Genomic DNA, 56199 nt, shown 5'->3' on the forward strand with positions numbered 1-56199 from the left:
AGCCTGGCCGCGCTGAACCGGACGGTGCAGGCGCTGCTGCACGTCCAGGTACGCCCGCTGAGCCGCGAGGTGATCGAGAGCTTCAAGTCCTCGATCACCTCGCTGCCCGAGGTGCTGTCGGTGTTCGTGGTGGCCGGCGCCGACGACTTCCTGGTGCACGTGGCGGTGCCCAGTGTCGACGCGCTGCACGCGTTCCTGATGGACAAGTTCAGCAAGCGCCGGGAGATCCTCGGCTTCCGCAGCTCGGTGATCTACCAGCACGCCCGCACGATGGTCGTCGAACCCCTCGACGACTGAGCCGACCGACCGGCGCGGGCAGATCAGCCGCGGACCGTGGACCCGGCGGCGTCGGTGAGGGCCGCGCAGAGCCGTGGCACCGCGACGCCGATCGGTTCACGGATCACCTCGGCGGCCAGTTCGTCGTACGGCGTCGGGTCCCGGTTGACGATCACCAGCCGGCGGCCGGCGTTGAGGGCCACCGCGCACAACGACGCCACCGGCTCGACCAGCAGGGAACTGCCGATCACCAGCAGCACCTCGCTGTGCGCCGCGATCCGCTCGGCCAGTCCCGCCGTACCCGGGTCGAGGTGTTCGCCGAACAGCACAACCGCGAGCTTGAGGATCCCGCCGCAGGCCGGGCACCGGGGATCGCCGTCCCCGGCGGCCACCCGGTCGAGGGTCGGCCGGCTGGGCGACCGCTGCCCGCAGCCGGTGCACACCACCTCGTGCATGCTGCCGTGCAGCTCGAGCACCTTGCGCGCGCTGGAACCGGCCCGCTGGTGCAGCCCGTCGACGTTCTGGGTCAGGATCCGCACGGCCACCGGGGTGCGTTCCAGCGCGGCGAGCGCCCGGTGGGCGGCGTTCGGCTCCGCGCGCCACGCGCTGTGCCCGAGGTACGTGCGCCAGAACCGCTCGCGGACGCCCGGATCGGCCAGGAAGGAGTCGTAGGTGAACGCGTCGACCAGCGCCGGATCACGGGTCCAGACGCCGTCCGGCCCCCGGTAGTCCGGGATCCCGGAATCGGTGGAGATGCCGGCCCCGGTCAGCACCGCGACCCGCGAGATTCCGTCCATCCAGCTCGTGTTCATGGTCGCCGATGCTAGGAGGAGCCGGCCCGGAGGTCGACCGGGTTACGGGTGGCGGGCGTTCGGCTGAGATTCCTCCGTTCCGGTGGACGGTCCCGCGATCCGGGGGCTTGACGGGTTGCGGCGCATACGGTGGGCGGGTGTTCCGAGCCCTGCGCGTCACCCGTACCGGAGCAGGGCTGTTCGGTCTGGCCGCCTGCGTCGCCGCCGGCGCCGGCTTCCTGACCAGCACCCACGACCACCCGGCGACAGCGCCGGCCCCCGCCGCGCCCTCCCCCAGCGTCGCCGCTCCGACGCCGGAGCCCATCCTGTCCGCGGCGCCGGCCCCGGCCGGCCTGCCGGTGATCGACTACTGGACGGCCCCGCGCGGTTTCCCGGCCGACCCGGCGGCGACGTCCCTGACCGGCATCACCGAGGGCCTGCACCCGACCCGGTCGATCCCGGTCTACGACGCGCCCGGCGGCCGGCCCCGCGCCCGGCTCACCCCGGAGATCAGCGGCATGCCCCTGATCCTGCCGATCACCGACCGGCGCTCGGGCTGGGTCGCCGTGCTGCTGCCCACGGCGAACCGCCGCATCGGCTGGCTGCCGCCGAAAGGATGGTCACCGCGGCCGCTGCGCGACCACCTCATCGTCCAGCGCCGCACCCACCAACTGATCTGGCGCCGCGACGGCGTCCGCCAGGGGGCCTGGACCGTGACGACCGGCACGGCGGCGACGCCGACCCCGCTGGGCCGGAGCTTCGTGCTGGGCCGCACCCCGACCAACGGCTCCGCGTACGCGAACGTGGACGCGCTGGCGCTGAGCTCGGTGCCGGAGAACCGCCGGTCGCTGCCGGCGGCGCTGCGGGGCGCGCACACGGGCATCCACGGCTGGCACGACCCCAGCGCCTTCGGCCGCAGCGCGTCGAACGGGTGCGTACGGATGCCGCGAGCGGCCCAGCGCACCCTGCTGAAGCACATCGGGCACGGCACCCTGGTCACCGTCGTCGACTAGCGAGTTGCAGCAAGTCAGGACAGGCAGGGCACTGGCACGGGTAGCCACGGGGTATTCGTCATTCGGCTGCGCGACTGGTCCATGGCTGCCGCAAACTGTCCGCAGTGGTGCATCGAGAAGGACCGCTGTCACTCCAGCGAAACGGCAATCCGTCGATGCGGTAAGCGCGACACCGACGACCGGTCCGGGAACCAAGAAGGAAGCCCCCAACAACGCCTCATTGTGCGGACGTTCCTGGGGGCTTCCGGTCGGCGCGGCTCGGGACCATGTGGTGGATCGGCGGAATGCGCGCGGCGTGACTCCTGACCTGCTGTAACGGCTCAGATGTCGGATCCTTCGGCGATATCAGCGCAGACGCTGGACGGCCTGGTCGACCACTGCGGCTGCGGCGAGGCCGACGAGCGGCCGGGCGAGCGCCGGCAACGACGCCCACTTCATAGCCTGATCGGTCAGCCACATGGTGGCCAGGCTGGTGCCGATGGCCAGGGCAACGCGGGATGCGTTCATGGTGAGTTCCTCCTCTCTGGATGATCTTGTGATGGTTTACCAGACCGGTACGACAGAAACATGAGGCGGCCGACCCACCTGGCCGCGGCCTCGTAACGATCCAAGGGATCAAGCTGGGTCGTGACACGCCCGTTAGGGTGCTCCGCAGGCGATCAGGCGGAGCCGCGGATCAGCAGCTCGGTCTCCACGAGCGCCAGCCCGCCCGGCTCGCCCGCCAGCAGCCGCTGCACCTGCGCCACCGCCAGCTCCCCCATCCTGCGCTTGTCGATGGCGATGGTCGTCAGGGGCGGGTCGAGCAGCTCGCCCAGGTTGAGGCCGTCGAAGCCGAGCAGGGCGACGTCGTCCGGGATGGCCAGTCCCGCCCGGCGGGCCGCCCGGTACGCACCCAGCGCGATCAGGTCGTTGAAGGCGAACATCGCGGTGAGCTCCGGGCGGGCCGCGTGCAACTTCTCGAAGCCGGATTCGCCGCCCGCCATGGACTGCTCGACGCCGATGATCGCGTCCGCCGGCACCGGCAGGCCCTGGTCCTCGGCTTCGGCCAGGAAGATCGCCCGGCGGGCCGGGTCGGCCGCGTCCGGGCAGTCGATCATGCCGATCCGCTGGTGGCCGCGGGCGACCAGGTGCCGTACCGCCGCGCGGACGCCGGTCTCCAGGTCGATGTCGACGGCACCGAAGGCCGCTTCGCGGGCGCGCCGGCTCATGACGACCAGCGGTACGCCCTCGATCGCGGCGGCGACCACGTCGTCCGGCTGGAAGAGGTAGCCGATCAGGGCGTCGACCTGGCCGGCGAGGGAGCGCAGCAGCTGCGGTTCGCGGCCGGGGTCGTCCTGCGTGCTGGCCACCAGGACCTGCCAGCCGCGTTGCTCGGCGGCCTCGAGGACGCCGGCGATCAGTTCGGGGAAGAACGGGTTCACCACGTCGGACACGATCAGGCCGACGGTGGTCGCACCGGGCCGGACCAGGCCGCGGGCGAAGCGGGACGGGCGGTAGTGCAGTTGCCGGGCGGCGTCCAGGACGCGGCGGCGGGTCTCGGGGTCGATCTCACCCTTGTCGTTGATGGCCCGGGACACGGTCTGGTGCGAGACGCCCGCCAGTCGCGCCACGTCCCGCAATGTCGCGCGTTTTCCGGCGCCCGCTCCTGCGGTGTCCTGCTGTTCGTCTCCCACGATGACCGCATCGTAAACCGCCCGGGGTTGACGGCCCGGCAGCACGTGCGCGACGATCCCGTTAACGGTCACGTGACCGTTAACGGAACGAGGAGGTCCGGCTCATGGAAGGTATGGCTCTGCTGATGAGCGTGCTGGTGACCCGGCGTGCCAGCCATTCGGCGCTGCCCGGGGCCGAGGTGCGGCCGCACCGGGAGAGCTGGCGGCGCACCCGGGCGGTGGCGCGCCGGATCGCGCACAGCGGGGAGGACCGCCGTGGCCGGCGCCGCCGACATTGAGACGGCAGCTCCGCCGGGAAACCACGAACGGTACAAGCACTCTTTCTCGCTTCGGGTGGATGCCCATAAGATGCGCGAGTGACCGATCAGTCCATTCGAGGCGTCGGGTGATCTCCGGCCTGGTACCGGTCGTCGCAGCCACTCTCGTCCTGCTCGGTGTATTGCTGACGATTCGCCAGAAGAACCGCACGGACCGCAAAGAGCAGTGGTGGAAGCGGGTTCAGTGGGCCGCTGACGCGGTAGCGTCAAGCGACGATCGGCGACGTTGCCTGGGAATGTCGATGCTGATCGCGCTCATCGATTCCTCCCCTGTGGTGGAGCGGGACGACGCCCGGCTGCTCCAGGCAATCATCGATCAGGTCGACCTCTCGTCCTTTTCCTGACCACAGGGAGGAAGTAGTCGTGCCGGAGAACGGGCGCCGACCCACCCGACTCGAGATCATCGCCGCCCGCGCCCAGGTGGCCCTGGACCGCAGAACGAAACAAGAAACGGCGCCCGGGCTGGCGCGATTGGCGGCCACCCGGCTCGCCGAGGCCGAGCCGGCGGCGCCGGTCACGCCGGGCCCCCGCAACCCGGCTCGGCCCGCCGCAGTGCTGCCCCACACCAGTAGGCGGTCACGGGCCTTGGCCAGCCTGCCCGCCCGGCCCATGCAGGGACGCGACGTGCTGGACCTGCAACGGCAACTGGTGGCCATGGGCTACGGCGACGACGATCTCATCAACGGCGTCTTCCTGGACAGCACGGAGACCGCGGTCCGGCGCTTCCAGACCGACTTCGACATCCTCAACGACGGCGTCTGCGGCCGGGTCACCCAGCGGGTGCTGAGCTATCTGGAAGAGCAGGGCATCGACAAGAACAATGCCGCGACGGTGCAACAGCGGCACATGATCAGCTTCATCGTCAAGGCCCAGCAGGGCGGCTTCGTCGTCATCGATCTGGTGTCCCGCAGCTCGGTATTCACCAGTGAAGGCGACGAGCACGCCACTTCCCTGGCCGACTCCTTCATCGACCAGCTCGGCCGGCTGCTCGAGGTGCAGATCGACACCGCGACCGGGATGCAGTCATGGATGCTCAACAGAACGGACATCGCCACGCAGGACGAGGGGCAGGTGGCGTCCTTCGCGAACAGGATCAAAGCCGAATTCATGATCACACTCAGCCTGGCCGATGCCGTGGACACGGGCCCGGGCTGCGCGACGTTCTATTTCGGCATGGCACCCGACGTGTATTCCCATGTCGGACGGCCCCTGGCGGAAAGCATCCAGCGAGAGATCGTCCGGATCGCGGGGGCACCGGACCGCGGCACCCATGCCGAATTCTCGCACCTCTTCGAGCAGGCCCAGCTGCCCACGATCCGTGTCGAGTTCGCCAATCTCGCGGACGACCGTGATCTGGCCCGGCTGCGGAGTGCGGATTATCTGAATGCCGTTGCGGCCGGGATCGCCTCGGGCGTGAAGCACTTCTACATGCTGGGTCAGAACGGTACGGACACCCCGCCACTCACTCTCGGCACTACGGCCCGGGCCTGATCCGTCGCGGCCCCGGACCTTTCCGGCTGCCGTACGGCATCGACGCGCATAGCATTCCTGCGCGCTGGGTAGCGGGACCGGACTGACCACTGTCGCGGGGGCCGGGGGCCGTTCGAGATTTCTGCCGCTGCTGGCCGGTGTGCTGCTGCTCGGCATCGCGGACTCGATGATCGGGCCGTACCTGACCCTCTTCGGAGCCGACGAGGCGCGGCTGTCGCCGTTCCAGGTCGGGGTCTTCCTGTCGCTCGTCGCGATCAGCGGCCTCGCGGTGAGCACCTGGCTCGGCCGCCGCTACGACCGGTCCGCGAGCCGGTGGCCGGCGTTCGTCGCCGTGGCCGCCCCCGCGGCCGGCTACCTGGCCCTGACCACCACTACCGACTACGCCCTGCTGGCCCTGATCGGCGTCGGGCTGCTCGGGGCCGGGATGGCCGCGTTCCCGCAGCTGTTCACGCTCGCCCGGACCCATCTCGACCGCTCCGGCGGTGACGCCGCCGGCCGCCGCACGCCCGCGCTGCGGTCGGTGTGGTCGCTCGCCTGGGCCATCGGCCCGCTGGTGGGCGCGGCCGTGCTGGCCTGGCGCGGCTACGACGCGCTGATGGCGCTCACCGCAGCCGCGTTCGCGCTGGTGGCGCTGCCGCTGGTGGCGCTCGGGCCGACCCCGGCGCCGGTCCGGGCCGCGGCGCCCGACGCCGGCCGGGAACGGCTGAACCGGTCGATGCTGCTGATCGCGGGCAGCTTCACGCTGTTCCACACCGCGATGCTGGCCGGCTCGGTCGCGCTGCCGCTCTACGTCACCCGGACGCTGGCCCGCCCGGACAGCGACGTGGGGCTGCTGTTCAGCATCTGTGCGGTGGTGGAGATCCCGGCCGCGCTGAGTGTCATGCTGCTGCCCGCCCGGGTCGCCCGGCGCGGCGTGATCCTGCTGGGCATGCTGCTGTTCACCGCCTACTTCGTGCTGGTGGCGATCAGCGGCGGCATGCCGCTGATCGCCACCCAGGTCGCCCGCGGCGTCGCGCTGGCGGTGGTCGGCGCGCTCGGCATCACGTACGTGCAGGACCTGCTGCCGCACGCCACCGGCCGCGCCACCACGATGTACGCCAACACCCTGACCATCGGCTCGCTGATCTCCGCGTGCTGGCCGGCGCCACCTCCCAGGCCCTCGGCTACCGGTCCGCGCTGCTGCTCTGCGCAGTGCTCGCCGCCGGCGGATGTGCCCTGTTCGCCGCGGCCCGGGTCAGCGGACCCGGCGCAGCACGTCCAGCAGGAACCATTCGTCCTCGTGCTGGATCCGGCGTTCCAGACCCGGCCGGGCCGCCAGCGCGGCGTGCACATTGAGGCCGTCGTGGTTGCCGCCGGTCTGCTGGTCCCGGAAGTGCACCGAGACCAGGTCGCCGTCCGGCTCCAGGCGCTGCACCAGGCCGTCGAGCGTGGCCTCCAGGTCCTCGGCGGACAGGTAGTAGAGCAGGTCGCCGAGCACGATCAGGTCGAAGGTGGCGTCCGGCAGGCCGGCCGGCAGCATGGCGTTCTCCACCCGTACGTGGGGGAAGTCGCGGACCTCGTCACGGGCCGATGCCACCGCCTCGTCCACGCAGTCGACCGCCAGGATCTCGTCGCACCGCTCCGCGAGCATCCGAGTCAGCAGCCCGATCGAGCAGCCCGGCTCGTACGCGCTGCGGTACCGCTCGCGGGGCAGGCTGGCCATGGTCACCGCGTACTTGCGCCGGTTGTGCCAGCTCGTGGCGACGTCCCAGGGATCGGTCTTGGCCAGGTACAGGCCGATGAAGTGCTCCTGGGAGACGGTCTCCGCGGGTGGGCGGGCTGTGTCTGCTTCTGTCACGCCGAGATTGTGCCCGAAGCCCGGGCGAGGTCCCCCGTCACCCTGAACAGTTCGCACGTCATGTCGTAATAGCGGTCCGTGCGGCCCAAGTGCGTCATGCCTAGCCGCCGGCAGAGCCGGTGGGAGGCGACGTTGTCGGGATGGGTGACGGCGTGAACGGCATCCAGTCCCGCGCTGAAGGCGTACGCCAGCACCGCCGCCGCGGCCTCGCGGGCGTAGCCGTGGCCCCAGGCGTCGGGGTGGAAGTACCAGCCGATCTCCGTCGCGTCGCTGTCCGACAGGGCGACCAGGCATCGGCGCGGTCACGCAGCAGTCTGGGCTGCGCGCCGATGAACCGCTGGACCTCCCACCGGGAGCACATGTCCAGCACGAAATCGGCGTCGTCCTCCCGCCACTCCCGCAGCCGGAGACGCTCAGAGGTGAGCACGTCCATAGACGGATTTTGCCAGGACGCGGTAGCGTACAAAACCGAAGTCCACTAGTTGACTATGGGATTGGTTGTCGCTGTGATCTTCCGGATCGATCGCCGGACCGGCACCGCCGTGTACGCCCAGCTCATGCAGCAGGTGCGCCAGGCGATCCGGATGGGCCGGCTGGCGCCCGGCGACCAGCTGCCCACCGCTCGCGAGGTCGCCGAGAGCGCCCGCATCAATCCCAACACCGTGCTCAAGGCATACCGGGAGCTGGAGCTGGCCGGGCTCGTGGAGGCGCGGCAGGGCTCCGGCACGTTCGTCCGGGAAGACCTGGCGCCGCTGCCGGACAATCTCGGGGCGTTGCGCAGTGAGCTGGCGGACTGGGTCGCCCGGGCCCGCGCGGCCGGTCTGGATGTCGGCGACATGCAGGCGCTGGTCGCCGAGGTGGCGGCCGGAGCGGCGACGACCCGTGTCGGTTGACCGGACACTCCCGGCGCTGGACGTCGCCGGGGTCACCCACAGTTGCGGCCGGCGGCGGGCGCTGGACGACTGCTCGTTCACCGTGCCGGCCGGTGCGGTCACCGCGCTGGTCGGACGCAACGGGGCCGGTAAGACCACGCTGCTGCGCGCCGCCGCCGGGCTGCTGCGCCCGGACGGCGGCGCGGTGCGGGTGTTCGGCCGGCCCGCCGGTGACGGCTCACTCCCCCGGATCGGGTACGTGGCCCAGCAGGCACCGTTGTATCCGATGCTGACGGTGGCGCAGACCCTCGCCCTCGGCGGCCGGCTCAACCCGCGCTGGGACGCGGCGTACGCGCAGCGGCTCACCGACGACGCGGCGCTGCCGTCCACGACGCGCGTGGGCGCCCTCGCGCCGGGGCACCGCAGCCGCCTGGCGCTGGTGATGGCGCTGGCCAAGCGGCCCGACCTGCTGGTGCTGGACGAGCCGCTGGCCCCGCTCGACCCGGTCGCCCGCACGGAGGTCGCCGGGACGTTGATGGCCGACGTCGCCGAGCGGGGCACGACCGTGGTGCTGTCCTCGCATGTCGTGGCCGACATCGACGGCGTCTGCGACCACGTGGTGGTGCTGGCCGAGGGCCGGGTCCGCCTGGCCGCCGAGGTGGAGGCGGCACTGGCCGGCCATCTGGTCGCGGTCGGTGCCGGCATCGAGCTCAGCGCGTTCGACAGCTCGGAGGTCGTCGAGGTGCGCGCCGCGGGCCGTGACGCCACCGCCCTGATCCGCCCGGCCGGGTCCGCTCCGGCCGGCGGGCTGGCCTGGCACCGGCCCACGCTGGAGGAACTGCTTCTCGGCTACCTGAGAGCACCGACGCGAAAGGTCCCCACCTCATGAACTGGCTCGCCCTGCGTCTGCTGCGGCCGTACCTGATCGTCGCGGCCGCCCTGAGCGCGGTCTCCACAGCGTTCGTCCTCGCCGGTGCCGGGGTCATCCGGCAGCAGGTCGCCGCGCACGGCATCGTGATCGAGAACTACGCGCCGGACCGCACCGGCCTGTGCGAGCAGGGTGTCAGCTGCCTGCCCCCGGGCGCGGCGACGAACCTGGGACAGGCCGTCGCGCTGATCGCCGCCTTCGTGCCGCTGCTGATCGCGCTGATCCTGGGCGTGCCGCTGTTCGCCCGGGAACGGGACGAGTCGACCGACGCCTTCGTGCTCACCCAGTCGGTGCCCCGGTTGCGCTGGCTGTCCGCCAAGCTCTTCTGGGCCCTGACGGCCGGCGCGCTCTGCACCGCCGCGGTGGCGATCGCCTTCCGCCTGGCGGCCGCCCGGTACGCGCTGGTCGTGGACGGCATCGGCTACGGCCTGCTGCGGGAGGTCCACAAGAACAGCATCGGTTTCATGGTGATGCAGACGGTCTTCGTCACCGCTCTGGCCGGCATCATCGGGCTGGCCGGCGGCCGCACGCTGCGCACCCTGGTGGTGTCCGTCGTGGCATGGCCCGTGGCGCTCGTCGCCGCGCAGCTCGGCGGCCTGCTGCTCGGGCTGCTGGCCTACCTGCTGACGTGCTGGTCCGAGACACTCTCCCAGCTGCTCGGGACGCAGACCGAGAACGAGACCGCCACCTTCGCGGCCCTCGCTCTCGCCGCCGGCACCGTGGTCGCCGTGCTGATCGGACGACGGATCCTCACCGGCACCACAGCCCGTTCCTAGACGAAGGCGCTCAGGCCGGTCACCGCGCGACCCACGATCATCGTGTTGATCTCGCGGGTGCCCTCGTAGGAGTACAGCGCCTCGGCGTCGGCCACGAAACGGCCGATGTCGTAGTCCAGCACGATGCCGTTGCCGGCCAGGATCTCGCGGGCCCAGCCGACCACCTCACGCATCCGGGTCGTCGTGTACGCCTTGGCCAGCGCCGAGTGCTCGTCGCGGAACTCGCCCGCGTCCTGCAGCTGGGTCAGTCGCACCACCAGGCCCAGCGACGACGTGACGTTGCCGAGCATGCGCACCAGCAGGTCCTGGACCAGCTGGAAGGAACCGATCGGGCGGCCGAACTGCTCGCGCTCCTTGGCGTACGCCAGCGCGATCTCGTACGCCGCCAGCATGACCCCGACCGCCTGCCAGGCCACCCCGCTCCGGGTCTGCCGCAGGATCTTCGCGGTGTCCTTGAAGGTGTTGGCGTTCTGCAGCCGATCCGCCTCGGGCACCACGCATTCGGTGAACGTGATGTCGGCGTTCTGCACGATCCGCAGGGCGATCTTGTTCTCGATCTTCGTCGCGGTGAAGCCGGGGGTGTCCTTGCCGACCACGAAGCCCTTGACCTGGTTGTCGGCGACGTCGCGGGCCCAGACCACGGTCAGGTCGGCGAAGGTGGCGTTGCCGATCCAGCGCTTCTGCCCGTCGAGCACCCAGTGGTCGCCGTCGCGGCGGGCCGTCGTGCGCAGGCCCGCGGCCACGTCCGAGCCGCCGGTCGGCTCGGTCAGCGCGAAGGCCCCGATCTTCTCGAAGCCGGCCATCGCCGGCAGCCAGCGTTCCCGCTGTTCGGGCGAGCCGCAGGTCTCGATGCTGCCCATCGCCAGCCCGGCGTGCACGCCGAAGAACGTCGCCATGGAGGCGTCGGCGTGGCCCATCTCCATCGCCAGCCAGCCGGAGAGCAGGTTCGACTGCTTGCGCCCGGCCAGGCCCAGCCCGGCGAAACCCTTGATCAGCTGGTACGGGAACTCGGCGCGGGCCCAGTGGTCGTTGGCGACCGGCACGACCTCGGCGGCCAGGAACGCGCGGACCCGTTCGACGACGGCGGCCTCCTCGGCGTTCAGCAGGTCCTGGAAGCGGTACAGATCTCCTACCAGCAGCTCCGACATGGGGTTCGTATACCCAGGTGACGGCCTCACTAGACTGTGAGGTCATGCTCACCATGCAGGACGCCCTCGCCCGCCTCACCGCGTACTGGACCGATCAGGGTTGCCTGGTCGTGCAGCCGATGAACACCGAGGTCGGCGCCGGGACCCTGAACCCCGCGACCTTCCTGCGGGTGCTCGGGCCGGAGCCGTGGCGGGTCGTCTACGTCGAGCCGTCCGTGCGCCCCGACGACTCGCGCTACGGCGAGAACCCGAACCGGTTGCAGACCCACACCCAGCTCCAGGTGATCCTCAAGCCCGACCCCGGCAACCCGCAGGAGCTCTACCTGGGCAGCCTCACCGCGCTCGGCATCGACGTGGCCGCGCACGACGTGCGGTTCGTCGAGGACAACTGGGCCTCCCCCGCGCTGGGCGCCTGGGGGCTGGGCTGGGAGGTCTGGCTGGACGGGCTGGAGATCACCCAGTTCACCTACTTCCAGCAGGCCGGCGGCGTGAATCTGGACCCGCCGTCGGTGGAGATCACCTACGGCATCGAGCGGATCATCATGGCGCTGCAGGGCGTCACCCATTTCAAGGACATCGCGTACGCCGAGGGCGTCAGCTACGGCGAGGTGTTCGGCCAGGCCGAGTACGAGATGTCCCGCTACTACCTCGACGACGCCGACGTGGCGACCAACCGCAAGCTGCTGGAGCTGTACGCGGCCGAGGCGCAGCGGCTGATCGACGAGGGCCTGCCGGTGCCGGCCCACACGTACGTGCTCAAGTGCTCGCACGCGTTCAACGTGCTCGACTCCCGCGGCGCGGTGTCCACCGCCGACCGGGCCGCCGAGTTCGCCCGGATGCGCCGCCTCGCCGGTGACGTCGCCCGGCTGTGGATGGCCCGCCGCGACGAGCTCGGTCATCCGCTCGGCCTGGTCAGCCCGCTGCCCCCGGCCGCCGCGTTCGAGGCCACCCCGGCCGGTGACACGCCGCGGACGCTGGTCTTCGAGGTCGGCACCGAGGAGATGCCGCCCAGCGAGGCCCGCGCCGCCCGCACCCACGTGCAGCGCGAGCTCACCGAACGGCTCGGCGCCACCCGGCTCGCCCACGGTGACGTCCGGGTGCACGCCACGCCGCGACGGCTGATCGCCGTGGTCACCGAGGTCGCCGCCCGCGAGCAGGACCACGTCCGGACGGTCAAGGGCCCCAAGGCCGGTGCGCCGGCGAAGGCCGTCGAAGGTTTCGCCCGCTCCCAGGGTGTGCCGGTGGAGTCGCTGGAGACCGCCGAGGTCAACGGCGTACAGCATCTGGTCGTGCGCCGGCCCGAAGCCGGTCGCGCGGCACCCGCCGTGCTCGCCGACGTGCTGGCGAAGGTGGCCGGCAGCCTGCGCTCGGCGAAGAACATGCGCTGGAACGACCCGCAGCTCGCCTTCACCCGGCCGATCCGCTGGCTGGTCGCGCTGTGGGGCGACGAGGTCGTCCCGCTCGCCGTGTCGGCGCTGCTGGCCGGGCGCGAGACCCGGGTCCTGCGCACCGCCGCGCAGCCGGCGATCGGCGTGGCCTCGGCTGAGACGTTCATGGAGACGCTCGCGGTCAACGGGATCGTCGCCGACGCCGAGGACCGCCGCGAACTGATCGTCACCGGCGCGCAGGACCTGGTCTGGGACACCGGCCGGATCGACGTCGCGGGCGAGAGCGCGCTGATCGACCAGATCACCTACCTGGTGGAGCAGCCGACGCCGCTGCTCGGCACGTTCGACGAGAAGTATCTGGAGCTGCCCGCCGCGGTGCTCACCACGGTGATGCGCAAGCACCAGCGCTATCTGCCGGTCCGCGACGCCGACGGCACGCTGCTGCCGATGTTCGTCACGGTCGCCAACGGCCCGGTCGACGTCGAGCTGGTCCGCGCGGGCAACGAGGCCGTGCTGCGCGCCCGGTACGAGGACGCCGCGTTCTTCTACCGCGCCGACCGGCAGACCCCGCCCGCGGCGATGCGCGACAAGCTGCAGCGGCTGACCTTCACCGACAAGCTGGGCTCGATGGCCGACCGGGCCGCCCGGATCGCCGAGCTGGCCGACTCGCTGGCCCCGACGCCATCGGCGACCCTGGACCGCGCCGCGCAGCTGGTCAAGTTCGACCTCGGCTCGCAGCTGGTCACCGAGATGACCAGCCTGGCCGGCGTCATGGCCCGCGACTACGCGCTCAACGCGGGCGAGACCCCCGCGGTCGCGCAGGCGGTCTACGAGGCCGAGCTGCCGCGCAGCGCGGGCGACGACCTGCCGGCCTCGGCGCCGGGGGCGCTGCTGTCGCTGGCCGACCGGCTGGACCTGGTGGCCGGCCTGGCCGCGACGGTCGGGCTGCCGACCGGCAGCAGCGACCCGTTCGCCGTCCGCCGGGCCGTGCTCGGCCTGCTCGCCGTGCACCGCGCGCACCCGGAGCTGGCCGGCATCGACCTCACCGCCGCGCTGGCCGCCGCAGGCGCGCTGCAGCCGGTCGAGGTGCCGGCCGCGGTGCTCGCGGACGCCGGTGAGTTCCTGGCCAAGCGCCTGGAGCAGGTGCTGGTCGAGGAGGGCCACCCGGTGGACCGGGTCCGGGCCGTGCTGCCACACGCGGGCCGGCCGTCCTTCGCCGACCTGCTGCTCGCGCAGCTGGGCCGGCTCATCGCCGACCCGCAGTTCCTGGCCCTGGCCGAGGCGATCCAGCGGGCCCGCCGGATCGTGCCGGACGGCACACCGGCCCGGTACGACCCTGCGGTGCTCAAGGAGCCGGCCGAGGTCACGCTGCACGAGACCGTCCAGGCGGTACGCCGTGAGCTGCCCGCCGACGCCGACCTGAGCCGCTTCACCACGGTCGCGGGACCGCTCACCACGCCGGTGCACGCGTTCTTCGACGACGTCTTCGTGATGGCGGACGACCCGGCGCTGCGCTCGGCCCGCCTGGGCCTGCTGGCCACGGTCCGCGACCTGGGCGCCGGCCTGCTCGACTGGCCCCAGCTGCGCCTCTGATCCGCCTCTGCTCAGCCGGCCCGGCCGGGCGGCCTCGACGGGCGGCCCGGTCAGGCGGCCCGGTCAGGCGGCCGGGGAAGGCGGCCCGGTCAGGCGGCCGGGGAAGGCGGCCCGGTCAGGCGGCCGGGGAAGGCGGCCCGGTCAGGCGGCGCGGGGCAGGCGGTCCGGGAGGGTGAGCGTGACCCGGTCGAGGCGCTCACCGTCCACCGCGTACTGGGCGTGCAGCGCGAAGCCGGCCAGCATCCAGCGGTCCCACGGGCCGTAGTCGCCCAGGAAGCGGTCCCGGTACGGGTCACCCTGCTCGTCGGGGTGGCCCAGGGCCGCCCACAGCTGGGTGCGCCGCGGGACGCTGCCCGCCCCGCCCGGGATCTCACCCTGGTACGAGGTGAACCCGTCGTCGCCGTGGAAGTGCAGGAAGACCGTGGTGACCAGGCCGTGCGCGTCGGCGGCGAGCTCCACCCCGGCGTCACGGGACAGGTACGAGCGGGAGAGCCCGGAGCCGACCGCCGCGCCGGAACGCGGGATGAGGCCGTACTCCTGGCAGATCTGCTGGACGCGCGCCTCGAGCACGGTGCGGCCGAGCAGCAAAGTCAGGTCGGTGCGCCCGACGGGCCTGGGCGCGGCCGGCTGGTCCGCGACCGGCTCGGGAACCACCCGTGCGGGTGACGCGGTGGCTGCCGGGGGCGCGGGTGGTGAGGTGGGCAGGCCGACCGGATCGGCGTTGGCCCGGCGCGCGTGGGCCGGCTCGAAGAGCGGCTCGTTGGAGCCGCCGGGACGCGGGCCGGTCTTGCTGCCGTACCGGTCCTCGGGCCGGGCGGGCCTGGTTACGGCCTCCCCGGCCGGCCGACGCTGGTCGGCGCGACGCTCGAGAAATCCCATGGTGACACTCCACGAAGGCTTTTCACTGTGAGCGTTCGGACCACAACCCTAAGCCGATCTTCGCCGGAACCTCAAGGGGACGAAGGGGCAGCGGAGCGGACCATCCGGACGACCACGACGTTCCCCGTATCCCGTCCCGGTACACCCCGCCGCGTGAAGTGATCGGCACCGGCGGTTCCTCACGAGGCGTTTGCCCGGGCGCCACGGCGACTTCGCCTGCCGGTCGGAGTGATCGCCTGAACTCGCTGCGGGGAGGCCCGGCGACGGTCGCCGGCGGATCCCGTGGAGGAACCGTGGCAGATCGCCGACAGGTGCTGCGCTTCGGCGCGCTGGCCGCCGGCGTACCGGCCGTGCTCGGGGCGGCGGCCACGCCCGCCCTGGCCACCGTCGAGCTCGGCGGGCACGGCGGCGGCCGGGGCCCGCTGGTCGTCGGCCACCGGGGCGCGTCGGGCTACCGGCCGGAGCACACCCTGGCCTCGTACGAGCTGGCCGCCCGGACGGGCGCCGACTTCATCGAGCCCGACCTGGTCATCACCAAGGACCGGGTCCTGGTCGCCCGGCACGAGCCGGAGATCGGCGGCACCACCGACGTCGCGTCGCGGCCGGAGTTCGCCGCCCGCAAGCGCACGGTGCTGCTCGACGGCGTGTCGGTGACCGGCTGGTTCACCCACGACTTCACCCTGGCCGAGCTCAAGACCCTGCGGGCCGTCGAGCGCATCCCGCAGCTGCGCCAGCACAACACGCTCTACAACGGGCTGTTCGAGGTGCCGACCTTCCAGGAGGTGCTGGACCTGCGCAAGCGGCTCTCCCGGGAGCTGGACCGCGAGATCGGCGTCTTCCCGGAGACCAAGCACCCGACCTACTTCCGGGGCCTGGGCCTGGAGCTGGAGGCCCCGCTGGTGCGCGCGCTGCGCCGCAACGGGCTGGACCGGGCCGACGCCAAGGTGTTCGTGCAGTCGTTCGAGGCGACGAACCTGGCCACGCTGCGCACCCGGTACCGGCTGCGGGCGCCGCAGGTGTTCCTGACCGGCGCGTCCGGCCGGCCGTTCGGCGACCCGAAGACCTACGCCGAATACCTCACCCCGGCGGGCCTGCGGGAGCTGTCCCGCTACGTCGACGGCATCGGCCCGGACAAGGCGCAGGTGATCCCCCGCCAGGCCGACGACACCCTGGGTACGCCGACCAGCCTGGTCACCGACGCGCACGCGGCCGGGCTCAAGGTCATCCCGTACACGTTCCGGGCCGAGAACCAGTTCCTGCCGGCCGACCACCGGACCGGCACCGACCCGGCAGCCTATGGCCGGGCCATCGACGAGCAGGTCACGTTCCTGCGGACCGGCCTGGACGGCCTGTTCACCGACCAGCCCGACATCGGGGTCCTGGCCCGCGCCGCGGCCCTCGCCCGCGCCTGAGCAGGCCGCGGCCGGCTCAGTCAGGGCCGGCTCAGCCGGCCAGCCGGCGGACGAGCTCGGTGCGGGAGCGCACCCCCAGCCGGGCGAAGACGTTCCGCAGGTGGTGGTCGATCGTGCGGGGGCTGAGGAAGAGCTGCTGGGCGATCTCCCGGTTGGTGGCCCCGTCGGCCACCAGCCGGGCGATCCGCTCCTGCTGAGCGGTCAGCTCCCGGGCCCCGGCCGGATCCGGCGGTACGGGCGCCCCGGCCGCCCGCAGCTCCACATCGGCCTGGTCGGCCCACGGCCCGGCCTGCAGCAGCCGGAACGTCTCGACCGCGCTGCGCAGGTGCTCGCGCGCGGCTCCGGGCCGCCGCCGACGCCGCAGGTCCCGGCCGAACAGCAGCTCGGTGTGCGCCCGGGCGAAGTCGGCGTCGCCGCGGTCGTGCTGGCGCAGCGCCTCCCGGAAGTGGTCCTCGGCGGCCTGCGGGTCCACCGAGCGCAACGCCCGGCACCGCGACCGCAGCGCCAGCCAGGCCGGCTGTCCGGTGCCGGCGGTCCACCGGTCGAACGGCTCGAACACCCGGTCCAGCGCCGCCGTCCGCGCGTCGGAGCCGGACGTCCGGGTGGGCGGGTCGCAGCGCCACACCGCCTCGACCAGGTGCGGGGTGGCCGCGACCTGCACGATCAGGTTGCCCCGGGCCGAGGCCGCGACGACCAGGGCGCCCAGCCGTTCGACCGTCCGGCGGGGCCGGCCCTCCACCAGGTCCAGCAGCGCGAGCGCCCACTGGCACAGCGCCCGCGCCTCACCGGGGCCCTGCACGGTGTCCCCCGCGCCGGCCTCGCGGACCCGCAGCACACAGCTGTCCCGGTCGCCGACCAGCGCGGCCAGGACCGCGAGGACGCCGAGCTGGCTGCGGACCAGGGCCGGCTGGCCGGTCGCCCGGGCCAGGACGGCCCCCTCGGTGGCGGCGGTGGTGGCGGCCTCGTAGTGCCCCTCGGCGAGCCCGGCGTACGCGGTGATCTCCAGGGCCTGCGGCACCAGGGTGACCTCACCGCGGTCGCGGGCCAGGGTGATCGCCCGGCCGGCCAGCGCGCGGGCGCGGGAGTCGTCGCCGACCAGGATCCCGGCCCCGGCGGCGCGGATCAGGGCCGCGGGCTCCTCGACGCGGGAGGCGAGCCGTAGCACGTCGCGCAGCCGGGCGAACGCGGTGTCGTGCTCGCCCGCGTACATGTCGGCGAGCCCGGCAACCTGCTGGAAGGCCAGCGCCACCGGGGCCGGTTCGTCGCCGCGTCGCAGAGCCAGGGCCCGCCGGGCGACCGCGCGGTAGCGACCGTGCTCCCCGGCCAGGTGCACCGCCTCCCCGGCGAGCAGCAGAGCTTCGAGTGCGGCCGGGACGTCGTCCGGCACCAGCTCGGCGGCGGCGTCGAGCAGCAGGTCGCGGGCGATGGCCGGGTCACCCTCCCGGACTTCCATCTCGCCGGTCAGGCCGCCGGCCCGGGCCCGCGCCTGCGGGCGCCGGCTGACCCGGCGCAGCAGCAGCCCGGCCTGGTGCCGCTCCCCCGCCAGCCACGCCTGCCGGGCGGCGGCGACCATCGCTCCGGCGGCCGCGTCCGGGTCCGCGGTCAGTTCGGCGGCATACCGGTACGCGGCCGACGCCGTCCGCGGTGGACCGTCGGCGGCAGCCGCGAGCAGGTCACGGGACAGCTCCTCGTTGGCCCCCACAGCCGCGGCGGCGCGGTGCACGAGACCGCGCAGCCGTTCGGCGCGCCGGTCGAGCACCTCGGCGAGCAGGCTGTGCGCCGCGCGCCGCGCGGCCAGCGGGGCGTCGTAGTAGACGACTGCGCGCAGCACCGAGGGCGTGAACTGCACGGCGCCGGAGGTGACCGAGACCAGGCCGGCCCGCTCGGCGACCGCCAGGGCGTCCGCGGCGCCGGCGGCCAGCAGTTCGCCGGGGGCCAGGTCGGGGTCCGTGGCGGCGAGCAGCAGCGCGTGGCGGGTGCGCGCGGGCAGCACGGCGAGGGCGGTGCGGCACCGGCGGCCGAGCGGACCGGCGGCGGGCAGGGTGCAGGGTGGTGGCCGGGTGCCGCGTACCTGCTCGGGGGTCAGGGTCCCGGCGACCTCGTGCAGCACGGCCGGGTCACCCCCGGCCAGGGTCAGCACCGCGGCGGCCACCTCGGACGGCAGGCCCGGGACCAGGCCGGCGAGCAGGGCCCGGAGCGCCGCGTCGTCACGCGCGGCGTCCCGGCCGTACCGGAAGGCTTCTTGCACTATTGGTGCAATTACCATGCGACACAGTGTCGGCCGGTCCTCCCGTACGGGCAAGACCGCTGATTTCATCGATGTGTCAAAAGTGTTGCCGATCAGGCCGGCTTGATCCAGTCGAAGGTGCGCTCGACGGCCCGCCGCCAATTGTCGTACTCGCGGTCGCGGACAGCCGGGTCCATCGCCGGCATCCACTGGGCCGCGCGGTGCCAGTTGCGCCGCAGGTCCTCCAGATCCGGCCAGTGCCCGACAGCCAGGCCGGCCGCGTACGCGGCGCCCAGCGACACCGTCTCGCTGGCCAGCGGCCGGACCACCGGCACGTCCAGAACGTCGGCGATGAACTGCATGAGCAGATTGTCGGCCGTCATCCCACCGTCCACCTTGAGCGTGGTCATGGCCAGGCCGGAGTCGGCGTTCATCGCGTCGACCACCTCGCGGGTCTGCCAGGCGGTCGCCTCCAGCACCGCCCGGGCCAGGTGCCCCTTGGTGATGTACGAGGTCAGCCCCACGATCACCCCGCGGGCCTCGCTGCGCCAGTGCGGGGCGTACAGGCCGGAGAAGGCCGGGACGATGTAACAACCGCCGTTGTCGTCGACCGTCCGGGCCAGCGTCTCGATCTCCGGCGCGGTGGCGATCAGTTCGAGCTGGTCGCGGAACCACTGCACCAGCGAGCCGGTGATCGCGATCGAGCCTTCCAGGGCGTACTGGGCGGGCTCGCCGGCGAGCTGGTACGCGACCGTGCTGAGCAGCCCGTGCGTCGAGCGGACGAGCTCCGTACCGGTGTTGAGCAGCAGGAAGCTGCCGGTGCCGTACGTGCACTTGGCCTCACCCGGGGTGAAGCAGGTCTGCCCGAACAGCGCCGCCTGCTGGTCGCCCAGCGCCGCGCCGATCCGTACGCCGGGGAACGCCGCGGTGGCCGTGCCGAACACCCCGACCGACGGGCGCACCTCGGGCAGCATGGCCCGCGGCACGCCGAAGAACTCGCACGCCTGCTCGGACCATTGCAGGGTGCGCACGTCGAGCAGCATGGTCCGGCTGGCGTTGGTCACGTCGGTGACGTGCAGCCCGCCGGTCAGGTTCCAGATCAGCCAGGTCTCCATCGTGCCGAACAGCACCTCCCCGCGTTCGGCGCGTTCCCGCAGGCCGGGGGTGTGGTTCAGGATCCAGTTCAGGCGCGGGCCGGAGAAGTAGGTGGCCAGCGGCAGCCCGCTGCGGTGCTGCACCTCGTCCGCGCCGGGCTCGCCCAGCAGGGTGTTGACCAGGGTGTCGGTACGGGTGTCCTGCCACACGACGGCCCGCCCGATCGGCACCCCGGTGCGCCGGTCCCAGAGCACCGTGGTCTCCCGCTGGTTGGCGATGCCGACCGCGGCGACCTGGTCGGTGCTGATCCCGGCCCGGCTCAGCGCGAGCGGGGCCAGCCGTTCCACGTTGCGCCAGATCTCCGCCGCGTCGTGCTCGACCCAGCCGGGCCGCGGGAAGTACTGCTTGTGCTCCTGCTGGGCCAGGGAGACGAGCTGGCCGCGCCGGTCGAAGACGATGCACCGCGTCGACGTGGTGCCCTGGTCGATCGCGATGACGTAGCGCTCGGTCATGGTCTCTCCCTGAAATCAGTGCCGGGCGGCTCCGAGGTCCCGGGAGACCGCGCGGGCGGCGTCCCTGACGTAACCGACCAGTCGCGGGTGCGGCCGGTACCTGGTGTCGCAGATCCGTTCGACGAGCCCCGAGATGCCGATCGCGCCGACCACCAGGCCGCCGTACCCCCGGATCGGCGCGGCGATCGCCGCCTGGCCGAGGGTCAGCTCCTCGATCTCGGCCGCCCAGCCGGCCGCCCGCACCTCGTCGAGGGCGAGGGCCAGCTCGCGCGGGGCCACCACCGTGCGCCGGGTGAACTGCTCGAGCTCCCCGGGCGCCCCGGCGGATCGGTACGCGAGCAGCACCTTGCCCAGGGCGGTGGCGTGCAGCGGCAGCAGCGTGCCGATGTCCAGGGTCTGGAACGTGTCGTCGGGCCGGAAGACGTGGTGCACCACCAGCACGCGTCCCTCCAGGACCGTGCCGATCCGGACGGCCTCCCCGCTGCGCGCGGCGAGCGGGTCGGCCCAGTTGATCGAGCGGGATCGCAGTTCGTTGATGTCGAGATAGCTGGTGCCCAGGTGCAGCAGGGCGGCGCCGAGCTGGTAGTGCCCGGACGCCTTGTCCTGTTCGACGAAGCCGACGACCTGCAGGGTGCGCAGGATGCCGTGGGTGGTGCCCTTGGCCAGATCGAGGGACCGGGCGATCTCGCCGAGACCGAGGCGGCCCGTGCCACCGGCGAGCATCCGCAGGATCGCGGCTGCTCGTTCGATGGACTGCACCGTCCCCGGCATGTTTCGGATGCTATGCCAATCCGTTACCGCGTGGTCACGTCCGACGTTCGACAATGCCGAACGGCGTTCATTGCCCGCCCCCGATGCCCCTCCCTAGCGTTTGAGCACATCAGACCCTGGAGGGCACATGGCAGAACGTCTGAAGATCCCGGGACTACTCGGCGAATGCGCCGCCGAGTTCGCCGGGACCATGATCCTCATCCTCTTCGGCGTCGGCGTCGTCGCTCAGGTGGCGGGCGGCGGCATCGGCGACCACGACAGCATCGCCTGGGCGTGGGGGCTCGGCGTCATGCTCGGCATCTACGTCGCGGGCCGGATCAGCGGCGCGCACCTCAACCCCGCCGTCACCATCGCGCTCGCGGTCTTCAAGGGCTTCGAGTGGCGCAAGGTGGCCCCGTACTCGCTCGCGCAGTTCCTCGGCGCCTTCGTCGCCGCGCTGCTGGTGCGGTGGAACTACACCGAGGTGCTGCACGCGGCCGACCCCGGACTGACGGTCAAGACGCAGGGCGTCTTCTCCACCCTGCCGGGCAACGGGACATTACCGGTCAGTGAGTGGGGGGCCCTGCGCGACCAGGTGATCGGCACCGCGATCCTGCTGTTCCTCATCCTGGCCATCACTGACGCGGCCGGCACCCCGCCGGCGGCCAACCTGGCGCCGTTCGTCATCGGCCTGCTCATCGTGGCCATCGGCATGGCCTGGGGCACCAACGCCGGCTATGCGATCAACCCCGCGCGTGACTTCGGACCGCGACTCGCCAGCTTCTTCACCGGCTACGGTGGCGCGTTCCGTGACCAGACGGGTTATCTGTACTTCTGGATCCCGATCGTCGGGCCCATCGTGGGCGGGATCCTCGGCGCCGGGCTCTACCAGGGCCTGGTCGGCCGGTTCCTGCCGTCCGCGGCCCCCCAGGAGCCGGGCGAGCTCCCGACCCCCGAACCCGAGCGTGTGGAGGCAACCCGTGGCTGATTTCGTCGGTGCCGTCGATCAGGGCACCACCAGCACCCGCTTCATGATCTTCGATCACGGCGGCAACGAGGTCGGCCGCCACCAGCTCGAGCACGAGCAGATCCTGCCCCAGGCCGGCTGGGTCGAGCACAACCCCATCGAGATCTGGGACCGGACCGTCTCGGTCATCCGTACCGCCATGCAGAAGGCCAACCTGCAGGCCAGCGACCTGGCCGCGCTGGGCATCACCAACCAGCGCGAGACCACCGTGGTCTGGGACCGGCGCACCGGCCGGCCCTACTACAACGCGATCGTCTGGCAGGACACCCGCACCGACCGGATCGCCTCTGCGCTGGACCGCGACGGGCGCGGCGACGTGATCCGCCGCAAGGCCGGGCTGCCCCCGGCGACGTACTTCTCCGGCGGCAAGATCCAGTGGATCCTGGAGAACGTCGACGGGGTCCGGGAGGCGGCCGAGCGCGGCGACGCCGTCTTCGGCAACACCGACAGCTGGCTGCTCTGGCACCTCACCGGCGGCGTCGACGGCGGCAACCACATCACCGACGTGACCAACGCCAGCCGCACCATGCTGATGAACCTGGAGACGCTCGACTGGGACGACGAGCTGCTGGGATTCTTCAACATCCCGCGGCAGATGCTGCCGGAGATCCGGCCGTCGTCCGATCCGAACACCTACGGCATGGCCCACGCGCCGGGCCCGCTGGGCGGCGACGTCCCGCTCACCGGCGACCTGGGCGACCAGCAGGCGGCCATGTTCGGCCAGGTCTGCTTCGCGCCCGGCGAGGCCAAGAACACCTACGGTACGGGCAACTTCATGCTGCTCAACACCGGTACGGAACTGGTCCGCTCGGACAACGGGCTGCTCACCACGGTCTGCTACAAGTTCGGCGACTCGGCCCCGGTCTACGCCCTGGAGGGCTCGATCGCGGTGACCGGCTCGGCCGTGCAGTGGCTGCGCGACCAGTTGCACATCATCAACTCGGCCGCCGAGAGCGAGACCCTGGCGTCGTCGGTGCCGGACAACGGTGGCGTGTCCTTCGTGCCGGCGTTCTCCGGGCTGTTCGCGCCGTACTGGCGCTCGGACGCGCGCGGCGCGATCGTCGGGCTGTCCCGGTTCAACACCGACGCGCACATCGCCCGGGCCACCCTCGAGTCGATCTGCTACCAGAGCCGCGACGTGGTCGAGGCGATGGCCCAGGACTCGGGCGTGACGCTGGACGTGCTGAAGGTGGACGGCGGCATCACGGTCAACAACCTGTGCATGCAGATCCAGGCGGACGTGCTGGGCGTGCCGGTGAGCCGGCCGGTGGTCGCCGAGACCACCGCGCTGGGGGCCGCGTACGCCGCCGGGCTGGCCGTCGGCTTCTGGAAGAACACCGACGAGCTGCGCGAGAACTGGAACGAGTCGCAGCGCTGGCAGCCGGCCTGGTCGGACGAACAGCGGGAAAAGGGGTACGGCCAGTGGAAGAAGGCCGTCCAGCGCACTCTCGATTGGGTTGACGTTGACTGACACGATTCTCTCACCGGCCGGCCGGGACGCGGCCCTGACCGCTCTGGCCGGCAATGAGGTCGACGTGCTCGTCGTGGGTGGCGGGGTGGTGGGCGCCGGCAGCGCCCTCGACGCCGCCACCCGCGGTCTTTCCGTCGGCCTGCTCGAGGCGCGCGACTTCGCCTCGGGCACGTCCAGCCGGTCCAGCAAGCTCATCCACGGCGGCCTGCGCTACCTGGAGATGCTGGACTTCGGGCTGGTCCGTGAGGCGCTGCGGGAACGCGGCCTCATCCTGACCCGGCTGGCGCCGCACCTGGCCCGGCCGGTGCCCTTCCTCTATCCGTTGCAGCACCGCGGCTGGGAGCGCCTGTACGCCGGCGCCGGGGTGCTGCTCTACGACACCATGGCGGCGCGCGAGCCCGGCCTGCCCCGGCACCGGCACCTGTCGCGCCGTGGCGCGCTGCGGGCCTGCCCGGCGCTGCGCAAGGATTCGCTGATCGGCGCGCTGCAGTACTACGACGCGCAGATCGACGACGCCCGGCACACCATGTTCCTGGCCCGGACCGCCGCCGCCTACGGCGCGCACGTCGCTTCGCGTACGGAGGTGGTCGGCTTCCTGCGCGAGGGCGAGCGGGTCACCGGCGTACGGGTGCACGACCTGGAGCACGACCGCACCTTCGAGGTCCGCGCCCAGCAGGTCATCAACGCGACCGGGGTGTGGACCGACGACACCCAGGCGCTGGTCGGCGAGCGCGGCCAGTTCCACGTCCGCGCCTCCAAGGGCATCCACCTGGTCGTGCCCCGCGACCGGATCCAGTCGTCCACCGGGCTGATCAGCCGCACGCCCACCAGCGTGCTGTTCATCATCCCGTGGGGCCGGCACTGGATCATCGGCACGACCGACACCGACTGGGCGCTCGACAAGGCGCACCCGGCGGCGTCCAGCACGGACATCGACTACCTGCTCGACCTGGTCAACAAGGTGCTCGCCACCCCACTGAGCAGGACCGACGTGCAGGGCGTCTACGCCGGTCTGCGCCCGCTGCTGTCCGGCGAGTCGGAGTCGACGTCGAAGCTGTCCCGCGAGCACACCGTCGCCAGCCCGACCCCGGGCCTGGTCGTGGTGGCCGGTGGCAAGTACACGACGTACCGGGTGATGGCCAAGGACGCGGTCGACGCGGCGGTGCACGGGCTGGGCCGCTCGGTGCCGCGCTCGGTCACCCAGCGGGTGCCGCTGCTGGGCGCGGAAGGCTATGCGGCGCTGTGGAACCGCCGCCGGCTGCTGGCCGAGGAGTCCGGGCTGCACGTGGCCCGCATCGAGCACCTGCTGGGCCGCTACGGCTCGCTGGTGCACGAGATCCTGGACCTGATCGCCGGCGACAAGGACCTGGCCCGGCCGGTCGAGGGCGCGGAGGACCACCTGCGCGCCGAGCTGGCGTACGCGGCCAGCCACGAGGGCGCCCGGCATCTGGAGGACGTGCTCACCCGGCGTACCCGGATCTCGATCGAGACCTTCGACCGGGGTATCGCCGCCGCGCCGGTGGCGGCGGAGCTGATGGGTGCGGTGCTCGGCTGGTCCGAGGAGCAGCGGCACCGGGAGGTCGAGCACTACCGGCTGCGGGTGGAGGCCGAACGGGCCTCGCAGGAACAGCCCGACGACGAGACAGCGGACGCCGCCCGGCTGGGCGCCCCGGATGTCGTGCCCCTGCAGGTGCAGTGACCCGTGGTCGAGGGGGCCGGTTCTGTGGTATGCGCCTTGATCGCATCCGCGGGGCCGGCCCTGCCCCGTCGACCCGGCGGCTGAGCAATCAGCGCCGGCCCGTCCCGGCCAGCAGGTATTCGCCGCCGCAGGCCTCGGCCAGCCCGGCACCGAAAAGAGCAGCCGGGGTGTAGGCGCCCGGCCGTCCCTCGCCGGCCAGCAGCCGGCGGGTGATCTCCGCGGGCACCGCGCCGGTGTACGCCTGAGCCTCGCCCAGCCGCAGCCAGCCCTCCCGGGTCTCGCCGTCCGGCCAGGTGACGACCGCGTGTCCCCAGGAGTGCTCGCGCGGGCGGTCCGCCGCCTTGATGCGTACCCGGGCCAGCCGCCGCTGGGCGAACTCGCGCAGGGGCACCCACTTCAGCAGCGCGAGCGCGGCCGGCAGCACCGCCCGGATCAGCGGTGCGGAGGGCGCCTCGCTGGAGGCGGAGACCACGAAGCGGGCGCCGCTCGCCCGCTGGGCCGCGAGCAGCTCGCCGAGCGGCATGCTCGCCGTGGTCACCTCGACGCCGTCCGGAAGCGTGAGTCGCCGGGCCTCGCCACCGATCCGGGCCGGGGCCAGCCGGCCGTCCGTGATCTGCCGGCCCTGGAAGCGGCCGCCGCCGGGGACGCCGGGCAGGCCGTCCAGGATGGTGGCGGCCAGAGCCGCCCCGACCACGCCGGCCTCGATCGCCAGCGAGGGGACCATGTCGACCCGGACCCGCAGCGGAGCGGGGCGGTCCGCGCACAGCTTCACGACGACGCTCTCGGTGGCGGTCACGCCGAAGCCGGCGCCGGTGACGAGCGTGCGGCCGGCCGCGGTCGCCGCCTCGTGCCGGCCGAGGGCGGCGGAGACCGCGGCGACGTCGTTGGCCAGGTCGACGTAGTGGCTGCCGGGCGGACAGGCGTCGATGATCGGCCCGGCCGTCGCGCTGAACGGCCCGACGGTGCTGATGACCACGGCCGGGCGCTGCCGCCGGATCTCCGCGGCGGTGGCGTCGAGCGTGCCGGCCACGACCGTCCGGCTGCCGGTCGGCTGCGCGGCGGCGGCCAGGCGGCTCGCGTCCCGCCCGACCAGCACCGCGGGCACCCCGCGCCGGGCCAGCTCGGCCGCGACGGCGCGACCGCTGCGACCGGTGCCGCCGAGAACCCAGACCTCTGTATCCATGACGCTGTCTCCGCATCGTCGCCGGCGCCTACTGATGACACGCGATGTCGTCACCGTACACCGTGATGACATCGCGTGTCATGACGGTAGGATCGGCCCGGTGAGCAGATGGCGGCCGGACGCGCGGGAGCGGCTCGAGCGCGCCGCCCTCGAGCTCTTCGCCGAGCAGGGCTTCGCCGCCACGACGGTCCCGCAGATCACCGCCCGGGCCGGGCTCACCACCCGCACCTTCTTCCGGCACTACGCCGACAAGCGCGAGGTCCTCTTCGCCGGCGAGCACGAGCTGCCCGAGCTGGCCCGCCGCATGATCGCCGAGGCACCCCCGGCGGCCGATCCCCTCGCGCTGATCGTCGGCGCGCTGCGGACCGTGGCGGAGACCCGGTTCGAGGGCCGGCGGGCCGAGGTGCGGCAGCGGCGCGAGATCGTGCGCTCCGATCCGGGCCTGGGCGAGCGGGAGCTGCACAAGCGCGCGAGCATCGGCGAGGCGGTCAGCGCGGGCTTCCGCGAGCGTGGTGTGCCGGCGATGACGGCGGCGCTGCTGGCCGAGACCGGCGTGACCCTGCTGTACGTGTCGATCCAGCAGTGGCTCGATCAGGACGGCGACCGGCCGCTGTGGCACTTCGCCGAGGAGGCGCTGGCCGCACTGCGGACGGTGCTGCAGGTTCCGGAACCGGCAGTGACCGCGACGGGAATGTCCGCCGCGGCCACGCTCACCGGTGGGTCCACCGTCCAGTCAGGACGGCCTAGAGAACGGCGGCGCGCTTGACCGCCACGACACTCAACCGCCGGGCCACCGCCTCGTGCCCGTCGCCGGTCTCCCAGCCGGTGTCGGCCACGACCACGACGGCGCGACCGGTCCGGGCCACCACCACATAGGTGTCCTTGTCCGTGTCGGCGTAGTCGATGTGCTCCCGGCGCCGCAGCAGCAGCGACTCGTCGCCGGCCACCCCGGTGGCGACGAGAGACCATCCCTGACCACAGGTCGCCACAGCCTTCCGCAGCTGCGTCAGATACCGGTGGGCACCGTCGGACGCGTACGTCGCCACGTCGTTCACGATCACCGACGGTCGGTCGTCCACCCCGATCATCGCCTGCACGGTCCGGTGCTCCCGGCGCAGCCCGGCCGAGGAGTACGGACCACACGGCTGTGGCGGCTGCAGCGCGGCCCAGTAGTCGTCGGTGACCGTCGTGGTCTCCGCCCCGTTCAGATCCGCCGGCTGGAGCATCGCGGCGGCGGGCACGGCGTAGTTGGGAGCGGACGCGATGCGGTAGGTGAGCACCGTCGGCCGCTGGTGGCGCGCGGCCCGCCCGATCAGCGCGACACAACCGGCAGCACCCGGGCCACCGTTGCGGAAGAGCTTCTCGTAGTTGCCCCGGGCGTCGGTGACCACGTTGTCGACGGCACCCCCTTCGAAGTCACAGTTGCTGTCGTACGCGGTGGCCAGCGCCTTCGACCGCAGCGGCCGTCCGGTGTCGGTGTAGGAGGCGCGCCCGTGGATCCGGAACCCGCCCCCGTCCAGCAGCGAGTAGCGCAACGTCACGGCGGGCCGGTGGGTGCCCCGTACCCGCAGCTTGGGGGACGCGGCCCCGGACAGCGCCGTGGTGACCGTGTTGCCGGCCCTGTCCGACGCCCCGGCCGAGACGATCCGCACGGTGCCGTTCCAGGTGGACGGCACGTTGACGGTCGCGCTCCAGGTGCCGTCGATCGCCGTTCCTGAGGTGCGCGTCAGCACCGGCCGCAGCTGCGACTGGAAGCCCGGGACCGGACCGATGGTCAGCTGCGGGGACGGGTTCAGGTCGTGCGGGTCGTCCAGCACACCGGACGGGTCGGTGAGCCGCAGGGACACCCGTACGGGGACGACGGCGAGCCCCCGGACCGCGACGGACGCACGGGAGAACCGGACGTCGCGTATCTGCGGCGGCGACTTGTCGGCCGAGACCAGGGCCGGGCGGTGTGCCGTGGCGCCGGCCCAGGCGGGCGGCGTCGCGGTGGCGACCAGCGCCCCGGACAACGCCACGGCGAGGGCGAGGGATTTCGGTGCGGGTACGTGCATGTCGGGCTCCGCTTCATCGGTGGACGGTCGACAAGTTCGTCCACCGGTTCGCCCGGCCTGGTTCGCTACTGTCGCCTACCTGACTGTCGCCGTACGGCTACAGAACGTGGCACGAGCGGACGACATCGGGCCGTGCACCCCGGATGCATACTGAGCGCGGAGAGGACGCGCTATGCACGCTCCCGATGTCGAAGACCTGGCCCGCATCGCCTCCGCCGGCGATCTGGCCGCCCTCAATGTGCTCCTGGTGACGGTCCGCCCCGAGGTGCTGCGGGTGTGTGCCCGGTTGCTGCCCAACCGCGAGGACGCCGAGGAGGCGTGCCAGGACACGCTGCTGGCCGTCGCCCGGGGACTGCCCCGCTTCGAGGGCCGCAGTGCCTTCCGGACGTGGATGTACCGGCTGGCCACCAACCGGGCCCGCTCGGCGTACCGCAGATCCCGCCCGGCCGCGGCCGGCGACAGCACCGACGTGCTGGCCGACGTGGCCGACCCGCGCCGGACCAGCATGGTCGCCACGACCCGGCTGGACCTGCTGGACGCCCTGGCCCGGCTGCGGCCGGAGCTGGCCGAGGCGGTGGCGCTGCGCGACGTGCTGGACCTGAGCTACGCCGAGATCGCGGCCCTGCACCAGGTGCCGGAGGGCACCGTCAAGTCCCGGATCCACCAGGCCCGGCGGGAGCTGCGCAAGCTGCTGACAGCCTGATGGGGTCACCGCGAGCGGTGACCCCATCATCGGCAGTGCTGTGCCGTCTGGTTACTCGTTCAGCGAGCAGGTGGCGAACTTCTCGAGGCCCTCGGGCTTCGGCGCGTTGCGGCCGATCGCCGTCTCGATCCGGTTGAGGGTCGCGACCCGCTTGTCGGCCAGCGGGCCGAGGATCGCGTTCTGGATGAACGCCGGGCCACCCTGACCCACGCTCGACGCGAGCCGCTTGTCGGCCTCGGCGATCTGGGTGTCGAGCAGCTCGAGGTTGCGGGTGACCTCGGCCGCCGCCTGCGCCGGGATGGCCGGCAGGCCGGTCACGTCGGGGCAGTTGACGGTCGGCGCCGCACCGTTGCCGGCACCGTTGCCATTGCCCGCACCGTTGCCGGCCGGGACGTCGGTGGGCTCGGGAGCCGCCGCGCCGCCGCCGTTCTGGTTCAGCGAGCAGGTGGCCAGACCGTCCACGTCGAGCACCGGCTTCGCGGCGTTGCGGCCGATCGCGGTGGCTATCCGGTTGATGGTTGCGACGCGCTTGTCCTTCAGGGGCCCGAGAATCGCGTTCTGGATGAAGTTCTTGCCACCCTCGCCCTGGCTGGTGACCAGGCGCTTGTTGGCCTCGGCGATCTGCGTGTTGAGCAGGGCCAGGTTGCGCTGGATCTCGGCCTGGGCCTGCGCCGGCACGGCACCGAGGGCACCGGCGACGGCCGGGCAGCTGACGGTGGGGGCGGTGGATTCGCCGGCGGATGCCACACCCAGGCCGACGCCGACGAGTGCCACGGCGACTGCGCCTACACCGGCGATCTGCCAGCGCCGGGCGGGAGTACGGGAGCGATTCATTCTTCTCGCCTGAGCCTTCCTGTCGTAGGACCTCGGTCCTCAATACGGAAGCGCTCCCAGAATGGATCAAAACAATTTTCAGACCTCCGGCCGCGGACCGGCCGCGCCCACGACCTCCCAGCTGACGCCCAGTGCCAGCCGGTACGGACCGGTCGCCACCAGGGCCCCGATGGCCTTGCGGAGCCGGGAGACCTCGGCCGTACGGACCAGTGGCGCAGGCGAGACCGGAATGCGGGCGAGTGCTCCGGCCTTCAGGCCCGGGGGTGAAGGCCGCGCTGGGAGGGCCGCCAAGCCCAAGCAGTGCTTTGAACCGGGCGGTTCCGCTGTTCGATGTACTGCTTCACGATCGAGACCGGGGCGCCGCCGACGGAGCTCGCGAGGTACGAGCTCGACCAGAGCTTATTGGCCCGGTAGTAGTGCCGAGCGAGGCCAGGTGCCGGGTCGCCGAACATCCAGTCCCGAAACTTCGTCACAAAGACCACGGGAGTGCATAGAGCGAAACACAGCGCCTACCAGTGCAGATGCTTTCGAGATCGGCCATGGACCACGGTAAGTTGCACCTGTGCAGCTGCGTTACAACTACCGGGTCTACCCGGACGCTGCTCAGCGCTAGGCGCTGGCCCGATCGTTCGGGTGTGCCCGGGTGGTGTTCAACGACGGGCTGGGCTTGCGTCAGCAGGCCCGCGAGCAGGGCGAGAAATACATCTCGGACGGGGAACTCTCCCGGCGTCTGATCACCGAAGCGAAGTTGAAGCCCGAGCGGGCGTGGCTGGGCGAGGTGTCCAGCGTGGTGTTGCAGCAGGCCCTCGCGGACCTCAACACGGCGTACCGCAACTTCTTCGCTTCGATCACCGGCAAGCGCAAAGGCCGCAAGGTAGCCCCGCCCCGCTTCCGGTCCCGCAAGGACAACCGGCAGGCCATCCGCTTCACCAGGAACAGCCGGTTCAAGGTGCTCGACGACGGCCGGCTGCGCCTGCCGAAGATCGGCGACCTGTACGTGCGCTGGTCGCGTTCCCTGCCGTCCGAGCCCAGCTCGGTCACGGTGATCCGGGACGCCGCCGGGCGGTATTTCGCCTCGTTCGTCGTGCAGACCAGCCAGGACCAGACACTGCCGCCGGTCGAGTCCGAGATCGGGATCGACCTGGGCCTGACGCACTTCGCGGTGCTGTCGGACGGCACGAAGGTGACGGCACCGAAGTTCCTGCGCCGCGCGGCCCGCAAACTCAAACGGTTGCAGCAGGCCCTTGCGCGCAAACAGCGCGGGAGTCAGAACCGCAAGAAGGCCGTCGTGAAGGTCGCTCGCGCCCATGCGCGAGTTGCCGACACCCGGCGGGACTGGCAGCACAAGTTGTCTACGACGTTGATCCGCGACAACCAAGCGGTGTACGTCGAGGACCTATGCGTGGCCGGTCTCAGCCGGACCCGGCTGGCGAAGTCCGTCCACGATGCAGGCTGGGCCAGCTTCACCAGCATGGTGGAATACAAGGCCGCCCGGTACGGGCGCACCTTCGCCCGGGTGGACCGGTTCTTCCCGTCCACCCGGATGTGCTCGGCGTGTGGCCGGATCAACGAGAAGATGGCGCTTGAGGTCCGGGCGTGGGACTGCCGCTGCGGCAGTCACCACGACCGCGACGTCAACGCCGCCAAGAACGTATTGGCCGCCGGACAGGCGGACAACTCAAACGACCGTGGAGCGCAGGTAAGACCAGCATTCGTGCCGGCACCGCGCGGCGAAGCGGTAACCCACCCGGACGCCGCGTGTGCCACACGCAGCGTGAAGGAAACCTCCGTCCTTCAGGGCGGAGAGGATGTCAAAAGAGCCTCTGCCTGCCCCGACCGACGCGGCGGCAACCTGCACCAGTCGCGGCACTACTCGCTCTACCTGGCCCTGCAGCTCAAGGCCCGCTATGAGGGCCTGCCGACGCCGGTCTACCGGCTGGCGGAGGTGCACCACCCGGGCTGACCGGGCACGCCGGGCCCGGTCGCGCGGGCCCGGCGTCCACCGGGCCCGCACGATCCGGGGTCAGTCGCCCTCGGGCGGGTCGACCAGCGGCCAGCCACCGGCGGCGAGCCGGGCCGAGACCCGGACCACGTCCTCGGGGGTGGCCTCCTGCAACAGCGACGAGCTGATCATCTGCTCGATGTCGGCGGTGCTGATCGGATCGTCACCGGCGAGCACGGACTGGTCCGCGAGATCAACGGCGATCTTGCGGACCTCCTCCTCGGTCAGCTTGCGGCGCAGCACCCCGAGCAGGGCCACGTAATCCCCGCGCGGCACACCGGTCGGGTAGCCGGCCCGCAGCCACCCGACGGCCCGGGTCATGAAGTTCGCGCGCAGGTCACCCATCGCGACCGCTACTTGTCCACGATGGCCGGGAAGACGTGCGTGAAGCTCAGCGTCTTGCCGAAGCCGCCGGCCACGATGAACGCGATGCCCAGCAGCACGCCGAGCACCACGACACCGAAGAGGGCATAGCCGAGGACGGTGCCGGCCGGACGGGTCGTCGCGCCGGTCACGCCGGAGTCGTCCACCTCGGCGGCCCGGCCGGCGCCGTACGCCAGTGAGCGGATCCCCAGGGCGAAGAGCATCGGCAGGCCGGCCCCGAGGAGCAGGCCGGCGAGCAGGACCTTCCACGCGCCCTCGAGAGCGAATCCCAGGTTGTGCATCCGGACCCCCTTCAGCTCGCGGTGCCGGCCGGCACGGGCTCGGACACCGCCGGGGCGCCGCCCCAGTCGTCGTTGACGTTGTGGTGGTCGACCCGTTCCCGGCGCGAGCGCAGATACATGAACCCGGCCAGCGCCATCAGGATGACGAAGATGACGATCGCGCCGGCCAGGCCACCGCCGAGCAGGTGGCCCACCCACCACATCGCGGCGCCGACGAGCGCGGCCGCCGGCAGGGTGATCAACCAGGCCGCGACCAGGCGGCCGGCCACCCGCCAGCGCACCCGGGCGCCGGGGCGCCCGACGCCCGAGCCGAGGATCGAGCCGGTCGCGACGTGCGTGGTGGACAGGGCGAAGCCAAGATGACTGGAGGCCAGGATGACAGTCGCCGACGCCGAGTCGGCCGCGAGGCCCTGCGGCGGGGCGATCTCGACCAGGCCCTTGCCCAGGGTCCGGATGATCCGCCAGCCGCCGAGGTAGGTGCCGAGCGCGATCGCCACGGCGCAGGCGGCCTTCACCCAGAACGGGATGTTCCCGGTGTCGGTCCAGTCGCCGGCGGCGATCAGAGCCAGGGTGATCACGCCCATCGTCTTCTGGGCGTCGTTGGTGCCGTGCGCGAGCGAGATGAGTGAGGCGCTGCCGACCTGGCCCCAGCGGAAGCCGTTGTCGGTGAAGCGCCGGGCCACCCCGACGGTGACCCGGTAGACGACCCAGGTGCCGGCGGCGGCGACCACACCGGCGATGACCGGCGAGATGAGCGCGGGCAGGATGACCTTGCCGACGACTCCGTCCAGTTTGCTGCCGTCGCCGGTCCAGTTGACCCCGGCCCAGCCGAGGCCCGCGATGCTGGCCCCGATGAGGCCGCCGAACAGCGCGTGCGAGGAGCTGGAGGGCAGGCCCAGCAGCCAGGTCAGCAGGTTCCAGACGATGCCGCCCACGAGGCCGGCCAGGACGATGAGCAGCAGTGCCGTCCCGCCGTCGGCCAGCAGCTCCGGTCGCGGGGCGCCGGACGAACTCTGGATCTTGACGACGGCGTTGGTGACCGTGAGGGCGACCTCCACGGACAGGAAGGCGCCGATGAGGTTGAGGACGCCGGAGAGCGCGACGGCGGTCCTGGGCCGCAGGGCCCCGGTGGCGATGGAGCTGGCCATCGCGTTGGCGGTGTCGTGGAACCCGTTCGTGAAATCGAACCCGAGGGCGGCGATGACCACCAGGGCGAGTATCACGGAAGTGTCTGTCACACGCAGATGGTGACGCCCCGGATCAAGCGGCAACAGAGGTAGTCCGGAAACACGTGGGAAATCTCATCCGGAGTGCCCCGGCGGCCGCCGCAGGGCCACCGGGCGATCACCCGTCGCCATCGTCACGGAACGGGTGATCCTCTCGGCGGCCGCAGGCTCAGAAGGCCTCGGCGTCGACGGTACGGATCGCCTCCACCAGGATGCCCAGGCCCTCGCGCGCCTCGTCCTCGGTCAGGGTCAGTGGCGGCCCCATCCGCAGCACGTTGCCGTACAGACCGCCCTTGCCGACGAGCAGGCCGCCCTTGCGGCACTCGTCGAAGACCCGCATGGTCGCGGCCGGGTCCGGCTCGGTCGTGCCCGGCCGGACGAACTCGATGCCGATCATCAGGCCGCGGCCGCGGACCTCCCCCACGATCTTCGCCGCGCCGGCCGCCGTGCGCAGGCCGTCGAGCAGGATCGTGCCGGTACGCTTCGCGTTGGCCTGCAGGTCGTGGTCGAGCACGTAGTCCAGCACGGCGTTGCCCGCGGCCGTGGAGACCGGGTTGCCGCCGAACGTGGAGAAGCTGGTCGCCGGGACCGCGTTGACCAGTTCCGCGCGGCCGACGACGCCGGCCAGCGCGAAGCCGTTGCCGATGCCCTTGGCGAAGGTGATCAGGTCGGGCTGCACGTCGTGCGCCTGATAACCCCAGAAGTGCTCACCGGTACGGCCCCAGCCGGTCTGCACCTCGTCGGCGATCAGCAGGATGCCGTGGTTGTCGAGCTCCTTCTTCAGCGCGCCGAGCAGCCCGTCCGGGGCGTGCACGAAGCCGCCCACGCCCTGGATCGGCTCGGCGATCAGCGCCGCGACGTCGCCCGCGGTGGTGGTGGCCAGCACCTCGCGCAGGTCCTCGACCGCGGCGTCGATGTGCTCGCTGTCGGACAGGCCCTTCATCCGGCCGCGCAGGCGTTCGCCGGAGTGCAGCCAGGACACCGAGATCGGGCTCAGCGCGCTGGCCGACCAGCTGCGGTGCCCGGTGATCGCCATCGCCGCGAAGGACCGGCCGTGATAGCTGTTGCGGATGGCCAGGATCTGGTTGGACCGGCGGAAGTTGGTGGTGAACATCAGCGCGGCCTCGTTGGCCTCGGTGCCCGAGTTGGTGAAGAAGACCCGCGCGTCCGGGATGCCGGAGACCCGGGCGATCTTCTCGGCCAGCTCGACCTGCTGCCGGATCAGGTACAGCGTCGAGCTGTGCACGATCCCGGTGGCCAGCTGACGCTCCACAGCCTCGCGCACCTCGGCGATGTCGTAGCCCAGCATGTTGGTCAGCACGCCGCCGAAGAAGTCCAGGTAGCTGCGGCCGTCCGCGTCGGTCACCCGGCGCCCGGAGCCGCGCACGAGCTCGATCGCGTCGTCGCCGTAGTAGGTCGTCACCCAGGAGGGCAGCACGGCCTGGTGCCGGGCGAGCAGGTCATCGGTCACGGGGTCCTCCAAGGAGTCAGCGCCAGCCCCGCGGGTGCGGGCGGGAACGGGGGCCGCTGCCGCGCGCGGACGCGCCGGCGGCGGAAGCGAGAGTCCGGGCCAGGGAGTCGAAGTCGTCGCGGACCAGCCCGGCGGTCACCCGGACGTGCTCGGCGCCGAGCCCGGTGACCTCGAACGGCGCGCCGGGGGCCACCGCGATGCCGTGCGCGGCCAGGGCCAGCATGGCCATCTGCTGATCCTCGACGGTCAGCCACAGGTTGATGCCGTCCGCGGCGGTCGCCGTGGCGCCGTGCGCGGCCAGGGCGGTCAGCAGGGCCGACCGGCGCTCGGCGTAGGCCCGGCGGGCGGCGGCGACCTGGGCGATCGCGTCGGCGTCGGTGAGCAGGTCGAGCAGCACCGCCTGCAGCAGGCGGCTGGACCAGCCCGGCCCGAGCAGCCGCCGGTCGGCCACCGCGGTGATCAGCGGCGCGGGGCCGGCCATCGCGGCCAGCCGCAGGTCCGGGCCGTGGCTCTTGGAGAAACCGGCGACGTGCACCGTCCGGTCCGGCAGCCGGCTGCCCAGGCTGACCGGGGGCGCGGTGGCGATGTCACCGGCGTGGTCGTCCTCGACGATGGTGACCTCCGGGTACGCGGCCAGCGCATCCGCCAGCTCACCGGCCCGGCGCGCGGTCATGCTGACCCCGGTCGGGTTGTGCGCCCGCGGCTGCAGGTAGACCGCCACCGGGTCGTACGTCTTCAGCGCCTCCCCCAGCGCGTCCGGGCACATCCCCTGCTCGTCGATCGGCACCCCCACCACGGTCGCCCCGACCGCCTCGAGCAGGTCGAGCACCGGCGGGAAGGCGGGGTTCTCCACCACCACGTGGTCGCCGAAGCGGACCAGGGTGGCGGTCACCCGGTCCAGGGCGTCCAGCGCGCCGTCGACCACGGTGAGCTGATCCGGCGGGTACGGCCAGCGCTGCCGCAGCACCCGCTCCAGCGGTGGGAGCACGGCGGCGTCGAGGTAACTGGTGGTGAGCCGGGCATCCCCGACGCGCTTGAGCGACTCGGTGACGCTGGGCAGCAGGTCGTGGTCGGGCACGCCGGTGGAGTAGTCCTGGGCCACCCCGGTCAGCAGGCCGTGCAGCTGGGCGTACCGCAGACGCTGGCGGGGCAGGACCGGGGCGGTGACGAAGGAGCCGGACCGGCCCCGGGTCTGGATGGCCCCGGCCCGGGACAGGCTGCGCCAGGCCTCACTGACCGTGGTCGGGCTGACCCCGAGCTCGCGGGCGACGTCACGCACGGTGGGCAGCCGCGCCCCGACCGGCAGTTCACCGGCGGTGACGAGGCGGCTGACCGCCGCGGCGATGCCCCGGGCGCTGCGGTCGTCGACCGCGCCCGTGATGAGCCCCAGCAACCGCCCGACCTCCCGCCGCCGCCCGGCGCGCTTCTTACGTCGCCGAAACATTTGGTTACACGCGAGCAATTGTCCGCCCGTGGTTGTGTCATTAGTGTCCTACGACATCAACCCCGGATGTCAAGCGATGAGCTGGGGACGATGACAGCGGGTGGACGGACGATCACAATCGTGGGGTGACCCACGCCACCACTGATTTCAGAGAGGGGCCGCCGCGATGAGCAACGTCATCCGGGCCGCCCTCGTCCAGACCAACTGGACGGGCGACAAGGAATCGATGATCAAGGCGCACGAGGACTACGCTCGCGACGCCGCCGCCCAGGGCGCCAAGGTGATCTGCTTCCAGGAGCTGTTCTACGGCCCCTACTTCTGCCAGGTCCAGGACAAGGCCTACTACGAGTACGCCGAGTCGATCCCCGGCCCCACCACCGAACGCTTCCAGGCCCTGGCCGCCGAGCTCGGCATGGTGATGATCCTGCCGATGTACGAGCAGGAGCAGCCCGGAGTCCTCTACAACACGGCGGCCGTGGTGGACGCCGACGGCTCGTACCTCGGCAAGTACCGCAAGCACCACATCCCGCAGGTCAACGGCTTCTGGGAGAAGTTCTACTTCCGCCCCGGCAACCTGGGCTACCCGGTGTTCGACACCGCGGTCGGCAAGGTCGGCGTCTACATCTGCTACGACCGGCACTTCCCCGAGGGCTGGCGGGCCCTGGGCCTGAACGGCGCGCAGATCGTCTTCAACCCGTCGGCGACCAGCCGGGGCCTGTCGTCGTACCTGTGGCAGCTGGAGCAGCCGGCCAGCGCGGTGGCCAACGAGTACTTCATCGGCGCGATCAACCGCACCGGCGTGGAGGAGCTCGGCGACAACGACTTCTACGGCCAGTCCTACTTCGTCGACCCGGAGGGCAAGTTCGTCGGCGCGGTCGGCGACACCCACAACCCGGAGCTGATCGTCCGCGACCTGGACATGGACCTGCTCACGACCGTCCGGGACCGCTGGGCGTTCTACCGCGACCGCCGCCCGGACAGCTACGACGGGCTGGTCGCGCCGTGAGCTTCCTGATCAAGGGCGGCACGGTCGTCGGGCCGACCGGCGCCTCCCCCGCCGACGTGCTGGTCGACGGCGAGACCATCGCCGCGATCTTCGCGCCCGGCCGCGGCCCCGGCGATGTCGAGACCGTCGACGCCACCGGCAAGTACGTGATCCCCGGGGCCGTCGACGCGCACACCCACATGGAGCTGCCGTTCGGCGGTACGCACGCCAGCGACACGTTCGACACCGGCACACGGGCGGCGGCCTTCGGCGGCGTCACCACGATCATCGACTTCGCGGTGCAGCGCTACGGCGAGGTCGTCCAGGACGGGCTGGCCGCCTGGCACGCCAAGGCCGAGGGCAACTGCCACATCGACTACGGCTTCCACATGATCCTGGGCGGCGTCACCGACGACTCGCTCAAGGCCATGGACCAGCTCGTCACCGACGAGGGCATCTCCAGCTTCAAGCTGTTCATGGCCTACCCGGGGGTGTTCTACAGCGACGACGGGCAGATCCTGCGGGCGATGCAGAAGGCCCGCGACAACGGCGCCATGATCATGATGCACGCGGAGAACGGCCCGGCCATCGACGTGCTGGTCAAGCAGGCCCTGGAACGCGGCGAGACCGACCCGATCCACCACGGCCTGACCCGCCCGCAGGAGCTGGAGGCCGAGGCCACCAGCCGGGCGATCTGGCTGGCCAGTGTGGCCGCGGACTGCCCGCTCTACATCGTGCACCTGTCCGCGTCCAAGGCCCTCGAGCAGGTCGCGGCCGCCCGGGACCAGGGCCGCAACGTCTTCGCCGAGACCTGCCCGCAGTACCTGTACCTGACGCTGGAGGACCAGCTGGGCGCGCCGGGCTTCGAGGGCGCCAAGTGGGTCTGCTCGACGCCGTTGCGCAGCAAGCACGAGAGCCACCGGGCCGACCTGTGGCGCGGCCTGCGCACCAACGATCTGGCCGTGGTCTCCACCGACCACTGCCCGTTCTGCATGAAGGACCAGAAGGAGCTGGGCCTGGGCGACTTCTCCAAGATCCCCAACGGGATCGGCAGCGTCGAGCACCGTGTCGACCTGCTCTACCAAGGCGTGGTCGACGGCAAGCTGTCGCTGGCCCGCTGGGTGGAGACCATCGCCACGACCCCGGCCCGGATGTTCGGCATGTACCCGCGCAAGGGCGTCATCGCCCCCGGCTCGGACGCCGACATCGTGCTCTACGACCCGGCCGGCCGGACCCGGATCAGTGCGGCCACCCACCACATGAACATGGACCACTCGGCCTGGGAGGGCTGGGAGATCGACGGCAAGGTCGACACCGTCATCTCCCGCGGCACCGTCGTCGTGCGCGGCGGCGAATACCTGGGCCGCAAGGGCCACGGTCGCTACGTCCGCCGGGGACTCTCGGACTACCTGGTCTAGGAGGCCACATGCGCGAGATCAGACACTGGATCGACGGCGCCGCCGTCGCGGGCACCAGCGGCCGGCAGCTGCCGGTCTGGGACCCGGCCACCGGCGAGCAGCAGGCGTACGTCGTCGCGGCGACCGCCGCCGAGACCGCCCACGCCGTGGCCGTGGCCAAGGCCGCCTTCCCGTCCTGGCGGGCGGCGTCGCTGTCCCGCCGCTCCGAGGTCATGTTCCGTTTCCGCGAGCTGGTCGACGCGAACCGCAAGGAGATCGCGTCGCTGGTCAGCCTGGAGCACGGCAAGACCGTCGCCGACGCGGGCGGCGAGCTGGCCCGCGGGCTGGAGAACATCGAGTTCGCCGCGGGCGCCCCGCACCTGCTCAAGGGCGGCTACAGCGAGCAGGCCTCGACCGGGGTGGACGTCTACTCGATCCGGCAGCCGCTCGGGGTGGTCGCCGGGATCACGCCGTTCAACTTCCCGGCCATGGTCCCGATGTGGATGTTCTGCAACGCCCTGGTCTGCGGCAACGCCTTCGTGCTCAAACCCAGCGAGAAGGACCCGTCGGTCTCGCTGCTGCTGGCCGACCTGCTGCGCCAGGCCGGGCTGCCGGACGGTGCGTTCAACGTCGTGCAGGGCGACCGGGAGGCCGTCGAGACGCTGATCGCCCACCCGGACGTGCAGGCGCTGTCGTTCGTCGGCTCCACCCCGATCGCCAAGTCGGTCTACGAGCAGGGCACCCGGGCCGGCAAGCGGGTGCAGGCCCTGGGCGGCGCGAAGAACCACATGGTCGTGCTCCCGGACGCCGACGTCGACGCGGCGGCGGACGCCGCGGTCAGCGCCGGGTACGGCTCGGCCGGCGAGCGCTGCATGGCGGTCTCGGTCGTGGTGGCGGTCGGCGCGGCCGGCGACCCGCTGGTCGCCGCGATCAAGGAGCGGATCGGCCGGATCACGGTCGGCCCGGCCACCGACCCGGCGGCCGAGATGGGACCGCTGATCAGCCGCGAGCACCGCGACAAGGTGGCCGGCTACCTGGCCGGCACGGGCGCGGCGGAGGTGGTGGTCGACGGGCGCGAGGCGCCGGTCAGCTCCGGCCCCGGTTTCTTCCTGGGCGCGTCGCTGGTCGACAAGGTGCCGACCGACTCGCCGCTCTACACCGACGAGATCTTCGGCCCGGTGCTCTCGGTCGTCCGCACCGACAGCTACGAGCAGGCGCTGGAGCTGGTCAACAACAACGAGTACGGCAACGGCACGGCCATCTTCACCCGCGACGGCGGAGCGGCACGCCGGTTCCAGTACGACGTCAACTGCGGCATGGTCGGCGTCAACGTGCCGGTGCCCGTACCGGTGGCCTACTACAGCTTCGGCGGCTGGAAGTCCTCGCTCTTCGGCGACCTGCACATGTACGGCCCCGAGGGCATCCAGTTCTACACCCGCAGCAAGGTGGTCACCTCACGCTGGCCCGATCCCGCCTCGTCCACGGTGGACCTGGGCTTCCCGGAGGTGCGGTGAGCATGGACATCGGCGTCGTCCTGCAGTGCGACCCACCCGCCCGGGACGTGGTGGAGTGGGCCAGGAAGGCGGAAGAGCTGGGCTACAGCCACGTGTGGACGTTCGACTCGCACGTGCTGTGGCAGGAGCCGTTCGTCATCTACAGCAAGATCCTGGCCGACACCGAGCGGGTGATCGTCGGCCCGATGGTGACCAACCCGGGCACCCGGGACTGGACCGTGATCGCGTCCCAGTTCGCCACCCTCAACGAGATGTACGGCAACCGCACCATCTGCGGGATCGGCCGCGGCGACTCGGCCCTGCGGGTGCTGGGCCTGCAACCGAACTCGCTGGCCCAGCTGCGCGAGAGCATCGGCGTGATCCGCGGCCTGGCGAGCGGCGAGACGGTGTCGTTGCGCGGGCAGGAGCTGCGGTTCGCCTGGGCCCCCGACAGCCGGCTGGACGTGTGGGTGGCCGCGTACGGGCCCAAGGCTCTGGCCCTGACCGGTGAGGTGGGTGACGGCTACATCCTGCAGCTCGCCGATCCGGACATCGCGTCCTGGATGATCAAGGCGGTCCGGGCCGCCGCGGAGCGGGCCGGCCGCGACCCGGCGGCCATCAAGTTCTGCGTCGCCGCGCCCGCCTACGTCGGCGACGACCTGGCCCACCAGCGGGACCAGACCCGCTGGTTCGGCGGCATGGTCGGCAACCACGTCGCCGACATCGTGGCCCGCTACGGCGCCGACGGCGCGGTGCCGCAGGTGCTGACCGACTACATCAAGGGCCGGCAGGGCTACGACTACGCGGAGCACGGCCGGGCCGGCAACTCGCACACCTCGTTCGTGCCGGACGAGGTGGTGGACCGGTTCTGCGTGCTGGGCCCGGTCGAGGCCCACCTGCAACGCCTGGAGGAGCTGCGGGCCATCGGGGTCGACCAGTTCGCCCTCTACCTGCAGCACGACGACAAAGAGGCGACTTTGCGGGCGTACGGCGAGAAGATCATCCCGGTGGTCGCGTGAGACGTGTGCTCAGCGCCGGCGCCGGCCTGGTCGTGCTCATCGCCCTCTGGGAGGGCTACAAGGCGGTCGGGAACCCGGACGGGACAGTGCTGTTCGGCGTGCGGATCCTGCCCCGGTCCGACGACCTGTCGATGCCGCACGTGTGGGAGATGCTCAGCCGGCTCGGGCGCCCCGAGCTCACCGGCGGGCGGCCGGTCTGGCAGGCGGTGCTCAGCGCCAGCTTCTTCACGCTGGGGATCACCACGGTCGGCTTCGCGGCCGGTGCGGTGATCGGCCTGCTGCTGGCGGTGGCCATGCAGCGGTTCCGGATCGTCGAGCGGGGCCTGCTGCCGTACGTGATCCTGTCGCAGACCGTGCCGCTGGTCGCGCTCGCGCCGCTCATCGCCGGGTGGGGCGGCACGATCTGGCCGGAGTGGATGACGGTCGCGGTGATCGCGGCGTACCTGGCCTTCTTCCCGGTCGCCGTGGGCATGCTGCGCGGGCTGCAGTCGCCGCAGGCGGCCGGGGTCGAGCTGATGCGCAGCTACGCCGCCGGGTGGTGGCGCACGCTGATCAAACTGCGCCTGCCGGCCTCCCTGCCGTACCTGTTCCCGGCGCTGCGGCTGGCCGGTGCGGCCGCCGTCGTGGGCGCGGTGGTCGGTGAGATCTCCACCGGTACGCGCGGTGGCATCGGCCGGCTCATCATCGAGTACTCCCGGGAGGCGACCAGCGATCCCGCCAAGGTCTACACCGCCATGCTCGGCGCGGCCCTGCTCGGGCTCGTCGTCGCCGCCCTGGTCAGCCTGCTGGAACTGCCGCTCATGCGGCACCGACGACGCGTATCGGTGGTGACGATGTGACCGCGGTTTCCCTCTCCGGAGTGTCCAAGGTCTTCAACCAGGGCCGGCCCGACGAGGTCACCGCCCTGACCGGCATCGACCTGGCCATCCCGGCCGGGCAGTTCGTCTCCCTGATCGGGCCGTCCGGGTGCGGCAAGAGCACCCTGCTGCGGCTGATCGCCGACCTGATCCCGGCGACGACCGGGACGGTCGAGGTGGCCGGCAAACCGGCCGCCCGGGCCCGGCTCGATCAGGAGTACGGCATCGCGTTCCAGCAGGCCGGCCTGTTCGAGTGGCGCACCGTGCAGCGCAACGTGGAGTTGCCGCTGGAGTTGCGGGGCGCCTCCCGGGCCGAGCGCAGGTCCCGGGCCACGGAGATGCTGGCGCTGGTCGGGCTGGCCGACTTCGCCGGGCACTATCCGGCCCAGCTCTCCGGCGGCATGCAGCAGCGCGTCGCGATCGCCCGCGCCCTGGCCGTGCACCCGCCGCTGCTACTGATGGACGAGCCGTTCGGCGCGCTCGACGAGATGACCCGCGAGCGGCTGCAGTCGGAGCTGCTGGCGATCTGCGCCAAGACCGGCACCAGCACGGTGTTCGTCACGCACTCCATCTCGGAGGCGGTGTTCCTGTCCGACCGGGTCGTGGTGATGTCGCCGCGGCCGGGCCGGATCACCGCGACGATCGACGTCGAGCTGGGCACCCGCGACGACGCGGCCCGGCAGTCCCCGGCGTACTTCGCGGCGATCACGTCGGTCCGCCGCGCGTTGCGGGGCACCGGGACGGTGCCCGAATCCGTGGGGGCGGAGGACGCCGCTGCGGTTGCGGCGCCGTCGCCCCGTACCTCCGAAGCGACCGCGCCGTGAACCTCCTGCGCCGCGTCGCCCCGCCGGTCCTGCTCGGGATCCTGGCGCTGGTGGCGTGGGAGCTGACCGTCTCGTTCGGCCGGATCGCACCGTTCATCCTGCCGGCGCCGTCGGCGATCTGGCACGAGCTGGTCGTGCAGCGCCGGAACGTGTGGGAGGCCGGGCTGGCCAGCGGGCTCAACGCGCTGGTCGGGCTGGCCTGGGGCACGGTCGCCGGGGTGCTGGCCGCGATGGCGGCCAGCCGGTTCCGGATCCTCTCCGAGGTGTCCGTCCCGCTCGCCGCGGTGCTCAACGCGCTGCCGATCATCGCGCTGGCCCCGATCCTCAACAACATGTTCGAGTCGACCTCGAGCGTGCCGCGCCGGCTGGTCGCCGGGATCATCGTGTTCTTCCCGGTCTTCATCAACACGCTGCGTGGCCTGCGTGAGGTCGACCCCACCCACCGGGAGCTGATGACCAGCTACGCCGCCGGCGGCTGGACCTTCACCCGGCTGGTCCGGCTGCCCGGCGCGCTGCCCTTCGTCTTCACCGGCCTGCGCCAGGCGTCGTCGCTGGCCGTCATCGCCGCGGTCGTCGCCGAGTACTTCGGCGGGCTGCAGGACGGGCTCGGCGCGCGGATCACCTCCGCCGCCGCGTTCACCGCGTACCCCCGGGCCTGGGCCTTCGTGGTCGGCGCCTGCCTGCTCGGACTGTTCTTCTACCTAGCCACGCTCCTGCTGGAGCGGATCGCGATGCCCTGGAAAGCCCGCCTCATCTCGTAGGAGTTCGTGTGCGTCGTCCCTTGTTCGCCACCCTCATCGCCGCCGTGCTCACGCTGAGCGCCTGCGGCACCGCCGACACCCCCAAGACGACGACCCCGGGCGCCAGCGGCGGCGCCCTGACCCCGATCAAGCTGCAGCTGCAGTGGTTCTACCAGGCCCAGTTCGCCGGCTACATCGCCGCCGTGGACCAGGGCTTCTACCAGGAGCAGGGCCTCGACGTGCAGCTGCTCGAAGGCGGCGTCGACATCGTGCCGCAGACCGTGCTGGCCCAGGGCAAGGCCGACTACGCGGTGGCCTGGGTCCCCAAGGCGCTGGCGTCGCGCGAGCAGGGCGCCGGCATCACCGACGTCGGGCAGATCTTCGCCCGCTCCGGCACGTACCAGGTGGCCTGGAAGGACAGCGGCATCAGCAAGGCCGCCGACCTGAAGGGCAAGAAGGTCGGCAACTGGGGCTTCGGCAACGAGTTCGAGCTGTTCGCCGGTATGACCAAGGCCGGGCTGGACCCGGGCAAGGACGTCACCCTGGTGCAGCAGCAGTTCGACATGCAGGCGCTGCTCAAGAAGGAGATCGACGCCGCCCAGGCGATGAGCTACAACGAGTACGCCCAGCTGCTGGAGGCGACGAACCCGGCGACCGGCAAGCTCTACACGCCCGAGGACTTCGCCATCATCGACTGGAAGACCGAAGGCTCGTCGATGCTGCAGGACGCGGTGTGGGCCAACACGGACAAGCTCAGCGACCCGGCGTACCAGCAGCAGACGGTGAAGTTCCTGGCCGGCACGATCAAGGGCTGGGCATACTGCCGCGACAACGCCGAGAAGTGCCGCGACCTGGTGGTGGCCAAGGGCTCCAAGCTCGGCAAGAGCCACCAGCTCTGGCAGATGAACGAGGTCAACAAGCTGGTCTGGCCGGCCACCGGTGGGGTCGGCACGATCAACGAGGCCGACTGGAAGCAGACGGTCGACCTGTCCCTGACCACGAAGAACCAGACCGGCGACACGGTGCTGACCAAGCAGCCGGAAGGCCTGGCCTTCACCAACGACTACATCAAGCAGGCGCTGGACCAGGCCAAGGCGGCCGGCGTGGACATCAACGGTGCCGGTTTCCAGCCGAAGACGGTGACTCTCACGGCCGGCGGCGCGTAGCCGCTGCGACTCCCCCGGGCCCGGCCGTCACCCGACGGCCGGGCCTGTTCGCGCCGTCAGTCCGACAGACACCGGCCGTTCGGCAACCGCCCGACGACCGTGATGACTCCCGGCCCTCGGCCGCCGAGCACATAGCCGATGAGGCAGACATCCTCACGGGCCACCGCGAACATCACGGCATCGGCCGGAGCGGGGTCGTCCGGACCGGCCAGCCGGACCACGGCACCGGGATACCCGGCCTGCTCGAGCGCCTGCCGTACCTCCCGCACATCGCCGCTGACCGATGCCCGGGCGTCGCCCGGGTAGCACGCGCTGTCGGACGGCGGCTCGCAGAGCGACCGGCGAAGCGACTGGTAGATCTGCCCGGTGGTTTCCAGGTGCCGCCGTACCTGCTCCGCCGGGACCACCGCGCGCAGCGCCTCGTCGCGCGACCGGCGGTCGCAGAGATCGAGCGCCGCCTCCCGCTCATCGCCGTTGATGAAGAAGCACGAATTGGTCGTCGTCGTGCCGGAGCTGCCGCGGTCGAACGAATTCCAGGCCAGGGGCGCGGCGCACAGCAGCACGGCCACGGTCAACAGGAGACCGATCAGCCGGCGCGGTCGCGAGGCGGGCTCGGCCGGGCGGCCGAAGACGAACATCGCCGGGCACTACTGGGTGCTCAGCCGGGCTGCGAACGCCACCGCCGCGATGTCGCCCTCGCGGAGCCGTTCCGCCGCGTCGGCCTCGCCCAGGGTGATCAGGCGGTGGGCCGCCGTGCTGATCAGGGCCTCGTTGCCACCCAGCAGCTTGCGGGCCAGGTTCGCCTGCAGCGGGGTCAGCTCCGCGTACGCGCACTTGTCCAGCGCCGCGATGGTCTCCTCGTCCAGGGTGCCGGCCAGGGCCCGTTCCGTGACGATGCGCAGCAGCCAGGACGGCCACCAGCTGTACTTGCCGATCAGGTGGCCCGCCCGGATCGCCTGACGCGGGGTCTGGCCGGCCTCCAGCAGGCGCAGGGCCATCGGGATGTCGAAGCGTTCCAGGCGCAGCGCCGTGACGAACAGGCGGTACAGCTTCTTCTCGTCCACCAGGGGCTGGGCCGCGGCGGCCGCCGCCGCGTACTCGCCGCGCAGGGCCAGTTCGACGATCGCCGCCTCCTCCGTGGCGATCGCGGCTCCGGTCGCGCGTTCCCGGATCCGGTCGAGGGTGCGCGACAGCCGTTCGGCGGCTTCCCGGCCGTGCTCGGCCCGTTCGGCGCTCGCCGGGCGCTCCAGCCGGCGGATCACCGCGTCCGCGGCGATCTTGACCTCGCGGCGCAGCAGCGGAGCTTTGATGTACGGGCCGACCAGGTCGCTGAGCCCCTCGACCAGGTAGGCGGCGTCGAAACGGTCGGACGCTTCGAGGAACTGCGCCCACCATTGCTCCAGGTGCACCCCCACGCCTTCCAGCGTGGCGCAATCGGGGCCGTGATGCGGGCGGAACGGCCGAGGTCACCGCCGTGGGTGACGGCGGTGACCTCGGTCGCTGGTGATGTCAGCTGCCGGTCGGGTCGAGGACGACCTCGTCCGTCCCGGTCTGCGGCGGGGTGCCGGAGTCCGTGTACGACGCCACGAACACCGCGTTCAGGTTCTCCGCACCGGAGTGACCCGGGTCGAGGAACGTCTGGATCGAGCCGCTGCACCCGGTGGCGGTGGACAGCGGGTGACCGTGCTGGTCGTGGCCCAGGATGAAGGTCACGGTGACCTTCGAGCAGTCGACCGGCTGGTCGTCCACCACGGTGACCTGGTAGCTCACCGTGTCACCGAAGGCGAACGGCTGGTCCGGGTTCGGCGTGGTGGTCAGGGTGACCTGCGGGGCTGCCGTGCCCACCGGGAGCAGCACCTCCGCGGACGCCCAGCGACCGGTCGGGTCGGTGACCTTCAGCGTCGGCCGGTAGTTGCCGTTCTCGGTGAACGTGTAGACCGCGTTCGGGGCCCGGGAGTCGACGATGCCGTCGGCGTTGAAGTCCCAGGCGTAACGCAGGCTGTCGCCGTCGGGATCGGTGGTGCCGGCGCTGGAGAACGTCACCGTCAGCGGCGCCTCGCCCCGGACCGGCGTGGCCGTGATCTTCGGCAACGGGGTGCGGTTGCCGCGGACGTAGTCGATGCGGGCCAGCTGCGCCTCCGGGTTCTCGGAGAAGTAGCCGTCGCCGTACTCGAGCACGTACAGCGAGCCGTCCGGGCCGAACTCCAGGTCCATCGGGTTGTCGAAGATGACCGACGGCAGCACCTCACGGATCGCGGTGACCTCGTTGTCCGCGCCGAGCGTGAACTCCTGCACGTAGTCGCGGGTCCACTCGTAGAACAGCGGCTTGCCGTCGTAGTACTTCGGCCACTTGGTCGCCGACTTGTTCTTGGCGTCGAAGTCGTACGCCGGGCCGCCCATCGGGCCGATGCCGCCCGTGCCCAGCTCCGGGAACTCCGTCGAGGCCGCGTACGTGTAGATGACCTCCGCCTTCTGCACCGGCGGCAGCTTGCGCTTACCGGTGTTGTTGGGCGAGTCGTTGACCGGCGCGGCGCAGTTGAACGGCTGGCCCGAGGTGCGGGTGGCGAAGTCGAAGTCGACGTACGGCATGTCGGGCGCGACGCAGTACGGCCAGCCGTAGTTGGCGGGCTTGTCGATGGCCATCCAGCGGCCGTGCCCGGCCGGCCCGCGCGCGGGGTTGGGGCTGTTCGCGTCGGGCGAGTAGTCACCGACGTACGCGACGTCGGTCTTCTTGTCGACCGCGAAGCGGAACGGGTTGCGCAGGCCCATCGCGTAGATCTCCGGGCGGGTGTACGCGGTGCCCGGCTTGAACAGGTTGCCCTTCGGGATGGTGTAGCTGCCGTTGGCCCGGACCTTGATCCGCAGCAGCTTGCCGCGTAGGTCGTTGGTGTTGCCGGCGGTGCGCTGCGCGTCGAAGGCCGGGTTGCGGCCGGCCCGCTCGTCGATCGGCGTGTAGCCGTCGGAGGCGAACGGGTTGGTGTCGTCCCCCGTGGACAGGTACAGGTTGCCCTTGCTGTCGAAGTCGATCTTGCCGCCGACGTGGCAGCAGATACCCCGGTCGGTGCCGACCTCCATGATCTTCTGCTCGCTGGCCAGCGCGAGCGTGTTGCCGTTGAGCTTGAACCGCGACAGCCGCATCACGCCCTTGTACCGGGCGAAGTCGGCGGCGGTGCCGTTCTCCGGCGCGTCACCCTCGTTGACCGCGGGCGTCGCCGGGTCGTCCATCGGAGTGTTCAGCGGCGGCGAGTAGTAGATGTAGACCCACTTGTTCTGCTTGAAGTTCGGGTCGATCGCGACGCCCTGCACACCCTCCTCGTCGTGCTGGTAGACGGGGATCTTGGCGGCCAGGATGTTGCGCCCGCTCTTCGGGTCGTTGATGCGTACCTCACCGGTGCGCGCGGTGTGCAGCACCCGGCGGTCCGGCAGCACGGCCAGCGCGATCGGCTCGCCCGGGAAGTCGTCCAGGGTGACCTTCTGGAAGTTCGCATCGGCCGGCGGCTCGGCCGGGGCCTTCGCCGCGGCCGGTCCGGACGGGACGGTCAGGGCCGTCGTGAGCAGAGCCAGCACCGGTACGGCAGTCAGCAATCGCTTCTTCATAGAGCAGTCCCCTCAGAACCGGAGGTTGTCGAGGTAACGGAAGCCGACCTCTGCGGTGATCAGCGCGTCGGCGGGGGTACGCGGCGGGCTGCCCGCGTCGTCACGTTCCACGATGTACTCGACCAGGCCCGCCTCGCGGGAGTGCTCGAAGATGCGGCCGAAGTCGATCAGACCGGCGCCCGGGTCCTCGAAGCTGCTGGAGACCGCCATGTCCTTGACGTGCACCTGGCGGATCCGTCCCCGGTTCTCGTGGATCAGGTCCACCGGGTCGTGCGCACCCCGCCAGGCCCAGTACAGGTCGACCTCGAAGTGCACCAGCCCGGGATCGGTCTCGCGGGTCAGGATGTCGAAGCCGGTGCGCTTGCCGCCGTCCTGGCGCAGGAACTCGTTGTGGTGGTTGTGGTAGCCGAAGCTGAGCCCGGCCTTGCGGGCGAGCGCACCGGCCTTGTTCAGGTCCTTGGCGAAGGCTTTGTAGACGGAGCCGTCGCGGATCGGCCCGTTGGCGTCGGTGCCGAAGTACGGGTGCACGATGTACTTGTTGCCGACGATCAGGGCGTCCTCGAGCGCGGCCTGCCAGGTCGAGGCGTTGAACGGCTGCGGGATGCCGACGTGCCCGGAGGTCGCGCGCAGCCCGGCGGCGTCCAGGGCCGCGCGGAACTGGGCGGCCGTGCGGCCGACGAAGCCGGCGTGCTCGACCCGGGTGTAGCCGATCTCGGCCAGCTCGGCCAGGCTGGCGTCCAGGTCGATGGTGAGCTGGTTGCGCAGGGTGTAGAGCTGCACGCTGATCTTGTCGCGCGGCACCCGGGCGAGCCGGTGGCCACCCTTGGACGCCTCGGCCGGTGAGGCCAGGACGGCGGAGGTGCCGACCGCGGCGGCACCGGCCGCGGCGGCGCCCAGAAGATGGCGGCGGCTGACGGTGGACTCGTTCTGCATCGCTTGTACTGCCTCCCGGTAGGTGGTGCGGGAATGACGTGGGCGCACGGCATCGGCCGCTCGGGCGGCGGCTCTCGGGGAGCCCTGCGCCACGTCGGAGCACTTTTGTTGCATCGAAGTCGTTCGCTTGCTGATGTTAATGGTTTGTTTCGCTCAAGTGGCGAAAAGAATCTTCGAAATATGCAAAAGTTTGGTTGCCGCCTGCGAGAAGGACGCGCCAAAGCCGTGGATCAGACGATGTGGACAGGACGGACATCGCCCGTTCCGAAGGGCTTCGCCCAGCTCACCGGTGGTTGTGGACGGTCACATCCCTCACCGTGCCCGGCAGGGCCGCGAGGGGCAAGCGGTATACGTCAGGCCGTGACGGCGCGACGCTGGGCGGCGAGCAGCCGGGTGAACTCCTTGGCGGGCATCGGCCGGGCCAGGTGGTAACCCTGGCCGAGGGTGTATCCCAGCAGGCGCAGCTGCTCGGCCTGGGCCTCGTTCTCGATGCCCTCGGCCACCGTGTCCAGCCCCAGGGCGTTCGCCAACTGGATGACCGCGCGGGCCACCGCCTGGCTGGCGTCCCGCCCGGCCCCGGCGTCCTCGATCTCGATGCCGTCCACGAAGGACTTGTCCAGCTTGACGATCGCCGCCGGGAACGAGCGCAGCAGGCTCAGCGACGACTCGCCGGTGCCGAAGTCGTCCAGGGCCAGCGCCACGCCGAGCCGGTCGAGCTCGTGCAGGGTGCGCGACACCTGGCTGCCGCGCAGCACCGCGGACTCGGTCAGCTCCAGCACCAGGCGGTCGGTGGGCAGCCCGGAATCGGCCAGCGCGGCCAGCACGTCGCTGACGAAGTCGGGATCGTGCAGCTGGCGCGCCGAGACGTTGACGCCCGGCTTCTGCAACGCGTCCGGGCCGAACTCGGCCAGCCAGGCCGCCATCTGCCGGCACGTCTCGCGCAGCACGAACCGGCCCAGCTCGACGATCAGGCCGGTGCGCTCGGCGACCGGGATGAACTCGACCGGCGACACCGGGCCGCGGACCGGGTGGTCCCAGCGCACCAGCGCCTCGACGCCGATGATCTTACGGTCGGCCAGCCGGATCACCGGCTGGTAGACGACCCGGAACTCGCCCTCGTCCAGGCCCCGGCGCAGCTCACCGCCGAGCTGGATGTGGGCCAGGATCGGCTCCTCCATGCCGGGCACGTAGCGCACGTAACCGGCCTTGCCGTGGCCCTTGGCCGCGTACATGGCGACGTCGGCGTCGCGCAGCACGCTGTCGAGCGTCGCACCCGGCGCCGCGGTCGCGATGCCGATGCTGGCCTGCACCAGCAGCCGGTGCTCGCTGATCGGCCGGGTCAGCGCGTCCAGCACCCGCTGGGCGACGGTCTCCCCCACCGTGGTGCCGCCGGTGAGCAGCACGGCGAACTCGTCGCCGCCGATGCGCACCGGCAGGCCGTCGGCGCCGCACTGCTCGCGCAGCACGTCGGCCACCGCGACCAGCAGGTGGTCACCGACGTCGTGACCGAGCGAGTCGTTGACCGTCTTGAAATCGTCCAGGTCGACCAGCAGCACGGTCGCGGACGCCTCGTGGGTCAGCGCGGCGTGCAGCACGGCGCGGAACCGGGCCCGGTTGGCCAGCCCGGTCAGGCTGTCGTGGCTGACCTCGTGCTGCAGCCGCACCTCCTGGCCACGGATGTCGCTCAGCAGCCGCTTGTTGTCCCGGAAGGCCACGAACTGCCGGGCTGTGACCAGGACGCTGACCAGCACGGCGGCGATCAGCGAGACCCGGCCGGGCCACTGCAGCGGCCCGGCCGCCACGGCCACCAGCGGCAGGTCCCCGGCGGCGATGGCCAGGTACGGCAGCAGCGGCGAGGACCGGCGTGACACCCGGCGGCCGCCGAGCGTGGCCCGGGCCTGCGCGCGTACGGCCAGAGTGAGCAGCACCGGGGCGACGGGCAGCACCACGGCCTGCGACGGCACCCCACCGGCGTTACCGAACGTGGTGGCCAGCACGGCCACCCCGGCCGCGGTCAGGCCCATGGCCGCGACCAGCCGCATCGCGGTCCGGTCGACCGGGCCGTCACCGAGGTACGACACCTTGGTGATGCCGCCGACGGTGAGCAGGAACGCCAGCCCCACCAGCGACAGCGTCTGCGGGGCCCAGCGCTCGGTGGCCGTCAGCATGGGGGCGAGCCCGAAGTGCCACAGCACCGTCGCGCACCCCAGGAAGGCGACGAGCCGGTCCAGGTGCATGCGCCAGCGCTCGGCGGGATCCATCGCGCCCACCGGGACCCGGGCGACGGCCCACATGGCCAGCGCGAAGCCCAGCCCGACACAGCCGGCGGCGGACAGCGTCATGTCCGGCGGCATGTCGCCGACCGAGTACAGGGCGGCGTTGACGGCCATCAGCACGTAACCGGCGGTCATGAACGAGGCGGCGATCAGCAGGGTGAGCCAGAAACGGCTGGCCGTCCGGTCGCCGCGTACGGTGCGCCAGAGCTGGAACAGCGCGATCACCGCGAAGACACCGCCCAGCGGCACCGCCAGGTAGGCGATCGCCACGTGCCCCGCGCCGGCGGTGCTGAACAGCAGGAACCACAGCCAGCTGGCCAGGGCGAGGGCAGCGGTGATCCACACGTAGCGTGCGGGTGCGCGGGTGTCCTCGGCCATGCTGAAAGCATCGGCGCTGAACGGCTCGGATGTAGCAAAACCGGGCTGACCGGGATCGCGCACAAGATCGCCGTGGTCCACCGGACCAGGCTGCCGTACGAACGGCCCGCGGGCCATCCGCGAAACGGACTATCGCCCCGGACCGGCCCGTAGCACCGCGGCGGCACCGGATCGGCCGAAAGACAGAGAGCCGGCCGGGGTATCAGCCCCGGGCCAGATGTGCGCCGGGGTGCGCCGCCGCGATGCTGACTGCACTGTCGCACTCTGCTCAGGGGGATCCGGATGACGTCCGTACCGCACCACTACGACACCACGCCGCTGGCGCACACGGACGTCCTCGTCCTGGACTACCTGGCCGCGCTCTGGGGCGCCAGCGAGGACCTCGCCCCCGAGCTGCGGGACGAGTTGATGACCACCGTCGCCGACTACATCGCGATGCGGCGTACGTCGGTGGCCGACCCACTGGAGGACCCCCGGCACATCCTGCACCGGCTCGGCCCGCCGGAGGCGCTCGCGGCCGCGGCCCGCCGCGGCCGGATGCCGGCCCACCTGCGCCGGCCGGTCCTGCCCGCCCCGCTGCCGCCACCGGCCGCCACGTCGTCGGCGGGACCCGAGTACGCGGGGATCGCCCTGCTCACCGCCGGCTCGGTGGTGCTGCCGGTGATCAGTCCGCTGGCCGGGCTCATGCTGGTGTCGGGCTCACCGCGGTGGAGCCCGGCGCAGAAGACCGCCGCCTGGGTGCTGGCCGGACTGCCGGTGCTGCTCGGCTTCGTCATGGTGATCGGGGCGGCGGCCTTCGGCGGGGGCGAGGCGGCGGTGCTGCTCGCTTATCTGGGGATGGTCGCCGGCGCGATCATCGCCGGGCTGTCGCTGCTGCCCGGCCTGGCGGCTCGCCGCCGCTACTAGAAGCCGGCGGGCTGTCGCTGCGGCCCGCCGCCGCTACTGGGAGTCGGCGGGCTCGCGCAGGGTGGCGCGGGCCAGCACGGCCAGCGCCAGCGCGGAGTGGGCGGGGAGCAGCGCGATCAGCGGGAACTCCCCGTCGAAGAGGAAGCCCGCGGCCAGGGCGGCCACGATGCCGGCGGCGATCGACAGCGCCCCGGCGACGGCCGCCCGGGCCAGCCCGGTCGTGCCGCGTACCACGGCCACGAACCCGGCCAGCGCGGCGAGCAGGGCGAACAGCACCGCCACCCGGGTGGCCGGGATGCCGAAGACGGCGGCCCGGCCGACCTCCGGGATGCCGGAACACAGGCCGGCGAGCAGGGGCAGCTCGACCAGCGGCGGCAGCAGCCAGGCCAGCGTGGCGACCCAGCGCAGGGTGGCGGCGCCAGCCGGTGTTTCCGTCATGAAGCAGCCTCCGTCACGTGTCGCCCCGTCCAGTCTGCTCCTCCCCCGCAACCCCGGCCGCCCCGGCCTCTCCAGGCCCGCGGTCCGGCTGGTTCAGGTCGCGGGCCCGGCGCCGAGCGGGTCGGCCAGCAGTTGCTCGAAGGCGAGCTCGGCCGCGCCGATCAGGGCGGCGTTGCGGCCCAGGGCCGCGGCGCGCAGCTGCACGTGTTCGCGAGAGGCCGGCAGAGCCATCGCGTCCAGGCGGCGCCGGACGTCGCCGGCGCCGGCCGCGTACACCTCGCGCAGCGAGCCGCCGAAGACCACCAGGTCCGGGTTGACCACGTTGACCAGGTTGGCCACCCCGAAGCCGAGCCAGTCCGCGACCTGGCCGACCGCCGCGCGGGCCGCGGGCTCGCCGCCGGCCGCCGACCCCAGCACCTCCAGGACGGCAGCCCGGTCCCCCGGCGCGCGGCCGGCGTGGCGCAGCAGTGCGTTCTCCCCGATCTCGGTCTCCCAGCAGCCGCGGGAGCCGCAGCCGCAGGGCCGCCCGTGCGGGTTGACCACCATGTGACCGACCTTGCCACCGTGACCGCGGTGGCCGGCGACCAGCCGGCCACCGGTGATGATGCCGGCGCTGACGCCGAGATCACCGTGCAGGTAGATCAGGTCGTCGATGCCGGCGGCCACACCCCGGACGTGCTCGGCCAGCGCGGCGATGTCGGCCATGTCGCCGGTGACGAAGCCGGGGCCGGCTGGTAGCGCCTCGCCCAGGGCGTCACCGAGCCCCTCGTCCGTCGCGCCGATCCGGATCCGGCCCTCGGCGTCGCGGCTGGTGTCGGCCACCGCGACGGCCCCGCCGATCGGGGGCAGAGCGCCGGACGCGGCCGAGTCCCGCATCGCGCGCAGGAAGCCGGCCAGCGGCGCGACGGCGTCGAGCACCGGCAGGCCGGGCGGGCGGCGGGTCTCCCGCAGGTCGAGGATCCGGCCGCCGAGCCCGACGCGGGCCGCGCGGAGCCGGTCGGCCTCGATGCTGAGCGCGTACGCGTAGACCCGGCTGGAACGGGGGCTGACGACCAGCGACGGCCGGCCGGCGCGGCGGGCGGCCGTGGGCGCCTCGGCCTCCTCGGTGACCAGGCCGGCCGCGGCCAGGTCGGCGGCGAGCGCGCCGATGGTGCTGCGGTTGAGCCCGAGCCGGCCGGTGAGCTCGGCCCGGGAGGTGGGGCCGTGCACGTGGACGAAGCGCAGCACGGCGCCGAGGTTCTGCCGGCGGATCTCCTCCTGGCTGGCCCCCGGCGCGGCCGGCAGCGGCAGCTCCACGGGTCGCCCCGGGCGGGACGGCTTCGACCGTACGGGTGTCGCCACAGTCCAGCCTCCTCCCGATCGTCCGTTTTGTCGGTATCGAAGACGACGAAGGGTCCCCGGAGACGGACTCCGGGGACCCAAGGGCCGTCAGGTACTACCGAGCCGTCACGCCTTGGTGAGCGGGGCGAGCTTCGGGTCGTTCGCGTACGCCTCGGCCGCGTTGGCCTTGGTCACGGCGACCGGCGGGAGCAGGAAGGTGTCGACGACCTTGCTGCCGTTGTTGTAGGACTTCTGGTCGTTGACCTGCGGGGCGTTGCCGGCCTGCAGGGCCTTGACCATGGTGATGGTCTCCTTGACCAGGTTGCGGGTGTCCTTGTTGATCGTCATGTACTGCTCGCCGGCCATGATCGACTTGATCGACTCGACCTCGGAGTCCTGACCGGTGACGACCGGGACGGGCTTGCCGCGACCCTTGATCGACGTGATGATCGCGCGGGCCAGGGTGTCGTTCGGGGAGAGGACGCCGTCCAGCGTCTTGCTGCCGTAGGTCGAGGTCAACAGCTGGTCCATGCGGGCCTGCGCACCCTCGGCCTTCCAGCCCTGGATGGCGGTCTGCTTGACGTCGGTCTGCTTCGAGCCGACGACGACGTCGCCCTTCTCGATGGCCGGCTTGAGGACGTCCATCGCACCGTTGAAGAAGACACCGGCGTTGTTGTCGTCCGGCGAGCCGGAGAACAGCTCGATGGTCCACGGGCCGGTCGGCTTCTTGGCCTTCATGCCGTCCAGCAGGGCCTGGCCCTGGAGCTGGCCGACCTTGAAGTTGTCGAACGCGACGTAGTAGTCGAGGTCCGGCGTGTTGGTGATCAGGCGGTCGTACGCGATGACCTTCGCGCCGGCCTGGTGCGCCGCGGCGACCTGGGTCGACAGCTGCGCGGCGTCGGTCGCGCCGATGACGATGACCTTGGCACCCTTGGTCACCATGGCGGTGATCTGGGCCTGCTGGTCGGCGACCGTGGTGGACGCGCCGGCGTACTGCACGTCGCTCTGGAAGCCGGCCTCCTTCAGGCCGTTGGTGAACAGGTCACCGGCGAGAACCCAGTTCTCCGAGGTCTTGGCCGGCAGGGCCACACCGATGAGGGAGTTGGCCGCGAA

Annotated in this window: 52 protein-coding genes and 2 pseudogenes (2 of these 54 cut by a window edge); 26 read left to right on the plus strand and 28 right to left on the minus strand. The window is 71.9% G+C overall.

The genetic code is table 11. The features are described from left to right. Nucleotides 1–297: the 3' portion of an Lrp/AsnC family transcriptional regulator gene (locus ACWEOZ_RS21460; RefSeq protein ID WP_451912441.1), read on the plus strand. The gene continues 162 nt to the left of window position 1, outside the view; only the last 297 of its 459 coding nucleotides appear in the window; the start codon falls outside the window, past its left edge; it ends in the stop codon at nt 295–297. Between the two features lie 23 nt (nt 298–320). On the opposite strand, the gene ACWEOZ_RS21465 is transcribed toward ACWEOZ_RS21460, so the two are convergent. Beyond that, entirely contained in the window at nt 321–1088 is a 768-nt protein-coding gene (locus ACWEOZ_RS21465) for an SIR2 family NAD-dependent protein deacylase (protein ID WP_451912442.1), read from the minus strand. 137 nt (nt 1089–1225) lie between these two features. Between ACWEOZ_RS21465 and ACWEOZ_RS21470 the strand changes: the two genes are divergently transcribed. After that, nucleotides 1226–2080, plus strand: a complete 855-nt coding sequence (locus ACWEOZ_RS21470) for a L,D-transpeptidase (RefSeq protein ID WP_451912443.1) — start codon at nt 1226–1228, stop codon at nt 2078–2080. 345 nt (nt 2081–2425) lie between these two features. Here ACWEOZ_RS21470 and ACWEOZ_RS21475 read toward each other — a convergent pair whose 3' ends face one another. Next, nucleotides 2426–2587 carry a hypothetical protein gene (locus ACWEOZ_RS21475; RefSeq protein ID WP_451912444.1) on the minus strand — a complete coding sequence of 54 codons (162 nt, stop codon included), beginning with the start codon at nt 2585–2587 and terminating at the stop codon, nt 2426–2428. A 152-nt stretch (nt 2588–2739) separates the two neighbouring features. Continuing rightward, nucleotides 2740–3753 carry a LacI family DNA-binding transcriptional regulator gene (locus ACWEOZ_RS21480; protein WP_451912445.1) on the minus strand — a complete coding sequence of 338 codons (1014 nt, stop codon included), beginning with the start codon at nt 3751–3753 and terminating at the stop codon, nt 2740–2742. 104 nt (nt 3754–3857) lie between these two features. Between ACWEOZ_RS21480 and ACWEOZ_RS21485 the strand changes: the two genes are divergently transcribed. The 4 genes and pseudogenes from ACWEOZ_RS21485 to ACWEOZ_RS21500 all read left to right on the plus strand — a co-directional run. After that, the gene (locus ACWEOZ_RS21485) at nt 3858–4031 is read left to right on the plus strand and encodes a hypothetical protein (protein ID WP_451912446.1); all 174 of its coding nucleotides are present in this window, start codon (nt 3858–3860) and stop codon (nt 4029–4031) included. A 107-nt stretch (nt 4032–4138) separates the two neighbouring features. Beyond that, the gene (locus ACWEOZ_RS21490) at nt 4139–4414 is read left to right on the plus strand and encodes a hypothetical protein (RefSeq protein WP_451912447.1); all 276 of its coding nucleotides are present in this window, start codon (nt 4139–4141) and stop codon (nt 4412–4414) included. 19 nt (nt 4415–4433) lie between these two features. Beyond that, the gene (locus ACWEOZ_RS21495; RefSeq protein ID WP_451912448.1) at nt 4434–5561 is read left to right on the plus strand and encodes an N-acetylmuramoyl-L-alanine amidase; all 1128 of its coding nucleotides are present in this window, start codon (nt 4434–4436) and stop codon (nt 5559–5561) included. A 424-nt stretch (nt 5562–5985) separates the two neighbouring features. After that, nucleotides 5986–6678: pseudogene (locus ACWEOZ_RS21500) on the plus strand (MFS transporter); the annotation flags it as partial. A gap of 117 nt (nt 6679–6795) precedes the next feature. On the opposite strand, the gene ACWEOZ_RS21505 reads toward ACWEOZ_RS21500, so the two are convergent. Both ACWEOZ_RS21505 and ACWEOZ_RS21510 read right to left on the minus strand, forming a co-directional pair. Continuing rightward, nucleotides 6796–7455, minus strand: a complete 660-nt coding sequence (locus ACWEOZ_RS21505; RefSeq protein WP_451912529.1) for an SAM-dependent methyltransferase — start codon at nt 7453–7455, stop codon at nt 6796–6798. Continuing rightward, nucleotides 7395–7831, minus strand: a pseudogene (locus tag ACWEOZ_RS21510) (GNAT family N-acetyltransferase). Before ACWEOZ_RS21510 ends, ACWEOZ_RS21505 begins: the two are co-directional and overlap by 61 nt. Nucleotides 7832–7892: 61 nt before the next feature. Between ACWEOZ_RS21510 and ACWEOZ_RS21515 the strand changes: the two are divergent. The 3 genes from ACWEOZ_RS21515 to ACWEOZ_RS21525 are packed head-to-tail and all read left to right on the plus strand — an operon-like array spanning nt 7893 to nt 9974. Beyond that, nucleotides 7893–8291, plus strand: coding sequence for a GntR family transcriptional regulator (locus ACWEOZ_RS21515; protein WP_451912449.1), 399 nt, complete (start codon nt 7893–7895; stop codon nt 8289–8291). Continuing rightward, on the plus strand, nt 8281–9159 hold the full coding sequence (locus ACWEOZ_RS21520; RefSeq protein WP_451912450.1) for an ABC transporter ATP-binding protein: 879 nt from the start codon (nt 8281–8283) through the stop codon (nt 9157–9159). The genes ACWEOZ_RS21515 and ACWEOZ_RS21520 overlap by 11 nt, the downstream gene beginning before the upstream one ends. After that, nucleotides 9156–9974, plus strand: a complete 819-nt coding sequence (locus tag ACWEOZ_RS21525) for a hypothetical protein (protein WP_451912451.1) — start codon at nt 9156–9158, stop codon at nt 9972–9974. The genes ACWEOZ_RS21520 and ACWEOZ_RS21525 overlap by 4 nt, the downstream gene beginning before the upstream one ends. Here ACWEOZ_RS21525 and ACWEOZ_RS21530 read toward each other — a convergent pair. Further along, the gene (locus ACWEOZ_RS21530) at nt 9971–11122 is read right to left on the minus strand and encodes an acyl-CoA dehydrogenase family protein (protein ID WP_451912452.1); all 1152 of its coding nucleotides are present in this window, start codon (nt 11120–11122) and stop codon (nt 9971–9973) included. The genes ACWEOZ_RS21525 and ACWEOZ_RS21530 overlap by 4 nt on opposite strands. A 44-nt stretch (nt 11123–11166) precedes the next feature. Between ACWEOZ_RS21530 and ACWEOZ_RS21535 the strand changes: the two genes are divergently transcribed. Beyond that, nucleotides 11167–14103 carry a glycine--tRNA ligase gene (locus ACWEOZ_RS21535; RefSeq protein ID WP_451912453.1) on the plus strand — a complete coding sequence of 979 codons (2937 nt, stop codon included), beginning with the start codon at nt 11167–11169 and terminating at the stop codon, nt 14101–14103. A gap of 141 nt (nt 14104–14244) precedes the next feature. Here ACWEOZ_RS21535 and ACWEOZ_RS21540 read toward each other — a convergent pair whose 3' ends face one another. Continuing rightward, nucleotides 14245–14982: a hypothetical protein gene (locus tag ACWEOZ_RS21540; protein WP_451912454.1), complete on the minus strand. Its 738-nt coding sequence runs from the start codon at nt 14980–14982 to the stop codon at nt 14245–14247. A gap of 293 nt (nt 14983–15275) precedes the next feature. On the opposite strand from ACWEOZ_RS21540, the gene ACWEOZ_RS21545 reads away from it, so the two are divergent. After that, on the plus strand, nt 15276–16394 hold the full coding sequence (locus ACWEOZ_RS21545) for a glycerophosphodiester phosphodiesterase (RefSeq protein WP_451912455.1): 1119 nt from the start codon (nt 15276–15278) through the stop codon (nt 16392–16394). A gap of 31 nt (nt 16395–16425) precedes the next feature. Here the strand turns inward: ACWEOZ_RS21545 and ACWEOZ_RS21550 are convergent, their stop codons facing one another. The 3 genes from ACWEOZ_RS21550 to ACWEOZ_RS21560 all read right to left on the minus strand — a co-directional run bounded on the left by ACWEOZ_RS21550 (nt 16426) and on the right by ACWEOZ_RS21560 (nt 20999). Then, nucleotides 16426–18642, minus strand: a complete 2217-nt coding sequence (locus ACWEOZ_RS21550; RefSeq protein ID WP_451912456.1) for a LuxR C-terminal-related transcriptional regulator — start codon at nt 18640–18642, stop codon at nt 16426–16428. Between the two features lie 92 nt (nt 18643–18734). Further along, nucleotides 18735–20228 (minus strand): glycerol kinase GlpK, encoded by a 1494-nt coding sequence (gene glpK, locus ACWEOZ_RS21555; RefSeq protein ID WP_451912457.1) that lies wholly within the window; start codon nt 20226–20228, stop codon nt 18735–18737. 15 nt (nt 20229–20243) lie between these two features. Continuing rightward, entirely contained in the window at nt 20244–20999 is a 756-nt protein-coding gene (locus tag ACWEOZ_RS21560; protein ID WP_451912458.1) for an IclR family transcriptional regulator, read from the minus strand. 127 nt (nt 21000–21126) lie between these two features. On the opposite strand from ACWEOZ_RS21560, the gene ACWEOZ_RS21565 reads away from it, so the two are divergent. Genes ACWEOZ_RS21565 through ACWEOZ_RS21575 form a run of 3 tightly spaced genes read left to right on the plus strand, consistent with a single transcriptional unit; the run spans nt 21127 to nt 25175 of the window. Continuing rightward, on the plus strand, nt 21127–21966 hold the full coding sequence (locus tag ACWEOZ_RS21565; RefSeq protein ID WP_451912459.1) for an MIP/aquaporin family protein: 840 nt from the start codon (nt 21127–21129) through the stop codon (nt 21964–21966). Continuing rightward, on the plus strand, nt 21959–23476 hold the full coding sequence (gene glpK, locus ACWEOZ_RS21570; protein WP_451912460.1) for a glycerol kinase GlpK: 1518 nt from the start codon (nt 21959–21961) through the stop codon (nt 23474–23476). The genes ACWEOZ_RS21565 and glpK (ACWEOZ_RS21570) overlap by 8 nt, the downstream gene beginning before the upstream one ends. Continuing rightward, the gene (locus ACWEOZ_RS21575; protein ID WP_451912530.1) at nt 23469–25175 is read left to right on the plus strand and encodes a glycerol-3-phosphate dehydrogenase/oxidase; all 1707 of its coding nucleotides are present in this window, start codon (nt 23469–23471) and stop codon (nt 25173–25175) included. The genes glpK (ACWEOZ_RS21570) and ACWEOZ_RS21575 overlap by 8 nt, the downstream gene beginning before the upstream one ends. 88 nt (nt 25176–25263) lie before the next feature. Here the strand turns inward: ACWEOZ_RS21575 and ACWEOZ_RS21580 are convergent, their stop codons facing one another. Beyond that, nucleotides 25264–26358 carry a saccharopine dehydrogenase NADP-binding domain-containing protein gene (locus ACWEOZ_RS21580; RefSeq protein ID WP_451912461.1) on the minus strand — a complete coding sequence of 365 codons (1095 nt, stop codon included), beginning with the start codon at nt 26356–26358 and terminating at the stop codon, nt 25264–25266. Between the two features lie 100 nt (nt 26359–26458). On the opposite strand from ACWEOZ_RS21580, the gene ACWEOZ_RS21585 reads away from it, so the two are divergent. Continuing rightward, on the plus strand, nt 26459–27124 hold the full coding sequence (locus tag ACWEOZ_RS21585; RefSeq protein WP_451912462.1) for a TetR/AcrR family transcriptional regulator: 666 nt from the start codon (nt 26459–26461) through the stop codon (nt 27122–27124). On the opposite strand, the gene ACWEOZ_RS21590 is transcribed toward ACWEOZ_RS21585, so the two are convergent. Continuing rightward, nucleotides 27102–28412: a hypothetical protein gene (locus ACWEOZ_RS21590; protein WP_451912463.1), complete on the minus strand. Its 1311-nt coding sequence runs from the start codon at nt 28410–28412 to the stop codon at nt 27102–27104. The two genes, ACWEOZ_RS21585 and ACWEOZ_RS21590, sit on opposite strands and share 23 nt — an antisense overlap. 172 nt (nt 28413–28584) lie before the next feature. On the opposite strand from ACWEOZ_RS21590, the gene ACWEOZ_RS21595 reads away from it, so the two are divergent. Further along, nucleotides 28585–29115, plus strand: coding sequence for an RNA polymerase sigma factor (locus ACWEOZ_RS21595; RefSeq protein WP_451912464.1), 531 nt, complete (start codon nt 28585–28587; stop codon nt 29113–29115). 51 nt (nt 29116–29166) lie between these two features. Here the strand turns inward: ACWEOZ_RS21595 and ACWEOZ_RS21600 are convergent, their stop codons facing one another. The 3 genes from ACWEOZ_RS21600 to ACWEOZ_RS21610 all read right to left on the minus strand — a co-directional run bounded on the left by ACWEOZ_RS21600 (nt 29167) and on the right by ACWEOZ_RS21610 (nt 30401). After that, complete coding sequence (locus ACWEOZ_RS21600; protein ID WP_451912465.1) at nt 29167–29949, minus strand: hypothetical protein; 783 nt, start codon at nt 29947–29949, stop codon at nt 29167–29169. Between the two features lie 78 nt (nt 29950–30027). Continuing rightward, nucleotides 30028–30240: a hypothetical protein gene (locus ACWEOZ_RS21605; protein ID WP_451912535.1), complete on the minus strand. Its 213-nt coding sequence runs from the start codon at nt 30238–30240 to the stop codon at nt 30028–30030. Then, nucleotides 30201–30401, minus strand: coding sequence for a transposase (locus tag ACWEOZ_RS21610; protein WP_451912531.1), 201 nt, complete (start codon nt 30399–30401; stop codon nt 30201–30203). Before ACWEOZ_RS21610 ends, ACWEOZ_RS21605 begins: the two co-directional genes overlap by 40 nt. Nucleotides 30402–30565: 164 nt before the next feature. Here ACWEOZ_RS21610 and ACWEOZ_RS21615 point away from each other — a divergent pair, with 164 nt between their 5' ends. After that, nucleotides 30566–31912, plus strand: a complete 1347-nt coding sequence (locus tag ACWEOZ_RS21615) for an RNA-guided endonuclease InsQ/TnpB family protein (RefSeq protein ID WP_451912532.1) — start codon at nt 30566–30568, stop codon at nt 31910–31912. A 60-nt stretch (nt 31913–31972) separates the two neighbouring features. Here the strand turns inward: ACWEOZ_RS21615 and ACWEOZ_RS21620 are convergent, their stop codons facing one another. From ACWEOZ_RS21620 to ACWEOZ_RS21640, 5 genes are all read right to left on the minus strand, one after another. Next, nucleotides 31973–32296: a DUF3349 domain-containing protein gene (locus tag ACWEOZ_RS21620; RefSeq protein ID WP_451912466.1), complete on the minus strand. Its 324-nt coding sequence runs from the start codon at nt 32294–32296 to the stop codon at nt 31973–31975. An 8-nt stretch (nt 32297–32304) separates the two neighbouring features. Continuing rightward, on the minus strand, nt 32305–32616 hold the full coding sequence (locus ACWEOZ_RS21625) for a hypothetical protein (protein WP_451912467.1): 312 nt from the start codon (nt 32614–32616) through the stop codon (nt 32305–32307). An 11-nt stretch (nt 32617–32627) separates the two neighbouring features. After that, nucleotides 32628–33854 carry an anion permease gene (locus ACWEOZ_RS21630; RefSeq protein ID WP_451912468.1) on the minus strand — a complete coding sequence of 409 codons (1227 nt, stop codon included), beginning with the start codon at nt 33852–33854 and terminating at the stop codon, nt 32628–32630. Nucleotides 33855–34011: 157 nt separating this feature from the next. Continuing rightward, nucleotides 34012–35313: an aspartate aminotransferase family protein gene (locus ACWEOZ_RS21635; RefSeq protein ID WP_451912469.1), complete on the minus strand. Its 1302-nt coding sequence runs from the start codon at nt 35311–35313 to the stop codon at nt 34012–34014. A 16-nt stretch (nt 35314–35329) separates the two neighbouring features. Continuing rightward, nucleotides 35330–36706: an aminotransferase-like domain-containing protein gene (locus tag ACWEOZ_RS21640; RefSeq protein ID WP_451912470.1), complete on the minus strand. Its 1377-nt coding sequence runs from the start codon at nt 36704–36706 to the stop codon at nt 35330–35332. A 217-nt stretch (nt 36707–36923) separates the two neighbouring features. On the opposite strand from ACWEOZ_RS21640, the gene ACWEOZ_RS21645 reads away from it, so the two are divergent. Genes ACWEOZ_RS21645 through ACWEOZ_RS21680 form a run of 8 tightly spaced genes read left to right on the plus strand, consistent with a single transcriptional unit; the run spans nt 36924 to nt 45238 of the window. Further along, nucleotides 36924–37763, plus strand: coding sequence for a nitrilase-related carbon-nitrogen hydrolase (locus ACWEOZ_RS21645; protein ID WP_451912471.1), 840 nt, complete (start codon nt 36924–36926; stop codon nt 37761–37763). Continuing rightward, nucleotides 37760–39160, plus strand: coding sequence for a dihydropyrimidinase (hydA, locus tag ACWEOZ_RS21650; RefSeq protein ID WP_451912472.1), 1401 nt, complete (start codon nt 37760–37762; stop codon nt 39158–39160). The genes ACWEOZ_RS21645 and hydA overlap by 4 nt, the downstream gene beginning before the upstream one ends. An 8-nt stretch (nt 39161–39168) precedes the next feature. Then, nucleotides 39169–40653: a CoA-acylating methylmalonate-semialdehyde dehydrogenase gene (locus ACWEOZ_RS21655; RefSeq protein WP_451912473.1), complete on the plus strand. Its 1485-nt coding sequence runs from the start codon at nt 39169–39171 to the stop codon at nt 40651–40653. A 2-nt stretch (nt 40654–40655) separates the two neighbouring features. Further along, the gene (locus tag ACWEOZ_RS21660; RefSeq protein WP_451912474.1) at nt 40656–41651 is read left to right on the plus strand and encodes a TIGR03842 family LLM class F420-dependent oxidoreductase; all 996 of its coding nucleotides are present in this window, start codon (nt 40656–40658) and stop codon (nt 41649–41651) included. Beyond that, nucleotides 41648–42490 (plus strand): ABC transporter permease, encoded by an 843-nt coding sequence (locus tag ACWEOZ_RS21665; protein WP_451912475.1) that lies wholly within the window; start codon nt 41648–41650, stop codon nt 42488–42490. The genes ACWEOZ_RS21660 and ACWEOZ_RS21665 overlap by 4 nt, the downstream gene beginning before the upstream one ends. Further along, nucleotides 42487–43332 (plus strand): ABC transporter ATP-binding protein, encoded by an 846-nt coding sequence (locus ACWEOZ_RS21670; protein ID WP_451912476.1) that lies wholly within the window; start codon nt 42487–42489, stop codon nt 43330–43332. Before ACWEOZ_RS21665 ends, ACWEOZ_RS21670 begins: the two co-directional genes overlap by 4 nt. Next, the gene (locus ACWEOZ_RS21675) at nt 43329–44093 is read left to right on the plus strand and encodes an ABC transporter permease (protein WP_451912477.1); all 765 of its coding nucleotides are present in this window, start codon (nt 43329–43331) and stop codon (nt 44091–44093) included. Before ACWEOZ_RS21670 ends, ACWEOZ_RS21675 begins: the two co-directional genes overlap by 4 nt. 8 nt (nt 44094–44101) lie before the next feature. After that, nucleotides 44102–45238: an ABC transporter substrate-binding protein gene (locus ACWEOZ_RS21680; RefSeq protein WP_451912478.1), complete on the plus strand. Its 1137-nt coding sequence runs from the start codon at nt 44102–44104 to the stop codon at nt 45236–45238. A 56-nt stretch (nt 45239–45294) separates the two neighbouring features. Here the strand turns inward: ACWEOZ_RS21680 and ACWEOZ_RS21685 are convergent, their stop codons facing one another. From ACWEOZ_RS21685 to ACWEOZ_RS21705, 5 genes are all read right to left on the minus strand, one after another. Next, complete coding sequence (locus ACWEOZ_RS21685; protein WP_451912479.1) at nt 45295–45876, minus strand: DUF6993 domain-containing protein; 582 nt, start codon at nt 45874–45876, stop codon at nt 45295–45297. A gap of 9 nt (nt 45877–45885) precedes the next feature. After that, nucleotides 45886–46653, minus strand: coding sequence for a hypothetical protein (locus ACWEOZ_RS21690; protein WP_451912480.1), 768 nt, complete (start codon nt 46651–46653; stop codon nt 45886–45888). A gap of 94 nt (nt 46654–46747) precedes the next feature. Then, nucleotides 46748–48835, minus strand: a complete 2088-nt coding sequence (locus ACWEOZ_RS21695) for a PQQ-dependent sugar dehydrogenase (protein WP_451912481.1) — start codon at nt 48833–48835, stop codon at nt 46748–46750. Between the two features lie 12 nt (nt 48836–48847). Beyond that, nucleotides 48848–49768 (minus strand): sugar phosphate isomerase/epimerase family protein, encoded by a 921-nt coding sequence (locus ACWEOZ_RS21700; protein ID WP_451912482.1) that lies wholly within the window; start codon nt 49766–49768, stop codon nt 48848–48850. A 353-nt stretch (nt 49769–50121) separates the two neighbouring features. Continuing rightward, nucleotides 50122–52422: an EAL domain-containing protein gene (locus ACWEOZ_RS21705; protein WP_451912483.1), complete on the minus strand. Its 2301-nt coding sequence runs from the start codon at nt 52420–52422 to the stop codon at nt 50122–50124. Nucleotides 52423–52704: 282 nt separating this feature from the next. Between ACWEOZ_RS21705 and ACWEOZ_RS21710 the strand changes: the two genes are divergently transcribed. Then, complete coding sequence (locus ACWEOZ_RS21710) at nt 52705–53328, plus strand: HAAS signaling domain-containing protein (protein ID WP_451912484.1); 624 nt, start codon at nt 52705–52707, stop codon at nt 53326–53328. Between the two features lie 33 nt (nt 53329–53361). On the opposite strand, the gene ACWEOZ_RS21715 is transcribed toward ACWEOZ_RS21710, so the two are convergent. From ACWEOZ_RS21715 to ACWEOZ_RS21725, 3 genes are all read right to left on the minus strand, one after another. Continuing rightward, nucleotides 53362–53766: a hypothetical protein gene (locus ACWEOZ_RS21715; RefSeq protein WP_451912485.1), complete on the minus strand. Its 405-nt coding sequence runs from the start codon at nt 53764–53766 to the stop codon at nt 53362–53364. A gap of 93 nt (nt 53767–53859) precedes the next feature. After that, on the minus strand, nt 53860–55107 hold the full coding sequence (locus ACWEOZ_RS21720) for an ROK family protein (protein WP_451912486.1): 1248 nt from the start codon (nt 55105–55107) through the stop codon (nt 53860–53862). Nucleotides 55108–55212: 105 nt separating this feature from the next. Continuing rightward, nucleotides 55213–56199, minus strand: partial view of a substrate-binding domain-containing protein gene (locus tag ACWEOZ_RS21725; RefSeq protein WP_451912487.1) — the 3' portion only. It continues 114 nt past the right edge of the window; only the last 987 of its 1101 coding nucleotides appear in the window; the start codon falls outside the window, past its right edge; its stop codon occupies nt 55213–55215.

It is taken from the genome of Actinoplanes sp. NPDC004185 (assembly GCF_053603475.1).

What these genes read in the sequence shown, in the direction of transcription:
- ACWEOZ_RS21710 (WP_451912484.1), top strand. Translation starts at nt 52,705, where the DNA reads ATGACGTCCGTACCGCACCACTACGACACCACGCCGCTGGCGCACACG.
- ACWEOZ_RS21560 (WP_451912458.1), bottom strand. Translation starts at nt 20,999, where the DNA reads ATGCCGGGGACGGTGCAGTCCATCGAACGAGCAGCCGCGATCCTGCGG.
- ACWEOZ_RS21645 (WP_451912471.1), top strand. Translation starts at nt 36,924, where the DNA reads ATGAGCAACGTCATCCGGGCCGCCCTCGTCCAGACCAACTGGACGGGC.
- ACWEOZ_RS21590 (WP_451912463.1), bottom strand. Translation starts at nt 28,412, where the DNA reads ATGCACGTACCCGCACCGAAATCCCTCGCCCTCGCCGTGGCGTTGTCC.
- ACWEOZ_RS21565 (WP_451912459.1), top strand. Translation starts at nt 21,127, where the DNA reads ATGGCAGAACGTCTGAAGATCCCGGGACTACTCGGCGAATGCGCCGCC.
- ACWEOZ_RS21475 (WP_451912444.1), bottom strand. Translation starts at nt 2,587, where the DNA reads ATGAACGCATCCCGCGTTGCCCTGGCCATCGGCACCAGCCTGGCCACC.
- ACWEOZ_RS21700 (WP_451912482.1), bottom strand. Translation starts at nt 49,768, where the DNA reads ATGCAGAACGAGTCCACCGTCAGCCGCCGCCATCTTCTGGGCGCCGCC.
- ACWEOZ_RS21685 (WP_451912479.1), bottom strand. Translation starts at nt 45,876, where the DNA reads ATGTTCGTCTTCGGCCGCCCGGCCGAGCCCGCCTCGCGACCGCGCCGG.
- ACWEOZ_RS21625 (WP_451912467.1), bottom strand. Translation starts at nt 32,616, where the DNA reads ATGCACAACCTGGGATTCGCTCTCGAGGGCGCGTGGAAGGTCCTGCTC.
- ACWEOZ_RS21715 (WP_451912485.1), bottom strand. Translation starts at nt 53,766, where the DNA reads ATGACGGAAACACCGGCTGGCGCCGCCACCCTGCGCTGGGTCGCCACG.
- ACWEOZ_RS21620 (WP_451912466.1), bottom strand. Translation starts at nt 32,296, where the DNA reads ATGGGTGACCTGCGCGCGAACTTCATGACCCGGGCCGTCGGGTGGCTG.
- ACWEOZ_RS21695 (WP_451912481.1), bottom strand. Translation starts at nt 48,835, where the DNA reads ATGAAGAAGCGATTGCTGACTGCCGTACCGGTGCTGGCTCTGCTCACG.
- ACWEOZ_RS21580 (WP_451912461.1), bottom strand. Translation starts at nt 26,358, where the DNA reads ATGGATACAGAGGTCTGGGTTCTCGGCGGCACCGGTCGCAGCGGTCGC.
- glpK (WP_451912457.1), bottom strand. Translation starts at nt 20,228, where the DNA reads ATGACCGAGCGCTACGTCATCGCGATCGACCAGGGCACCACGTCGACG.
- ACWEOZ_RS21595 (WP_451912464.1), top strand. Translation starts at nt 28,585, where the DNA reads ATGCACGCTCCCGATGTCGAAGACCTGGCCCGCATCGCCTCCGCCGGC.
- ACWEOZ_RS21535 (WP_451912453.1), top strand. Translation starts at nt 11,167, where the DNA reads ATGCTCACCATGCAGGACGCCCTCGCCCGCCTCACCGCGTACTGGACC.
- ACWEOZ_RS21485 (WP_451912446.1), top strand. Translation starts at nt 3,858, where the DNA reads ATGGAAGGTATGGCTCTGCTGATGAGCGTGCTGGTGACCCGGCGTGCC.
- ACWEOZ_RS21610 (WP_451912531.1), bottom strand. Translation starts at nt 30,401, where the DNA reads ATGTTCGGCGACCCGGCACCTGGCCTCGCTCGGCACTACTACCGGGCC.
- ACWEOZ_RS21660 (WP_451912474.1), top strand. Translation starts at nt 40,656, where the DNA reads ATGGACATCGGCGTCGTCCTGCAGTGCGACCCACCCGCCCGGGACGTG.
- ACWEOZ_RS21540 (WP_451912454.1), bottom strand. Translation starts at nt 14,982, where the DNA reads ATGGGATTTCTCGAGCGTCGCGCCGACCAGCGTCGGCCGGCCGGGGAG.
- ACWEOZ_RS21530 (WP_451912452.1), bottom strand. Translation starts at nt 11,122, where the DNA reads ATGTCGGAGCTGCTGGTAGGAGATCTGTACCGCTTCCAGGACCTGCTG.
- ACWEOZ_RS21465 (WP_451912442.1), bottom strand. Translation starts at nt 1,088, where the DNA reads ATGAACACGAGCTGGATGGACGGAATCTCGCGGGTCGCGGTGCTGACC.
- ACWEOZ_RS21600 (WP_451912465.1), bottom strand. Translation starts at nt 29,949, where the DNA reads ATGAATCGCTCCCGTACTCCCGCCCGGCGCTGGCAGATCGCCGGTGTA.
- ACWEOZ_RS21655 (WP_451912473.1), top strand. Translation starts at nt 39,169, where the DNA reads ATGCGCGAGATCAGACACTGGATCGACGGCGCCGCCGTCGCGGGCACC.
- ACWEOZ_RS21705 (WP_451912483.1), bottom strand. Translation starts at nt 52,422, where the DNA reads ATGGCCGAGGACACCCGCGCACCCGCACGCTACGTGTGGATCACCGCT.
- ACWEOZ_RS21525 (WP_451912451.1), top strand. Translation starts at nt 9,156, where the DNA reads ATGAACTGGCTCGCCCTGCGTCTGCTGCGGCCGTACCTGATCGTCGCG.